The sequence below is a fragment of the Rhizobium sp. FG113 genome (genome assembly GCF_057809895.1).
In genome coordinates this window covers 113,039-167,182 of sequence record NZ_JBMDKV010000011.1, presented here as the reverse complement: position 1 = coordinate 167,182, position 54,144 = coordinate 113,039, and the positions used below count along the sequence as shown (strand labels likewise).

The following is a 54,144-nucleotide window of genomic DNA, read 5'->3' as shown; positions in this document are numbered from 1 at the left end:
TTCATCGATTGCAGAGCATGAAGCAAGACGAACGGCTTCCACGCGCACATGCCGATCGTGTGCAGGCCCGGATTTTTCGGCAAGGCGTACTTGTCGTCATAGCGCTGCACCAGATCCTCGGCACCCAAGGCGCGGAGTTTTCGCGGCGTATAGGCCTCAAACTCGCATCCCTGCGATAGAACGAGCGCCTTTAGATCTTCCATGGATTGGTCCAGCGGCAGACCATCATCATGGGGAAAACCTTCGGTGTGGAAAGTAATGACCTTTATTCTGGTAATCATGGCCTGCATTCCCCCACGCCTATTTGGCTCGCTCAGAATAGCTATCGTTTTATGGTTAACAGATTGTTACCACTGGCATGCGACTAATCTACGCACGCAATACGGGTCATTAGAGCGAGCCGCTCGGATTCGTGAAATATTGCGACAGAAGCCCGATGGCAGCAATCGCAGACTGACCTGTCCGTGAGGATATTCGCGCGAGGCGTATTTTAATCTTGCAGATGATATTGGGGATCGGCGAATCCGGGTGGCAGACGGGAAGAAAACCGTGCCAGTTTAGACAAGTATGGGCAAGGCCGACAGAGTTCTGCCATTGCCAACGTCAGAATACAGGAAGTCAGAAATTCGGGATCGGGTGGAAAATCCTGCAATGCCGGGATTTTCAGCTGGTCGGAGTGAGAGGATTCGAACCTCCGACCCCCACGTCCCGAATTTTGTTGACGACCCCAGCAATTACGCTGCTTTCCTTGTTTTCTGGGAGTTTACAGACATTTTGATCCGACTTGGTTTTGGCTCATTTGACTTGTTTATCCCGGTATCTCCCGGTTGGTTTTTGCCGTAGCTAAACTCGTCGTTGGTGTCTTTCTCCTTCGGCGTCTTCCCGATGCCACCACTTGTGATTGCGTCGTCAATGCCCTGTTGATGATGGACGCGGTGCTTCCCATAAACCTTATCCAGCATCTCCATCGACATTCCTAAGAAGCCGCTAATGTCATGGATAGACAGTTCGGACTTGCGCATCATCCAAGTCGCGGCTGTGTGACGGAAGGAGTGGGGCACAAGCTTTCTGTCGGGGAAGAGTTCCTTGATCAATCGGCTCAGGGAATTGCTTTCACTAATCGGCTGACCGTTATACTCAATGGGATATCGCTTACCGGCTTTATACCAGCGACGCATATAGCGAAGCAGCCGTCGAGGAATTCTAATAGACGGTGCGGATTTGTTTCTTGCCACCTCTTCACCTGGTGCTGCCCGGTGATACACCCCACGCTCCAGGTCGATCCACGGCCTGCCCTCTTCACGGATGAAGGACGCGGTGAACATTCGCCTGGAGCGTGTCCCCGTGTATGTCGCCATTAGAATGTACGGGATGAGATGGAGGCGCGGCTGGGATGTTGTCCGCACCTGAGTGCCAGCCTTGCCCGTATTCTTCGACTTATTCTCGTTGTGGGTATACAGCTTATAACTGCGACAAGCGCGGATCATTTTAGCGATATCGTCACGCTCGAAGTAGTCAGCTCGGGCTTTCGGTTTTTTCGGCAGCGTGACCTTCACTACACGATCAATGACGCGGTCCTCTTGTGCGATGTTCAATGCGCGTCGAAGATACTCAAGCTTGTTTCGCCCAGCAGTAGGGCTCGAACAATCTGCGGCGAATTTTCGGCAACTGGATCGTGTTATATCGCCGACCGTCTTGTCGCCCCACCACTCTATGAGATGGAGTATGTACGAGTTGACTTCCTTCGGCCTAGAAAGAGGTTTCCTGCCGGTCTTCTCGTCCTCGACTTCAAGGTCGACAACCTCGGTAAGGAAATGCGACAAGACGTCAGCAATCGGAACGTCATCAGTCCTACGATGGCGTTCGATTGGCTCTTCGGACGTCCTTTCCATCATCCATTCTGCAAAGACTTTTTGAGCCTCATCGCCTTGGCTAGCGCCGCACTTTGTGCTTTTGCGAGCCTGTCGTCCCGTATCTTCGTTGAAGTATCTGATAACCCAGACGGCTTGCTCAACAGAACCGTTCTTGTTGCGACGCTCGGGTTCGAGATCGAGATAGGGTTGCTTGCGTCCACGCGGCATGCGGTCATCCATTCTTTGAGATATCGACGAGTAACGAAGAGATTTTTATTGGGCTTGAAACCTACGAGCTGGCCTTTGCGGATCGCTTCACGAAGCATACCGTCAGTCATGGTGTCGGACGGTATCGAGGGGCCCAGCAGGTACTTCTTACCGCCCATCTCCGGCAGGCAAAGCGCGTCCTCAATCCGAAGAAACTTGTCTTCGTGAGGATCATCTTCTTCGAGATTGCGATCCAGTTCTTCAAGCAATCGATTGATCCGCTCGATACGCGCTGCCTCCTCTGAGAGCAGCTTGTCGATCTCGGCCTGCAGCTTTTCGATATCCACGTCGTCTTTGTTGTTGTCATTCATTCCTTGCACTCTGTTGCGACGGCAGACGTGTATCTCCCGGTAAACGTGGAGGCAATACACCCGAAACAGAAAGCAATTATTTTTCAATAAGTTACTCGATACAAATGTCATCCATTTCGAGATTTGGATGACATTTGTTTGCGGGGGTGTGACAACTCATTGATCTTAAATGTGATCAGCAATGAAGTGGAAATTCCCACCTGATTACTGAAACCGGGCTCGGGGATTTTTAATCTACGCGACGGCTGCAACGACGCGATCTATAATGCTCGGTATGGCACCACCTGATCTCACCCGCATCCGACAAGGCTACCACTCCGTCATCTCAGAGTTGCGATCCCGCATGTCGGATGAACAGATCACGGACATCCTGGAGCGATATCTAGCAGGTGCGTGAGATCGCGACGAGGCCATGGACGCGTTGGATTTAGACTACCTGGGGACGCTCTATGAGCTGGTCGGCTCTATCAAATCGAGGCACCGGAGCCCGATCCGGTCGAGGAAGCCCGCCAGGCCGAAATGCTGCGGCTCTTGCTGAATGGTGAAGAGGTTCCGGCCGAGCTTCGGCAACCGGCGGCCTGGCGGGTCCGTCATTAGAGACTTTGGAAGCTAGGGCCTTTTAGGTTCCGTCAGCGGCTTTGGATGTCAAGGTTTGCTGGGTTTCTGGTATTCGTGGAAACCTAGAGCTTGGACAAGTTCGCCCATCAGCCTGTCGACGGCGTCATCCTGTTCGGGGCTGCCATCATTGTCCCAACTCACGGAATAACCTGGACGGTGATCGACACACATTTCGAGCTGAAAATTGACGTCGCCGATGGCCGTGATCTTTTCGAGGAAATCCAGAAGGATCGGATACTGGTGCTCATCCAAGATGACAGAGCAGCCTGGGCCGAGCATGTGACCGCAGAGGAATTCAAGCGTCGTCGTGTAGTCAATGAGTTCGGCATTCGCGGCGCGGAAGCTTGTCATTCCGGTAATCTCCTCTGCGAACGCGACCAGGCGGAAACGTCCAGAATCTTGCCGTCTTTCTCTACGTCCAAGGGCGCGGCAAGATGAGCATGCCGGTCGCATAAAGTTAAGCAGATCATGTCGCCATACCGCAAGCGTGCGGGCGCTCCGCACTCCTGACAAGTTCCAAGGCTCCGACCGTATGCAACCCCCTTCGCATGCTCGACATACCGCTGGATGCTGTCGTCGTAATCGCAGAACAAGTGCAGGGCTCCGAATTTTTCCTTGCCCCACCGGAGTTTGCAGGATCGACCGCTGTCGTTGAAATCTCGCAGGTGATCACAAAACTCTCGGAGAATGAGGCCCCACCCGGGCCCGAATTCGAGGCCTCGCAGCTCGGGTCCATCGTCGGCTTGATAAACGTCGGCGTATCCGGTTTTGAAATCTGCGAACGTGCGGCGGCGCATCTCGACCTTGTAGCGCTCGATATCGTTTTTCGTGAAGACGAATTTCGTCAGATCGTTCCAAACGTTTCCGTCGTGCTGTTGCCAGGTGGGCACTCCTTGCTCGGGCAGGACGTCGCCGACGTCAACGATATAGGCGAGTGTGGACGGCATGATGCCGATCTTTTCGGCAGCCTCGCGAAGACCGAAGGTTTCATCAGACATCGCGTGTCCTCGTTCTGATCGAAAGCACCAAGTCGCGAACGCGTGCCTTCAGCTCCGCATCCTGGTTTCCGGTCCACGGTCGGTCGTCAAGATCGATCACGAGGCCGCCAAGTTCATAAGCAGCGTAAAGTCGGACGCTCGGTTCCGTGTCGCCGTACAGTGCAACAATCTGATAGAGGCAAGCATCGAGCAGTGGCAACCGTGTTTCAGCGATATCGATTTCGGCGAATTCTGGCACCAGGTCCGGATACCTTCGACGGATATCCTCCTCTGTCACGTTGCCCCGCTTGGCTGTAGCAGCGACAACGCGCTCGGCGTCATCATTTTCTGGGTCGCCGTATCCGTTACCTACGCGCAGACGTTCGACAGCCTCGCCGGTTGCCTGGCGCTCTGGAGACATCTCTGCCCATCGACGCTCGAAATCTTGAAAGTGTTGGTCGCACAGCGTCTTTCGCCAGCCGCTCCAACGAAGCTCCCCAGTCTGTCCGCACTGCTCACAAACCTTCAAGGACTGTTCGAAGGCCTGCTTCTCAGCCGCGCTGCATTGCTCTTGGCTAACCGGATCGCATCGATAAGAGAGTGAGAGGCCGCCCCACTTCTCGCCCGCGCTAAGAAAGCTATAGCCAAACTGACTGCTGCAAGCGAAATGGAACCGCTCGACAATCCGGTGCCAGCCGACGTCACAGGTCATCTTCGCCCGCAGTTCTCGCATGTGCCGGACATAGGCGAGGAGACCAACATGAACGGCGATACGGCAATACGACTGCGAATAGTCGCCCTCCAAGTCGGCAGCGGTCTGCTGCGACCAAGCCTTGATCGCTTCGTCAGTGCGGTGATCGTCAACCGGGTTGAAGTCTGCAAACGCCTGTATGTCAGCGACGATCTCGTCAGAATAGTCTCGCCAGGCCCCATCGTAGAATTGACGAAGCAGCTGGTCGATATCGGCGTCTGCCTTCCTCGCGACACCGGGATACAGCTCTGTGAGCACGGGTTCCGCCAGCTCCTGCAACGGCTCCATCCGTAGCGGTTGGCGACGGTCATGGATGATCCGGCCGCCGACGATCCGGTCACGCATCGACAACCTCCAGCCGTTCGCGTTCAGCTGTCCAGAGCCGGTCGCTGATTTTGAAGATTACCTGGGAGACGACCATCGCTTTTTCGATGCCGGACAAGTGCGGGAAATAAGGGATCGCGAAAGATTTGCGGCGCTCCAACTCGCGGCGCTGATCGAACTGAAGATCGACGGTGGCGGCAAGATAAGCGTCGACAGCTTCAGTGATACGGGCAGCTTCACGGAAACGGGCCGTGATCAGGTGCTGATAAGCTGCTTCCTGCTGCGGCGTGCGAACGAACTCACTCATTGAAAGGGTCTCCCTGGCGGCCGCCTGCGATCCACTTTAGACGGTGATCGCCATGCCGCTGGCAAAGCGTTTGATACAAACCACCGAAGTTTCCCAGCGCCCCTTTGTCGCCACACAACTCGCACGTTTTCAGGCTCTTGCTGATCGTGCGGTTGCTGATCTCGGAGAGGTCCGCAGCCAGCGCCTTCGTGAACTTGTAGCTCTCACGGCGCGGGCGGACATACACACGAAGGTCGCCGAGCTTCTCCTTGATCTGCTTCACCTGCGCCCGCGCCGTCATGGAATGCTTGTCGAGAGACTTTTCGATATCAGGAAGGGCCTTGGCAACCAACGGCAGCCAACCGTCGTCAATTGCGAAGACGATATCCGGCATCAGGATGCGGACGTGCTTCTCACGCAAGCGAGCGATGAATTCCTCGCGGTCGAAATTGTCAGGGAGCATCGGAGCCTCCGAAATTGTGCTTTCGGGTCGCTTCGTCCGTGAGCATTTCAAGATCGGCGATCATCTCGTTGACCTCCATCTGTAAGCCGATGAAGGCATACGTCAGGTCAACGTAACGGACGCGGACGAACAGTGCTCCGTCGTCCATCTCGACCCTCGTGATCAAGACCTTGCCGACGACCTCGTAACGTTCGACGACTCGCAAGATCGAGCGAAGAGTGTTGGAAACAAGATCGAACAGGTGATCAGGAACGTGCAGATCGATTGCCTTGCCGTGGCCTTCAGGAAACAACGGACGGCACTCGGCATACAGATCAGCTGCGCGGCGAACCTTCGCGGCAGCCTCGTCAGCGTGATCGGGACACCAAGCGTTGCCGTCTTCCATTGCGCCCGAATTTCCACAAACCTCGCACGTCTTCTGCGACAAACCGTACAAAGTGCGCTGTGCAACGCGAAGAGCAGCATCCTGCTGCGGGTGCCAGCGCGACTGCTCCGGGAAAGCGAGCGCACGCAATCCGTCCGGACCACGCTCGAACCGCACACTGACAGCAGTGTTCAGATCGCCGATCCCTTCGAGAGCGAGCAGGAAGTCGTCGATGAGCGCTACCCAACCGTCAGGTAGACCGTCGATGGATGAGTGGTAGTAGCGCTTATAGATGGTCCGCAGGTGTTCGATGTTTTCAGGCTTCATTGCACCGACCTCGCTTCAAACTTCGACAGCCGCTGCTCGGAACAGCGCTCGCACAGCCGCTGCTGGTTGCTGCCCGGCTCTTGGACGATGATGTGGGACGGGCCAGCACAGACTTCGCAGGTCTCAGTAACTGCGTCGTTAAACACGGAAACTGCCTCAATCAAAGCGACCGCCTTCTCGCTATTCCACGCGGCAAGCCCCGGATTCGGCGACACGAACGCAAGTGCAAAACCGCCTCCGAACTGGATCATAAGAAAGAGCGGCGAGCCGTACTCCCCGTGGATTGGCGGCTGAATTTCGTTCAGCGCTTCCATCAGCTCCTCTGTGATGGCGACCCAGCCGTCAGGCATCTTGGCCAACTCGTGCCGCCAGAGGCGCGGGTAGAGGCAGCGCAGACGTTTGATATCGGCGTCCTTCATCGCGCTGCCTCCGTATCCTTTTCGAAGCGCTCGATGGCTTTGATAAGCCGCACCGCCTGATCCCCCGACCAGACGTCGTAAGGCTTTACCGGTCGGACATACGCGAGGTAGCGACCGTCAACGAACAGCCACTGGACATCAACATACGGGCGATGGCTGTTCATCGGATTGTGGTCGACTTCCAGCTTCTGGATATCGCGGAGATCACAGAACAGTTCGTTCATTGAGCCAAGCCATTCCTGCGGCAGCGCCAGCAACTGTTCGTCTGCATACTGCGGAAAAGCCTCGATCAGACGGTTCACCGAACTCGGGTTCATGCGAACACCTCATCGTCCAACATGTCAGAGGTCAGATGCCAGAACCTGCAGGGTGCGTAGCCCGTATCGCTGCAATCAACACCTACATCGCGGCTGCGTCCATGGTTCGGCAGGCGACCGTGACTGTGTCCGAAAAAATGCCACGACCCGTGGTGAGATGCCGACCAGATCCGCATTGCATAGTGGAAGAGAATGACGCGCTCGCCTTCTTGGCGGGCCTCAGCATAGTGACTGGGCGGCTGATCCCATGCGAGAGATGCCAGCGAACGGCGGACGGAGCCGTCGTTTGCCAAATCATGGTTGCCGAGAACTAAGCGTTTCCGCCCCTTCAGCTGGTCGAAGATAGCCTTCGTGCGGTCTTCACTGTGGTAGGAAAAATCACCCAAATGCCAAACGATATCATGGTCGCGAACGACTGCGTTCCACGCGTCAATCAGATGACGATCCATCTCATCGGTCGACGAGAACGGACGATCCTTGAGCATGAGCTGATGGCCGAAGTGGCTATCGGCCGTGAAAAACTGATTGGTAAACGCCATTGTCCTGCGAGTCCTTTATTCATGTCGATTCAAATCCAGGCCCGCAATCGCGGGCATCCACAGCGTCAGGCTATGGATAGGTCTCTTCTGGATGTGGTTATCGACATGACTCGCATTTCACGGTGCCTTTCGGGGCAACAATAGCTGGAATGCATACAACCATGGGGGAGTCCACGGATCAAGCAGATTCTTTAGGAAGATTAATCGAAAGCTTCCGCTGCTCCTGTGTCCGCTGCCAAAGCTTCAAGGAGATGCCCAACGCCCTCTCGTAAATCGAGATCATACGTAGGACGTCGGCCTTCTCCCACGCCTCAACTGTTGCCGACAGCATCCGCTGTTTGTTTTCGTTACTCGCGTATTTCAAGCCGTGAATAGCGAAAGCAAACTGCCTCCGGTCGTCAACCAACACGTTGAGGGTCTTGAAAGGACGGTCCCATTGCTTTGCGAAGCCGTCAAAAAGAGTCCGTTGATCTAGTGCGGCGACATCGCCAGCCGCTGCTCTTCTGAGCACATCGAAGTCGCGATCTTCAAACTCAGAGAGCATATCGCGGATGATGTATTCTTGCTCGGCGAAATGAACCAGCTTTTCCATCGGCTTCTTGGACTGCATTTCTGACCACCTCGCAAAGCCGACACCGACCCCATAATCGTCGATTAGACCTGTGATCGCGTTTGTCGGATCGCCGCTTCTTGCAGCGACGATGTAATCCGTCCAAGACTTCATCAGAGTAATGGGGTCATATTCGGTGAGAGTGACCGCGCGAGCGACCAGTGACACGGCGGGGTGATCTGATTTAGCCAACCCCGGCCAGGATGCTCTCAAGCGAGATTTCTCGGTCTCGGAGATGTCAGCGATCCGGACACCCGCTAACGGTCGACCGGTAGGCTCTACGCATACCGTGAAGTAGGTTTTGTCAGTGTCGACGTCTCGATGTTTGGAAACGGTCGAGCGGAAGCTGCGGACGCTCGCCTTGATGTCCTTTTGAATAGGCTCAATGAGGCGGGCCTGCAGGTTACCCAGGTGTCCGTCCCAGTCGTACTTACAGATCGCAGCGAACGTCTTCGGATCGAGATCAATTGGCTTGATGGCAGCCTCATCGAAACCCGCTATCCTCGCCAGCCGTGGATAGATTACAGACGTGTAGCGGGATCGAAACTTGGCGACCGCGTCTAATTCGATTTCGGTGTACTCCCGAGCTTCTCGCCAGGAGTACATGTAAACCGGATCAGGTCGGAAGGTGATCTGCTTACCGACGACCTGGCATGACATCAACGGCAGTGCCTTGGCCGCACGGTAACGGTAGCTGTCGTCAATGCGGAAATCTGCTTTGGTCTGATCGATGGCGACGACGAGTGCTGGAATACGGTCTTTTCGTTCACCAAGGAACCGAGCTGCATCCGCCAGCTGAAGATCGAACACCTCTTTTTCGGAATTCCATTCGCTACCAATCTTTGCCAGCATCAAATAGTAAAGCGCCCACGCGCGAGCCGAGAGATCGCCGCCTTCCACGAGCCGCATGCTCTTCCAAAGTCGCCTTGCAATCTTCAGTGTCGGCCGTTGGTTCTCTCGTGTTGAAGGGTCGACAATAGCCTCGAAGCTTGCGGCCTTTAGAACACTCCTACGAAGACGGGGCGCATCGACGGGGCTGTGTGTTTCAAAATGATTGTAGTCAATTTGGCGACCGCCGCCGACGGCGCGTCTCTGACGGATTGTAATAGACATGCTGTTGTCTTCAACGGCGATAAGATGATTGTTCGCCGTGGCGGAGCCTACCGCAAGACCTTTTTTGACAAATTGTAACGCGGGTTTTGCCCTCAAGTGCCGGGCGGCGTGGGGAATGGCGCTTCAGGGCACCCCCCCATAATCTAAAAGAAATTCCGAAGGGATTTTTTTGAGATTTAGTATGCTTCACACGGACTGGACTTTGGCTTTTTCGCTGCCGCCAGCCAAGCTCGCTGAGCGAGGCGAGGAGAAAGAAACAAGAGGGTGCCACAATCTCCAAACTCCAGCAAGGCACAGCAAATTTCATTTGTGACTGTCACAATTAGCTTTGATATTTCCGCCGTTGGTGGTCTGCTGTTTGTGAAGCAGCAAGGCGGATGAGATGCGTAAGACTATCAACTTGAACAACATGAGCGACGAGCAGCGGCGCGACTATGACCGCGACCGTCAAGCTGAGTATCGGAAGCGGAAGCGCGAAGCGGTGAAGCTAGGGGCCGTCGCTCCCAATGAATCGCTGACCCGCGACCTGCTTGCCGATATCGCGATTGCCATGATCGCAACTTCAGCGCCTGGGTCGGAGACAATCACCACCGCCATCAATCTATACTATCAAGGAACGGGTTGGCCGATGCAGATCATTCGCAAAGCTAAGGCTGGAAAGCTGAAGCCGAAAGTCTTGCAGTCAACCCAGAAATAGCGGGTTCCTTGCATCGCCGCCGCATAACGTAGTGACGACACGTAGTGACGTGCGAGGAGATTGAGATGCCGCGACATGCGACAGGACGGAACGAGAAGCAGCGCCTTCGTCAGCAGCGCTACCGGATGAAGTTGAGCGCGATTGGCGAGCCGGAGGTAGCCGAGTTGGACACGGCAGCAGCTGTGGCGCTCGCGAGACTGGTGATCGATCTTGAAACGGGCAAAGCCGGGTCCGGCTCTAAGGACTTGCTGGACACGCTCCTGGGGTCGGCGGTCGATAGCTTGAAGAGCCGAGGCTACAACGGCCGCGCAGCCGGTCGCCTCATGCATCGCCGGTTGACGTGGTTGAAAGAGGGCATCAAGAACCCCAATGCGAGCTGGCTCCAGAAACAAGGTGTTCAACTATGAGCGAAGTCGATATCTCCCCCCGTTACTCCGTATCTACACAACAAAATTATCACACGTCACTTAGTGATGATCACCTGCGACGGGCTCACGAAGCTGTCCGGTACTTAGCTTCACTCGACCTGGACCGCGCTCATGAAGTCAACGGCCAAGGCTTCTCAAAGAGCGACACTCGCCTTGGCAACTCTTTAGCCAAATGGCCGACCGAGCTTGTCATCCGGCATTGGGCCTTCGGTTTGATCGCTGTGAAGCTAGCTCGCAAGTACCGCCGCCAGCTGCCGCCACGGCTCCTGGTCGACCAGCCTGTTCAATCGGCTCTCGACGTTTAGTTCTTGGTCAAAACCGCCGACCGTTGTCTCCTGATGCAAGACCTCAGGAGACGCGAATGAAGTCAATTGAGAACCGTTTGACGGCGGCGGGCACTGATGTTGATCCTTGCATCAAGCTCCGCCAGGACTCAGGATGAAGCTTCCCTGGCGCAAACGATCTTTTGCTTGCGCCCAACTGGCCTTGGCGCGTCCATTCGCTGCCGGGCCATCTTTTTTTGAGGGCGTGACCTTATGATCACTGCTGCCTTCAACTTCAGCGGACTTGCAGTCAACGGGAACTGGACGCAATTGGGCTCCCAGGTCCTGCCTCGCGCCATGGCTCAGCTGCTCAATGACCGCGTTCCAAGCTGGAGGCTTTGTCATTGCCAAAATCCGGAGATCGGTGACCGCCCTCGCCCACTTGGTTCATGAGCCGTCCGTAGCCATCGGCCGATGTCGCCGAACTCGTCGTATGCATCAGTTGATCGCACGCTCCTCCCAACAACAAAGCTCTAAGGGAGGAGCAATTATGGCCAACGTTGCCGACACTACATTCAATCAGGGCGTCAGCGTCCTCAACCGTATCCACGAAGCCGCCAAGGCTCTGGGCATCAATACTCAGTTCGCCGTCGAGCGTTTCGTGTGCGAAGAAATCTCTCGCGGCCTTTCTGCCGTTATGCCAGCGCGGCACTACGTGAAGGGCGGATGCATCTTTCCGCAAGTCAGTCGCGAGACCCGGGACCTCGACATCAGCTTTGTCCGCAAAGTCAGCGATGTCGAGATGGTACGCGCGATGCATGAGATTACGCCCCTGCTCGCAAAAGCCGGTATCGTGGTGACGAAAGTCCACACGCCCCGAACCTTGACCATCGGTGGCGAGGAGTGCCTGCGGATCGAGATCGAGGCAACGGTCGCGAAAGCGGCGATCAGGGTGAATGTGGACGCGACCGGCGGTATCGAGCACCAGCCGATCAACCTACCCAGATATTCCCAGGGCTCGACCTTCTTCAAGGGGCAGGTTCCGCTATCCGCTCATTTTCAAAGCTACGAAGCGCAGCTGGCTGATAAGCTTTCCTCCATTGTCTTGCGCTCGAACACGGCTAAATGGCGGCACCTCGCCGATGTCGCCATGCTTTCGGGCATGCGGCTGGATCAGGCCATTGTCGCTGAAGAGCTGGCTCACCGCATGCGGCAGCGGTTTGCTTCGCCAGCCGATATCATAGCCGCCCTGCCCGCGCTCCCATCCTCGCTGGACCCCCAGGCGAACGCCGAGAAGGCGCAGCCCTGGGCCCTTTGGGTTCAAAAGCACGGTAAGTCGATGACGCCCGATATCGACACGATGTTGGCAACATGCCGATCCACCTACACCGACATCCGTCAGATCATGCTCGGCAACTTCCAGCATAAGCTCCGCCCTCGGATAGGCCGGTTTGCGGCAACGTCTCAGGCCCAGGCGGTCGCTGAAATCCGGCGGACCGTATGGGGCAAGAGAGAGGACGACCGTCGCGAGACCAGCAACGTCATTCAGATGGGCGACTGGCGCGATCCGATAACGTTGGCGTTCCGGCCAAAATTCTCACGATGATCACCGCACCAGCGGTTTCAACTTACCCATCGCAACATCAAGCGCCGTTCCCAACGCAGCCCGGCGCTTTTCCAGTTCTTCCAGGGGCACGGTCGGTAACAGCCAAGGCAAATCCAGAGGACTTGTTGCCGCCTCTTCTTTCACGCGATGCTTCTCGATGCGATCCTCGAAAATCCTACGCGGGTTCCACTGCCCCCTCGCTAATTGAGGAACCTGATAGAGTCCGGTCAGCCTTGCGCTGATATCAAGAGCCTTCAGGCCGATTTCGGCATACAAGACCTCGCGCTCAAAGAAGACATCCCACGGATCGCCAAACTCCCACGTCGAGTCCAGTATCCTATCTGCCACGTCGATCTCGTTTGGCAGCGACCTTATCTGGTACTGCAGCTCCTTCGGAAAGACCTTCCACGGAAGGTCATCGGGGAATATGAGCATCGGGGTCTTCGCCGTAGCCTCCGGCATGCCATTTTCCGGGTTCTCGTGCCATCCATTCGTCACGACGTCGGAGCAGCCAGAGATAAACGTGTCGAGTTGGGTTGCCAACGAGAACGCTAGGACCTCCGCTTCACTTCGCTTGTTCCATTTGGCCGTCAGGTGCTCCCTGAGCCAGTTCAGCGCGAAGAGAACAATGCCGCCGCCGAGCGCGACCGCGAGACCCGTGAGGATTGTGGTCCATAAGGAAGTCGGAGGGGCACCGGCACCAAGACTGATCGATATCAGGTTCATGGAACGTCGGTCTTTTTATCATCCGGCCTCGCGTAGAGGTACCAAACCGCTATACCTACTGCGACCCCGGCGGCAACACACGCGAGCGCGACAACCCCGAACTCGCTACCGCCTCGGCAGTAGCCGTAGGCTCCTCGCTGCTCCAACTCTCCGCAGGCATCTTCCAGGTAGCCGTACATAATGCGAAGATTGGTGTCAGCGACCTGCCACGTTACCAGGAAAGCTATGTACGGCGTCGAAGCCTTGATCTTCGCCTTGATCGTTTCCGCAATCGACATCTCAGCCCCGAATCTACATTCCCCGGCTGCAACTCTAGCGGTCGCGATCTTTCTTGCAACGGCTACTTGCGCCGACGCGGTTTTGCGCCAACCATATTCTTCGAGCAAATAAACACGACGGAATAGGGACCGTCACGCCCATGAAGAAGCTCACCGCTAAGATTCGCGTTTGCGATTACTCCGTCCTCAATAACTCCTTTGAAATAAAATTTCAGCTGCGTCCGGCGTCGGTCGGCGGGCCGGAATTCTGCTTCACCGTCGACGAAAAGCTGCTGCGCATGACGGACGACACCGTCTTCGAGCTTCAGGGCCTGGGGTTGTCTGGCGCAGAGATCGACCAAGTCTACACTGAAGTCATCGAGTGGATCGGTAAAGATCGCGCCAAACTCGGCGGCGAATCTTGGGACCAGGTCATGTGGCGTCGCTGCAACACTGGCATGCAAGCGAAGGCAAACCGGGAAGCCGCTGAGCAAGAACGCCGTGGCAGGGCTGAAGCCGAGCGGATCGTCGTTGCGTCACCTCCTATGGATTTCGCACTGACCGCCCTTGATGAGCTGGAGGCCAATGCCATCATCGTTGACAGCCTTGAAACACTGACTAACGACCCAGCTTGGGAGCAGTCTGAGCCCGTCGTTGCTGCCGCTGCCGATATCCAGACGTCGGCCGCCGAGTACGCGACGGCGAAGATCACAGCAATGGAAGATGCTGGGCTCGGCGAAGAAACGGCTAAAGTCAAGATTACCGACCCCTGGGAAGTCGCGCCGCCTGATGAGCGACCCACGATGTTCGTCGACGCTCTCAATGCCGTCCTGCCACAGCTTGTCGATGAGGTTCAGACCATCGCAGATGTGCCGCTGTTTGGCTACCAACACGAAAAGCAGCTCTTAAATGACACCTTCCGAAAGATTTTCCAGGACGCGTTTAAGATTGCTGTCGCTGATCGACCTGTCGAAGATCGAGATGCTGAAGAGGCCAAGTACGAATACCGTAGTAAGATCGCAGAAGAACGAACGGGAAAGGCTGTGGACGAAATCCACACTCACATGATCCGGTTTCTCGATGACAAAATGAGCATGCGCGAGCACAATTTCATTCGGTCGATTATTCAAGAAGAGATCGAGAAGGTTGTGGGGAGCGTGCTATGACCACGATCAGTCAGCGATCCAAGAAACGCGTAGCTAAGCTCGGCGAGGTCTTCACCGCCGAGCGCGAGGTCAGCGCAATGTTGAACCTGCTTCCGAGTAGTGCATGGGATGACGTCGCGAAGACGTTCCTGGAGCCTTCTTGCGGCAACGGCAACTTCCTGGTCGCCATTTTGGACCGCAAGCTGGATTTGATCCAGGCCTCAACCCACAGCGGTCCGCACAAGGGCGAAATGATCAAGTGGGCCGTGTCTTCCATCTACGGGGTCGATATCATGGAGATAATGTGCACGAAGCACGCCTCCGTCTCTACAACCGGGTTGAAGAGCGTCTGTTTGATGTCCTTGGCCTAAAGTGGCCGTGGAGGCCGTTCTGGCTAGAGGTCTCCAATATCATGGCCGTCGTTGCTGATCTGCTTAAAAAACACATCGTAGTTGGCGACTTTCTGAAGGACTTTGACGAAATCGCGGCTCGCTGGTCGGCCGCTTACGCATCCTGATCGTCCCATTCAGGCGGCTGCTCAACCCAAAGCCTTTCCCGCTCCAGGAATAGATACCACTGCTCCGCCGTATCCCTGAAAAGCTCTATGACATTGATCTTGTCGCCACCGGGCTCAACCTGAATGTAGGCCATGGCGTATATGTTGGTGATGCGGTCGCCCGTCCATTCTAGCTTGGCTGTTGAGCCTGTTGACATACCGTGCATCACCGGGCCTATCGTGATCTCCACATGCTTAACGCTGTTTGCGATCTGACGGCAGAATTCGACACCGCCCATGCGGCTATTGTTGCGCTTGATAAAGCCTGCGATTGGGCCAAGTTCACCCTTCTTCGGCTTGGCACCCTTCTCGATTCCGGTCAGCCTGAGGTGCGCGTCAGCGTCAAGTTCATACAAGACCCAGTCCAAGATGTGACTAGCCGTCACCGCAGCATCAAACGCGGCATACTGTAACCCTTTGCTGCCCTTGGCTGACTGGAGACGTTCGATATCGTGAATGAGCTTCAGATAGAGGTCCGTCGCGGATCGCAGGCCAAAGGTTTTGTCAGGACGAGTCTTCACGGGGCGCTGTCGAAAAAGGACAGCATCACCATGCCGTCTAATCCAGGCGCAGCGTGTACTTGCTGGACCCCGAAATTCTTCGGCGACGAAAAGCCGATCAGTTCACCATTATAAACCGCTATGGTCGTGTTTCCCTGTTTCTGGTCCGCAATCTTGCGGACTTCGTAATTGGCTTCGATCCACGTACGAAGCGATTGTACGGCAGCGTCGTCCGCCTGCGTTAAAACCATGCATGAGTTGTTCGGTTGGCCGTCCACTACGCGACTAGCAAACGCAACAGCAAATGATTGCTGACCTTTGCCAATCAGCCAACCCGAAGTCGCATCAGGGGTGAGTGAGGGCAACATTTCAGCCTCCACCTTCAAGACCTTGGCCTCGAAAACGGCACCGGTCTGTTTGACGAAAGGCGCTATGTTTTTCTCATTCAGATGGCTGCCGATGCAGATATTTTCGAACAAGCCCTGAGTTGTCATCGTCGGTTGGTCGGCGAACGCCGACGTGGCACCTAGAACGGAGAGCGTCAAAATTGTAATAAATCGCATGTTCACTCGCTAAAATACTATTCTCTTTCGAGCCAGGATGGGCAGTCTTCCAATACTTCATCAGAAAATTTTGCCTGTGACATATAGGCAGTGATGACATCAATGAAAGGAATTATGTCTTTACATACACCTACGAGGTACTGCCTGTTCTCATCGATTGAACGACGACTGACATTTGAGTAGGTCAACTCCATTCCGCGAACGCCGGACTCGTTCATATTGATCGTCCAACCGATATAAATCCCAATCTTGCCGATGCCACTGCCAACTCTATCATTGACCACTGCGTCAAACATTTCCTCGGTTACGTCACGAAGCGCTCTGGGTGTAGATTGGTTTGCCGTTGCGATCTTTCGGTCATTTTTCCATATTTCAATGCCATGGACATGATCGAGCGGCGATTTTGAGTAATAGAACCCCTTCGCTCGCAATTCTGTCTCATAGTTGAATATAGGCTTCGTAATAATTCCGTTGCGCGACCTCTGAGCCGAGGTTGATCTATTTTTGTATGCGTTCATGCCCGCCGAGAATTGAGCAATAGATTGACGAATTTCTACAAGAGAAGCTTCGTCAGTATCTACTAATTCAAGCGCTGGAGCGAACTCATCAGCCAAGCGGCCTTGAATGATCACGTTTCCTGTAACCGATACAGCAAGAAAATCCTGACTAGATGTCGAGGTCAGGAAGGTCGCATCGCTATAGAGCGTTGAGATTTCCTGCATCGCGTCGGTGCGGAACTTTTGAAGTAGATTACCCTTGGCCTCCATACACATCCGATACTGATGCTGAAGCTGCAACCGCTCCCTTCCGTCCGGAGATATCAACTTCTTGAAAAGGTCAATCATTTTGTCACCACGATCACAATGTCATTCCAGCTACACCCTGAGTAGCGAACGAGTATGGACTATCTCTAAAACCTTGGAGATCGAGCTTGTAAGGCTTTGAGAATGGCCACATGTTCACTGCCTCGACAGAATTTTGACTTGGCGCTCCGTATCCGCGCACGCCAGCGCCATCTCAAAGTCGCCCCAGTAGGTCGTCTGGCATTTCGAGTAGTAGGCGACCTCATCTTTCCAAGCCGCGCCCTTGGTCTTCTGGTGGCTTTCCTCGAAAGTCCGCTTCGCCTTGATGAATTTTATCAGGGCGGGCATCTGAGTCTTTTCGCAGTAGATGGCCATGCCATCATCCCCACGCCACTTGTCAGCGCACCGGTCCTTCATGGCACGCACGGCGATTTCACGTTGCCGGGTTTCTTCCGGTGAGAAGGACCGATCTGGGTCTGGCATCGTAGATGTACCGGCTGACTGGCATGCTGTGAGTGTTAGAGCGGCAAGCAATGCGACGTATGGCTTCATCAAGCGACCACCGGGCTCGGCTGACCTGCCGCATTCGTAGCCAAGATTGCTTGCATCCGGCCGTGCCAGGCGTTCAGCTCATTCATCGTCAACGTCAGATCGCTGACCTTAGTGCCACCAGAGCCCAAGTGCTGGTGGAAAACGACCTCATATGTCGGCTGAATAAAGTCATTGACGTAGATCATCAGTGACAGCTTCGAAATCGTCTCAATTGAACGCTTTGAACCCGTCAAGCCACCCAACAACAGGCCTGCAGGACCCAGTAGAACGGCACCCACGGCAGCTCCGGCGACTTGACCGCCCCGATTGGTCTTCGTGAGGGAGTTCCCATCCCGATACACTTCAACGGCAGTGAGCTGCGAGAAATCGAAGATTTTTGGTGTGTTGTCGCCTTGGAGGATCGCAAATTTCCTGCGTGTACCGTCGATGGCAATGCCCAGTTTTCCAAATGCCGATCCGTGGATAACCTCGGCTGTAAAATCGGATTGGGAAAGCCTCCCCCGCTGGCGATCCGTGGCCTTCTTCTTTGCGTTCTCCACCATAACCGCAATTGTGATCATGACTGCCATGAAAGCAACGATAGCAAGCATAATCATCGGAATGTCGTCCATGCCCAACCCCAAACTAGAATCCAAAGAATTCACTCAGAAATTGCACAAAATGCAATATCATTCCATAGATTTGAACTGGGTTTCGAGCGAAAAATGTTGAGGGACCGATGGGATCGGCGTGTACTTCTGTGGAGTGTGATGGATGACTGAATACACGAACGAATACAGCCCCGTCGAAATCCTTGGGCCCGGCCCATTGTCGGAACGCTTCACTCGCGTGCGCATGGATGATGTGCCTGCCTACCTGAACGACCAGCCCGCCGAATACCTCGTGTTCGCGGACACGCTGCGGCATCGCATGGAGCAGCCGCATCCGCTCGACGTGCGTGAGCTGAAAGTGCTGAGCAGTGAAACAATGGCTACAGAGGACGGGTCTGTGTCTTTGACATTTAAGGTGAAGGGATGAGCCAATGCAGGGGTCGCAACCGATATGGCGAAGATGTCGTCATATCTGATCGAGGCTATAACGGAGTTCGCTCAACGCCTTTGCATTACACAGTCTGGCGTAACTCGCTGTCGATTTATCACGTCTCTACGGTTGATCTGACGTTCAACCCTAACGGCACGCCTCAACATGGGTATGACATTGTCTTCCTAGATGAAGATTGCCCGCTATTCCAGTCAAGCAGTGGGAGCAAAACGCAACGCCTGCCGAAAAAATAGCTACCGGGGACCTTGGCACTTATCGCGCCATGCGGTGGATTGGAGGCCGCATCTGGTCTCCGGATCGGACATTTTCAAATCCAGTTCAGCATCAGCACCATGGATCGAAAACTCTTCACCATTGAATCTTGCAGTCCCCAAGACCCCAGTATTTTCAAGTAATTTCGGAAACATTGTTACATGGCGAAATCGTCCCGTAAGAGCGACCCACTGCTGAAATCAGCCGACGTCGACGATCAATTCTCAGCACCCCTCGATTCCGATTCGAGCGCTCGACGGCCATGGGCCTCTTTTACAGTGTCTTCCAGGATTACGCTGAAAAGGCCGCCGCCACCCAGGCCGCACGCGCCGCAAACGACAACAAGGATTCCGATGTGGCAACACCAGCTCTGACGTTGAAGGATTTCCTGGAGCAATACGCACAGGCGGTCCGTGCCGGAAAGATTACGCCGCAGCCAGAGACGAAGCTGCTGTCCGTAGCATGTTCGGCCTACCCGTCATGTCGCCGGAAGTCGCCAGCTGCTGGCAGACCCAGAACGGGGTCCGTCAGCCAATTACCCTCACCCAACAAGGGAGTCAGGGCGGCGGCTTCAGTGGCTTCGATCAGCCACCCAACGATCCGGCGGCAGCTGCGGATACAGCCTTTGCGGACACAGAATAGGTTGCAATGTCTTAATCGGGCGGCGCTATTCGAAGGCATCGCAACCTGGTGAACGGATGATGGACCTTTTTCGAGACGTCGCAAATAACTTTAAGCACATCATCACTCCGTCCCTCGTTGCAATCTACGCTCCGCACGAAACCCGTGACGGGCTGATATTTCAGAGTGGGACCGGGTATCTCGTTCGATACAATGGGAGGCCTGTTGTAGTAACGGCGCTACATACTCTCTATGGCGAAAGCGGAAACGATGACCCCGCAGAGAAAAGCTTCTTCTGGGATGGAAAACTCCACCGCGTAGGCGATCCGCCACGAGATATCTACAAAGCTGCTGCGGTCGATATTGCAGTCTTTTATGCTGACGAGCTTGCCACCAAATCGCAGCTGGACCCCGCGTGGCTCATAATGCCTACACATCCTATACCTTACCTGACTATCGGTGGTTATCTTGCTCGCGACTTCAATCGAGATGGCACGGGATTGCGCCCGGCACTGCGAATCCACACCGACATACGCGTTGCGCCGTCAGAGGGACCCGGCTTCGTTTCGCTCAGGTACACTCGCCGTCGGAATCTGGACACGTTCACTGGTCAACGCCTCCAAGCTGCGCCCCGTCCGAAAGGACTATCGGGCGGCTTAATGGTAGACAGTCTGAGCCTCCTAGAGGGACGGCCGCGCGTTGTCGGGACGTTCACCGACCTAGTTAACGGCGAGGCTTTCGGACCGAGCTCGTCGGCGACCCAGGTACTTTTGGCGTCGATGTAAATTTTCTTGCGGCTACCATCGAATCTTGCAGCCACCGCTGCGCAGACTGCTCCCAGGATATTTTCAGAGAGCAGGAATGCCCGCATCCAAGAACCGACTGGAGTACCGCTAAGCAAACGCGCGTTTGCTGGCCTCCCCGCGTCCGTTGATGTTGCTTCCTTCAGCGCCGAGATCGTCATCACGACCGAAACGCCAGTGCGGACTTGGATTCCCGATCCACGGATATCGAACCCTGAGGTCGAGGACTGCGGCTATATTGAAGTCGATGAGGTCCTAGAGCGTCGGGCAGTTTCTTTGAATCTGACGATTCCCCTGGCTTCGATTTTATGATTCAACATGGCAGGAGGACTTGCCATGTCTCGCGCCTATTCTTCGGACCTTCGCCAACGGATTGTTGATGCGATCACGCAAGGCCAAACGCGTCGGGCAGCCGCTGCTGCTTTCAAAGTCTCGCCCGCCACGGCTGTTCGGCTTAAGCAGCGGGCGGATCGAACGGGCTCGGTCGAGCCCTCCCGGCGCGGTCGGCCCAGCGGCAGCGGCAAATTGGGCCCGGTCCGGGATGCCATTATCGCCAAGGTAGAGGCGCAACCGGATATAACCATGCCCGACCTGGCGGCTTGGCTGGTAGAGCATCATGGTGTGAAAGCTGATCCTTCGAACCTGTCGAAGCTTCTTTGCCGGGCGGGCTTCAGCTTTAAAAAAAACACTGCTGGCATCGGAACGCGCACGCGCCGATGTGCGCCGGGAGCGCGATGAGTGGCGCAAACGTCGCCAACCCGCTATGCAACAGAGCCCCGGACGTCTCGTCTTCGTAGATGAGACTTCGGTCAAGACCAACATGACACCACTGCGTGGCCGTAGCATCAAGGGCAAGCGCCTTCAGGCGGATGCGCCTTTCGGCAAATGGCACACCCAAACCTTTGTCGCCGGTCTGCGCTGCGATGGCATCACGGCACCCTTTGTCGTCGATGGGGCCATGGATGGAGCCAAGTTCGACACCTATGTGCGAACTCAACTCGCACCGACGCTTGAACCAGGCGACGTGGTGATCTGGGATAACCTCAACGTCCACAAGAGCCCCCGAGCAGCGGCGGCCATCGCTGAGCGGAAGGCATGGATACTCTTCCTGCCGCGATATTCGCCAGACAACAATCCGATTGAAATGGCCTTTTCGAAGCTCAAGGCACTCTTGCGAAAAATGAAAGCAAGGACTTATGACGATCTCTGGAAAGCCGTCGGAAAGGTTTGCGACCTATTCACGCCGCAAGAGTGCTGGAACTATTTCCGCCAGGCCGGATGCGTTGCACATTAATCGCCCGAGGCTCTAGTGGCCACAGGAATGGATTTCAGCCGCACACGCGGCATGCCCCTTCTTGACAATTACGACACCTGGACCGGCATTCGCTCGCAAATCGGCCGCGCCGACAACGTGCGGATCGAAGGCGTCAGCATCGTCGGCACCGCAGTCCTGTCCAACAAGGACGCGCATCTGATCACGGATATCTCCGAAGGTTTCTTCTTGAGGCCGAGCTGGTCGAGCGGGCCGATGACGTTCCGTTGCTGATGGTGACGCGGTGGACGCTGCACGAAGCCAGCCTGGTGCCGGTCGGTGCGGACCCCAATGCTTTCGTTCGCGGACAGCGAACCTTCCCGAAGCCTTACACCAAAGTCCGGGCTCCAGAAACCCAACCTCAGGAGAAGAAACCCATGGAACTCGAAGAACTGGTGACAGCCGCCGAGGATATGCCACCAGAAGGCTGAAGCGTTCAGTGCAGAAGCGGGCACGCTGCGCCATTATTCAAGCCGAGACTTCGTGGCTGACCGCCCGTGAGATGACTTGCGCCGACGAGGCTCGCGTAGAGAACCGAAACCTGCCGGGCGGTGAGCCAGCGGGCAAGATCATCTATGTGGAACTGCGGATCGAAGGCGCTCGACCTTCCGCAATGGTCAAGATAGCGCCGTCCGTCGGAACCGGATTGCCACCGGCCGCTCCCGTCGATGGCCAGCAGCAGACTGCAGATATCGTCAATTCCGTTCGTGCTCCAGCAGTGAACGCGCCAGTCAACGCCTTCGCCTTGGTGATCACCACCCCTCGAATCCTTGAGATAGAGAATAAAGTCGATGAGCAGGCCGGTTACGCTTTTAATGCGAGTTCCTTCGGTGAAGACCCTCAGAAGGCTATTGAGGATAACAAGACAAGGATTCGCGTCTATTACGAACCGTTGCGTCAGGAGGATTTGATCACCCGCCGCCTCACTGCCACTACAGCGCCGATCTACGTCCGCAAAGGACTCGACCTCAATCCGCAGATGCCATGACCAGCAGTGCAGCAATCTTGAGAGGCTTCGTCAGCCAGCAAATTTTGAAAGACCAACTGACCCGACCGCGTCAACGCAGGACTTTGATCGGCACCCCTACCCATGACCATGGAACGGGGCTTGTCATTGGAGACGGCAGCTCTGTTGTCTCCTACTACGTGATCCGAACGGCTGTAAATTACACGCCACCGGATCGATGATTCGGTCCAATCGTCAACCGCCTCAAGCCAAAGAATCGGGTCAGACGCTAATACGTCTGTATAAACTCTGCTGAATTGCCTCTCGCTCCACAGAAATGCACCGCGAAACCTGTGGATAACGGCGCTGTAAGCGTTTGATAAGGCTCAAGTTTTTTCGGAGACCCGAGAATTGCTTGTTAATACTATTTTGAGTGCTTGCGTCAATTCCCCGAGGCTGCCTACAGTACATGGGTCAACTCAAGCATAGGAGGCCAAAATGGTCTGGAAGCTTCTGTTGGCGGCAGCGTTCTTGATTGTGTCCGTACACTACGCCGGTCACGGCATCGGGCTCATAAAAGAAACCGTCTCAGCTAAACACCGAGACGGTTCTGATGTAGCAGAGTAAGGATGTTGCCACCCTCGGGGATCAGGTCTAGGACGCCTGGTCCCCTTGCTCTGTAAGCACAGCTTTCAACAAATCCTTTGTCAAGTCAAACTTAACAAGACTCTGAGTGGGATTTTTCCCACTTGGAGTCAAGGATTAGAACGCAAATCCCCTGTCGCCTGTGGATTGAGTCCTGACAGAAAAGAAATTCCAGTCCTCGTAGAATTTCTCCACAACTGAATCCTTCAAGTTCGATGTCAACAATTAGCTATTTGATGGACTCAGTGGCATTCTGGGGCCACCAGAATTCAGAGAACTCGCCATGTTCCGGAAGATCACCAAGCTATTTTCGAAGACCCCACCCGCTCTGCAGGAGCCCACCCAGCCTTCGATGCCTCCTGAGGAATTGGCGGCATTCGAGAAGGGCCGTGAGATTTCCCAGACACAAATCACTCAGATCGAGCATTACATCGGCTGGCGGTTCGACCAAATCCGCGCCGGATATCTTCAAATTATTCAGAAGCAGTTCGACCGGGCAAGGGACCAAGAGGAATATTCGCCGCTGCTGGTCGCCCGCGTCGAATATTCCGAGTATCTTGAGAACGTGAAGAAGGCGCAAGACAGGCTGAAAGCCGAGGTGTTCCAGCATCACCATGAATGGTCGGAGTTGAACAAACAGCTCGGCGTCGAGGACCTTATCGAGAAGTGGCTGGACCAAACACTCAGCGACAAGTTTTCCGGACTGAGCCTGGAAGGCTTGACGGTGATGACCGATAACGCCGACATTCTGAAGCGAGCCGATGGCAACTGGCGTGCTCGGAACCCGGCACTCGCGGCTCAGCAGCCACTCGATTAATCTTCCGGTTGAGCCTCGAACCTTGCAGCGCCATCTGCACCAATGGGCAGATCACGCACTCCCTGTTGACCAGTCCTTGCATGCCAGTCGATGAAAGCTACGGGAACGATCTCGCCGCCAGACTTCGATCAGTCTACGGCTTCAGGGGAGGACGCGACGAGGGCTGCTCAGCTTCAAGCTCTTCTCATCGAAATCGACCCAGACAGCACCACCAAGGCTCACGGTCACGCCATCCAGTATCCAAACGGTCACGTCGTTCTTTGCCTGATGCATCCTGACGGACGATACGAACCGAGCGGTCCTCGGCAGGGTTCCTTGGAGCGACCGGACTATCTGCTGGAAGCTGCCTGACGAGTGATCTTCCGATCCACATCATCGACGGCGTTCTCAATCACACGCATCATCTGTTCTGTTTCGCGTCTGAGAGCGCCCATCGCTTGTAGCTGTTCTTCGTGATTGCGCTGCATGCGGTCGAGCCTGTTCTGAACCTCTTTAGTGCCAGCGTGCGGCGACATGCCAGCGCCCCACATGAGAATCATTGTGTAGAAGCTGAAGATCGCCAAGATGATAAGCCCGGAGTCGCTGGTCAAGAGCCAGGTCCAGCCTTGCACGTAAAGTTTGAACGAGAGCAAAGCCCAGAAACCTAGATGGCTTATCAGACACCACCAGAGAACAAAGTTCTCGATGCCTCTCTCGATCTTTTTGACTGCGCTCATATTGCTCCCCTCAACGCTGTCTGCGACGATAGCCGCAATTAGTGAGCGCCGCTATTAGCTATTGTGCTGAACTACTTGATCAGCTCGCAGTTGGCCTTCCGGTATGCAGTCTCGCCAATCGTTTTCAGCAGTTCCTTGTCAGTGATCCACTTGTCGGGTGCCAACGGCATTCCGCTTGCGTCGTTCTCAGCCATGTCGCGATAGGTGTCGGTGGTGATCGCTTCGAAAATACGGCCTGCAGAGAAGTCGGTGGTCGGACCCTGAACAGACCAACGAACGTTAATCGGGACATACTTTCAGACTTCCTCGCGGGTGATCCGGTCCGCTCGAAGGGCATCGACGAACTTGCGGGAAGCGTCGAGACCGACATTGAAGAACCGCTCTGCCTCACTCTTACGGTCGGCATTCGATGCATAGCGAAGCGCTGAAAGGCGGTTAACGCATACCTGCCCAACTTCGCATCTTCCTCGGTTGCGTGAGCTGACGATGCCAGCAGCAGTGCAGCGGTTGCAAAAATGGTGCGCATTCGAGTACCCGGATTGGAGGGATGTTATTTGAACGGACGTTCCCGCTCAATCGCCATCTCAAGCAACGTGAGCGCCATTGCAACCGGTCCAGCGTCGATTACGCCCGAGTGTTCATCTTATAGCGATATAGGTTCTCATACTTTTAGAATGCATTCCCCTCGCAGAATTCCTTTTTGAGATAGGTGAGCGCATTTCTCGCTCTGTCGATGTTCCCACCGTATGGACTGACAATACTGTCCATACATTCGTCCCCGAGTTTAGCGCCACAGGTGTTAGAGAACCTAACCTCCCACAGGCCAATAGTTGTGTCACGTATCTCGTAGGCGGTCGTGTAGTCGACCAGCACCTCGATTTTCATCTCAGGTGTCGACACGCGATAACGGAATACACAGTCGCTATCACGGGTGACCTTGAGATGCGAAATCTTTCCATCTTTAAAAGTAATGTCGTATTCGGCACCCTCGTCGCTCCTCAACAGCCTGAAGGAAACGTCGTCATGCGATGTCTTGTCCTCAGCACTATAAATCAAATATGCCGCAGTTTCCTCTGCTGTTTGGGCAGCATAGACACACGTAGGCGACATGGCCGCAATAAAAGCGAAATGGGCGAAACGCATCATAAACCCTTTAGTTATGGGGTTGGTTCGGCAAAGCCGTGGACCGGTTCCCCGTTGATGTTGCCGTTCATGGCGTAGCAGTCACTGTTACGAACTAGCGCTGTCGCCACTTCAACGTTCTTGCCGCCGAAGCCATTGTTTGCGCGATACTTCATCTCGACGCGGTGGAACCCGCTCTTGTCTACCGGAGTGATGCCGGTCGCGACGTGCTCGTAGCTGTCGGGGTCACGGAGCCGTTGCTGCACAGCCTTCACAAGAGGCCCGTAAGAGCCGTCATAGACTGAAAGGCAATGAAAGCCCTTCGCGCGATCACTCGTTGCCTCTTCCTTCTTCTTAGGATCGGGGAGGAAGATAGAAAGCAAGGTTGCGCCCACCAGCAACCCCATGAAGACCTTACCCGTGCGGGTTACCCTGCCGCCTGTTTGAATGAAAGGATTCTGGGCGACTTTGGCGTTTGGCCTTTGGAGACGCGAGTGGGAAACTTCGCCAAGTAGACGTTTGGCTTCGTGAAACTCCTCGGCCGACAGCTCCCCACGAGCCCGCATCGCGGCCAACTCTGCAACTGACTTGTCCATGTATCTGTGCCCTCTCCACAATCACAGATACAAATTTCAAGCGTTTTCGCAAGGTGCCAGAAAGTCAGCAAGACAAAACCGCAGCTGACGGCGGTTTCATCGGAAGTAGAGTGCTGGGGTTAATAAAATTGCTTCCACCGTCATCACCACAAGGATAGACCTCTGGTGTGGACCGATCCCAGGAGACCCGGAGGAACGATCTGTTTGTGTGATCGACGTGTGCGATGAGAACGAAGTTGCCATACGGACCCATGCTTGGGTGTCCCGAAGTGAAGAAGAAGGCCGACGCTTTTGTGAGCAGGCTTTTTTCCGCCTCAAGAGCAGTCGTCCAACTTTGATTAAAGAGAGCCAAGACGCTCATTGATAAGGGGTGTCGCATGTCGCACGGCGGCGAGATTGGCGAAACCGTAACCTGACACCTATTTTCGAAGGTCCTCGGGGTGATCATACCCGACCCATATTTTCCCATCCTTCTCACCATTCCAGGGATCACCGAAGGCCTTTGAAGCGGGAATGTCTTCCTCCCGCTTCAAAGCGTTTCTGACGGCATGGCGTTCCTGATGATGTGCCAGGGTCTTGCTCGACCTGTCACTGTCGGCACAGACCCCAACATAAGGCAGCTTCTTCCGTGATCTTGCCATGCCAACCTCAGTCAGTATGTGTGCTTCTCAAACATATATCGACCACGGTCGTCATATGTGTAGATGTTCGCTCCACGCCGGATACTTACTGATGATCCGGTGAAGCCTACCAAGCCATCCTTGGGACCGTTGCCCGCTGGCTTCTCAAAGATCGAGCGACCCCGTTCGTCGTAGACATAGACGTAGTGGCCTTTTTGAACCGCGTTTGAAATCGCCATCAAGCTTACTCGCGGCTCTTGTCCGCTGAACCCAGCCAATCACTGGCTTTACCGACAGCCCTGAGGCGTTCGCTTCCAATGACGACTTCGATCTCCTGCTTTCGAACCTTCCAGCGCCCGTTCTTCTGGTCGTTGTCGAATCCGAAAACGAAAAGGGACGGTTCCTTTATGATCCGCAGAGGTCGACGTTCACTGGCAACATCTTCAAGCATGCGGACCTGAGATGCTGCCGCCCCTACGAACCCGAGACTTTCTCTCAATCCATGAAGGTCGAGATGGAACTGGCAGACGTTGCGGTACGCTTCATTCAGAACAGTCTCTCTCATTTCCAGCTGCTTGGCGTAGGCAGTCAGCTGGTTGAAAATGTTGTCGTTGAACACGTCCTTATTGCTGTAGTCTTTAGCCTCCCAGAAAACGAGATCGTAGCCGTCAACGGCCGGTGTTAGTCGAACCATGTCGACACGATCCTGGGTGCGTTGCTTCTCCTGAGAGCTGTGCTCCGCAATGTCGTTGCTGCGAGTAAAGGCGATCTCGACGTCAATGATGGACGGATCGCGTTTGATGGCCTTGTAGATGCCTTGGCTCTCCGCTCCAGCATAAACTTTGGCTGCAGACTTGATCTGTCCGAGCGAAACACCGTCACGATAGACATCGTGCAGATGAGCATGCTTGTAGGCGAAAGTGCCGTCCTGCATTTTGATGTAGGGAACAGGTCCATCGAGGACCAGATACTTCACGTGCGTGTAGGTCGCGATCTTGTCGGTGCTAAACTCCATGGAATAGATGACTTGTCCGCGAAAATAGACGTCTACACGCCCATCTCTAAGGGCAAAGAGCAGATCGGGGTCTGCTAGAGCTTCGCGAAGCCACGCTCCTTCTGGGCGTGCTGCGGTTGCCTTGAAAAGCTCCATCTGCTTCTCGCTGATGTGCCTCGTGAACGGTCTGATTGTAGCGTCCATTGTAACTCCCTCTCTCAATGAATTATGCGTTGAACCACTCGCCGTCGCTGGAGCGAACGACGTTGGCAAACAGGCCGTCAAACTGTTCCGGATGGAACGTGTGGATCGGTACAAGCTTCTTGGGGCTCACAGCCTCCGAGAAGCGCTTCAGGTCGTGCGGATCGGCGTGACCGGACGTATGGATGGTCTCGAAGCGGATCGAGGATGTGGCACAGGCTTCGACGAACTTGGTCCCAGCCTCGTCTTTCAAATAACCGTCCCACTGCGACCAGACAGCGGTAGCTCTGTCGAGCGCCCCTGCACGTTCCAGATCACGCAGCATCCAAGGTCGGATGATCATCACGCTTCGAGGTGCCTCGCCCGGCAGCGCCTCGGGGAAGACCCGCCGTCCTTTATAGGCATCGACCAGCGAAGCGATGTTCTTCTCTTTAAGGAAGCGGCGCTGTGCCTGCGGGATGTAGACTTTGACGTCGCTCCACTCCTCAGTTGGCTTAGGGATCGACTTCGTGTCGGTAGCCTTCAGGACCTCAGCTGCATAGGCATCGACCAATAACTGTCGGCCGGACCGCTTTGCGGCTCTGTAAACGCTAACCACCCTGTCGATGTTCTGGGCGGAGCATGCCACCAGAACCATGCCGCCGGTGGTCTTCATGACGTCGAGGAGACGGTTTTCGATGTCAGTCTCGGTTTCGAAACGCTCCTCAGCCTGCAGGCGACCGAGGCTTGATCCTTCCATGAGGAGGACGTCTATGTTGCTGGGTGGTGACTTGATGAAGCGCTCGAAGAGGGCGGCCTTGCGACCATGTCCACGGATATCGCCCGAGTAGTAGACCCGCTTGCCACCAGCCTCGATGAGAAACCCGTAGGCATCGAACCCCGAGTGATCCATCAAATAGGGCGTGATCTTGAACGGCCCCAATTCGAACTGCTGTCCATCCGAGTAGGTCATGGAAGTCACTGGAGCATACCCGCCAGGAATAAACGGAGCCGCAGCCGTCATGATGGACAGCGTCTTACGGCCGAGATGTACGTTGATGGCCGGAGACAGCTTGGGGAGCAGTCCCCAGTGATCGCGATGCCCGTGGCTCAGCAAGAAACCAACCAGCGAGCCGTCATCGCCATGGATGGAAGGAATGTCTGGAAGGTCGGTTGTCTCCAGTTCCGCGTCCAGAGGTAGCCCCAAGTCCACCACGATACGCTTTCCAGCATACTGCAGCTCGACACAGCTGCCGCCGATCTGGTTAGTCCCTCTATGGATGCAGATTTGCAACCCATCGCTCATGCACGTCCCCCTCTGCTGAAGAATGATGGAAGCTGGTTCGTCCGGTAATGACTGTCGCGAATGAGGTGCACCGTCTCCCGCTGCAGGTTCCAGCGCTCAATGATCACGGAATGAAGATTGCAGTCGAAGATCGAGGGATCGGCCAAGAGCAGGAATGCGCCGTCGTCCTCTCGCCAGTTAACGCGCCCCCTTGGGAAGTGCTCGTAACCGAATGGCCGTAGGACGCGGTTCACCTTCTGCGCCTTCGGCCAGGTGTCGACGTGTCCTTCTTCGATTGTCTTGAATCCACCAATGGTCTCGACGCGCCCCATCTCGTGCGCCAAGCAGACAAGTTGGTGACTTTTGCCGGTCGGAACGAACCAAAAGATGCCGATTTTGGATGGTGGATTTTCGCAAGATGCTTTCATGGGTACATATACGTGCGAGATCGCGATTATGTAACACCAAAATCCAATTCAGATGCAGCGTTGCTTTTTTACAACTCATGGACGGTTAGATGTGCAGATCATCGACGCTCGCTAATCCGGTGCAGCACGACATGAATGCGGCAACAATTGCGGTTAGATGCAGCTTCTCATCGATCTCCGTCGGGGGTGACAGTTTGCAACGCTTCGTAAATAGTATATAAAAGTATGCATAAAAGTATGTTGACTTTCGGAACTTTTGTGACTACCTTCTGGTTGTCATAAACAAACAACGAAAGGTTTTGAGATGACAAGTACCGATACAAGATGCGTTGCCGTTTTCACTGCGCGTAGTCCCGCCCGCGTTGTCCGCGAAGGCGGTTCCCAAGCGTGGGTTTTGGACGCTAACCGAGTTAGGAAAACGCCCTATTTGGTGTGCGTCCAGAACCTACATAACGATGATCGCGACTTCTCAGATGCAACTGAGCCTCATGGCTCGGTTTTTCTAGTCGGCAAGGTCAGCGACGTCGTTCCGTCTGACGATGGCGATGGCGAACGCTGGAAGATCGAGATCAGCGAATTTGCGCGGGTCGAGGACCCAACCAATGTCTGGCTGGCTTGGCGAAATCCGGTTAAATACGGAACCCTAGAGACGTTCGGGATCGACACCGCGCATCTGAATTGGGAGGCCATGCCTGAGCGTCAGGAGAACGCAGACATCGCGCCATCATCAACCAAAATGTCGAATTCGGATGATGTGGGGCCTCTTTCGATAGCGAAAGCCAAGGTCGGGCTTGCGGCGTTTTACGGTGTTCCGCAAGACGCAATCGAAATCGTCATCAGAGGATGATTATCCGCTAGGAGCGTGTCGCGGCCTGATCAATCGCGACCGCTCTGCCAATCTATATCAGGCTAGTCGAGCCTTCTGCATTCATACTGCCAAGCTTCGCGGTCCATCCTCCCAAAATTTTGGTAACGGCCCGTTTCGCGGACGGCGATCCGGACCTTGGCAAAATCCACGTCTATCATCTGCACTGGCTCGCTGAATCTATTGTTGGTGAACCCGGTGATTGCGGCGACGGCACGTGGATCACCTTTCGACTCCCAGATGATCCTCCAATCGCCCACAACGATGGGGACCGCTGGCTTTCGATCTCCTTTGCCTCAATCTCAAGACTGGTGCGAATAAGGCCCGCGCAAGAAACCGCGCTCACCTTAATAACATAGACGTTCTCGCGCATCTGGCCGCGCGATAGTTCGGTGAACCGCTGGCACTCCATCGACTTGGTGGCAGCGAACGCGCTGGAAAAGCTGAAAGATGTCAGCAAGGCAGCGAACATCATGGCGGAGGGCATCATGCCGACGGCTCCACGGTAACGGATCGCAGGGTTATCAGCCCGCCGAAATGCTTTTAAAAAATGACCTCTCCAACGAGGAGATCGGCAGCCGTATCAATGCTCACGTGAACCCGTTCACGCAGGTCATTCAAGCGATAGACAATCGATAAGTCCCCCTCACGTGTTTTCTCAGCGCAATCCGATACCGACAGATCACCATACTTGGTGAACCTGACACTTCCCGCACTGTTTAATCGCCCAATACCCAGCGCCGCCTTCTCGCGCTCATATCGGAAGCAGATGCAAGATTATGCCCTTAAAGTAATCGACAATAGCAGTTCCGCTTGACGCTCCGTCGGAATCTTCTTGGGAATTTGCGCCGCTATTCTAAGGGCATCGACTTCCTTGGGGCTGAAGATTTTGGAGGCGTTCGGTTTAGAAAGGATCGCCTTCCAGTAACCTCCCCCTAAACTCAGAACCTTTTCAATACCCTCAATACCAACCTCGAACTTCTGCGCTCGCTTCGCCTCCTTAAGGTCGCTTTCCCTCACATTCTTTTCAACAAGGTCTTGGAAGAATTCGGCACTAAGCATTTGTATCGCTTGATCTCTACCGGCCAGCAACGAGGCCCAGCACGCATCCCGCTTTGCCCATTCCGAAATGTTCGATATACCGGCTGGAGGAACGGTAATGCAGATATTCACAAAGCGAGCGACAATGCCAATAGCTTCGCGAAGTGTATGATTCACTTTCTGATTTCGCCAAATGGCTTCGAAGTCGACGACCTTATCCCGGCTTTCAGCAATGCTGCCGATCATTGCAATTGTATAAGCAACGATGTTGGCCCGGTAGCCGCCATTGTACCAAGGGGCCTCTGAAACCACCTTCTCCGTCGCCTTGAAAACGATCCCTCTTGCCACAGCTTGCCTAAAGTATGCTTCATTGAACTTACTGGGACTAGCCTTCCACTCGCCGCTTATTCGTTTGGCGTATTGTGCGAAATTCTTTTGAGCACCGAGGTTGACCCACTTCGGATGTTCATCCCACGTGTTGTCAAACTTGGCCAGATCGGTCTTCGTGAACATTTGATCTTTTGGAAACTCGGCAGCAAACCTCTTCTTTTCTCCCGCTGACTGTTTCGATTGCGCATCAGCGTATTGGCCCCGAGCCCTTTCATAGAACCACTTCGTTTCGCGTTGCGCTCCTTGGACGGCGGGAGCCCATATCCGGCGTGAAAACTTCTCCATCTGAATATGAAAAGGATGATTGGCGAAGAAATCTGCAGCGTTAACCCGGTTCTGGGTGTTGGCATATTCCGATATCTTAGGAACTACCGTTTCTGACAATCCTGGGTCGACGATGGAAAGCTTCATTTGCACGAAGACGTTGTCCAAACCCGCCTTGTCTTTTCTCCTCGTGTGGAAAAGCGAGGCGGTTGTCTGTCCGCCGTTGACGATTTGAAGGTCGTCGATCCGGGTGATGAATTCGCCGGAACTGGTGACGTCGACTGCTACATCGGTTGCGGTCGCGGTAATACCGTTGTTGTACGCGAAGAACATCTCGGGCGTATCGAGAATGGTTTCTCGAATACCTTTGTTAACTGCAGCGCGAGCCTGTAGGAAGGAGCGAACGTTTTGCTCTAACAGACGCGAGCTGTAGCGTTCGTACAAATCCGCAACCAGATTCCCCGGCATCACCAGTAGATATGATCGGTAGTCTTCAGCGTTGAGATGCGCTGGCAGGCATTGAATGCCCTTTCCCCACACCTCGTTGAAGTCGATTATGATCGGTTCTTTTGCTCCCCTCGACGTACGCAAACGATGGAGCCGTGATATGTCCCAGATATGGAAAGCAACAGGGATTTCTCCGAACCTGTCGTCGATCTGCACATTCTTAAATCCTTCCGACAAGCGCCTCTCGGAAATAAGGTAGAGATTGATTCTCGAATAGAATTTGCTGTGTTCGTATATTTCTCTCGCCAGACCATAGACGGCGGAGGTTTCCTCGAGTTTCTCGTAGAATTTTCCCGTTGAACACGCCGTATAAAATTTCGATATCCGTTTTACAAACGCCTCTACATCGGCCTTACCAAGCGTTTCGAGTTCGCCCCTCCCACGAAAGTCCGCAATGAATAGGTCGATACCGGCATCATCGTTTTTCCAGAACCCATCGACCCGGATACCGGTCGGCGCGTTTTCGTAGTAGCAGAAGGTCAAATCTTCAATCTGACCCGCCTCGCTCAACTCCCGCTGAAACGATGCCAAGAACTCCGCGAGGCTGAAATTGCTGTTGGCAGCAGCTCCCGCAAGGAACTCCTGCCGGAAGTCATTGTAGAACTCTGCAAGTTCGTCAGCCATTTTCGCTTTTTGTCCATAAATTCAACAATGGGATGCGAGACCTGCTGGCCTCTGCGAGGTCAACGCGATACTTGACGTTGGATAGTCCGGCCATCAACTTGCTGGCACATATCGAAGGGAAACTATCGTCAACTTGAAATGTATGGATTTTTCCGACTTGGTAAGCAGGGAAATCGTATTCGGGACGGGTGATAAAACCTGCGATAAGCAGGCGATCCTCAAACAGCTTTCCGTCCTCGGCTCCCAAGCGTCCGAGGGTCTTTGCAACCAGTTGATTCAGGGAGGTTGCAGGATTCTTATCCTCCTCTTCCCTCAGCTCGATTGCGATCAAGCAAAGCGATTTGGATGCAACGTCCAACTGATATTCCGACGATATGAGGACCGCATCCCCGTACCTTCCGCCGACCGCTTTTACTTCGATGTAGCCGTCGGCAAAATGAAAGTCCTGCGGACGTCCGAGCGGCCCCTCCCAGGCGGCAACCACCTCGCTCGCAGATCGGCCGTAGGAGTCGATCAGGAGATTGATCACAATCAACTCGGCGTGCAAGCCTCTGGCTTCTTCAGGAGTGAGCACGTCCCTCCTTGCCGCCGCTAGAAAACTTTGCCAACGCTCGACATGCGTGACTACCGAAGCCAAAGCCTGCGCCTCGGTTTCTACTGCCTCCGCAACGGAAATGAGGATCAGACACAAAGAGTGAAAGATATCGGCGTCGGGAGTAAGGAGTGTAACCTTCAATCCCTCAAATTTCCCATTGTCGACCACCACAAACTCGATGCCCAGCCCGGCTACACTTGGCCGTCTTTTTTCATTGGCAATAAGATGCTCAGTAGTGGTCAGTTGGAAAAGCAACACCGGTCGGCCCAGATGGTCTTTGCCCCACCAGAACACATGTTTTGAATCTGTGTGGTGCCGCTTCCAAAGATAGCCAGAAACTGGAGTACTGATACTGCTCCAAGGAAGTTCAATAGTCATCGAAATCCTCGTCCGCATCCGGCAGCTCAAGAAAATCGCCTTTGAGCTGATCAAGCATCACTTTATTCAAGACGTAATCGATTTGATCGAAATCTCCTGTTACAGGAAAGCTCACACCGATTGCTGGTGCGTTAACAAGCAACTCTTTCGGGGTTTCCTCAGAGCCATCGCGCTTATCGTAAAGATCGATGAGGTGAAGCATCAGCAGGGGCCTACCACGAACGGTCACGTCGCGAAAATCGAGATCAGTCGCTCCGTTTTTTCGCTTCTCCTTGTCCGCAAGTTCTTCGGCGACCTCGATCTCCTCCTTAGTCAAACCGACGCGCTCATCTCGTGTTCCCGCGACTCGCTGCTTACCGGTTACGAAGAAGCCTGGCCCATGATCAGATTGCATAAGGTGATTTGCATCGCGCCTTCCAGCGGAACGTTCCTGAGCAACCATCTTGAAATCGTTGATTTCAAGCGGCACGCCCCGATCTTTGATTGTCATAAAAGCAACGTCCCACACAGGGAAACGGTCGCGTATACGGTTGAGGTAGCGCCTCACCAAATCCTTGTGGGTCGCATGATGAGCGTGCCACTTGAACTGTTCCAAGAATTCGTCAACGACATCAGCTTCAACCGCTCGCCACACGCGGCAGTCCCGCTTGTCATGAGCCTTCTCGAAGCGCCTGGACGCAAATTCCGGTGCACTGAGTGTCTTATACAGTTCGGCAAAAGTTGATCGGTTGCTTTCGTGCATCGAGGTGTCATCGGAAAGTACGAAAGTTTCCCTGAGCATCCCATCGTAGCTGATCTGCAGCGTTCGCTGCTCAGCATGCCGCATCTTGTTCAACGCCGTCACTAACAAAGCGTCGGGATGGGACTGAACCAAAAGACCGAAATCCTTAGGGGTTTTACCATACTGGCGCATCTGTTTGACGCGATCTCTAAGCTCTTCAGTCGCGTTCGCAATGTGCTGATACCAGCCTATTGATTCAGGGCTCAGATAGACTCTGCATAAATCCTCGTAGCCCGGACGGTATCCGAACCATCGTCCCATCTGCAGGAGGGTGTCATACATTTGCGTATTGCGATACATGTAGCTTACCGTGAGCCCCTCGACGGTCAGACCGCGCGACAGGCTCAGACCTCCGATGGCGACGGCAGTCAAGGCCTCGCCTTTTTTCTCGTAGCTCGCGTAGTCCAACGCCTCGTCAGACTTGCTGCTATTGACCACGAAAAGGCGGACAGAGCCTACCGCTGCATCCAGCTGCTGAACGACATCACTCCATTCTTCTTCAACATCGGAGTATTCCTCGTTGAAAATGTCATGGATTTTCCGCATGTACTTGTTTTTAAGGCCCCGCTCGCCGGGCAGTGCATAGTTTGCCCGGATCGCTTCCCGGACTAACTTGAGGTAATCGTTCAGCAGAACTCTCACCGTCTTTTGCAACGCGACAAGTCTTGATACGTTGACAAGCATCGAGCAATGCTTATGCGACTGACCTCTAATATTACGTATTGCTCGCGCGAGTATGAAAGTCAGGAACGCTTCCTTCAATGACCCTGGAAGCTCGGATATATTAGTATTTTTATTTTGCTTCAGAGGAAGTATGTCACCGGCGTCAAGTATTTCCCTCAGGTGCTTTTCGCCGTTCGGTTCGTCAAGAAAAATTTTCTCAGCACCGAAATAAGTGGTTGGCGCGTCGAGGCAGTAAATAAAGTCACTTGGAAACAAATCCTCCAAGGTTTTCTCATCCCCATAAGAGTCCGGGTTTATAAAAATGTTTGCGAATGGAGTTGCCGTATAGCCAACATAGCTATTCTTAGTAAAAAGATCGAGTATTTCTCTGATTAGCTTGTTGGTTTTTGTAGGGTCTACATCTTCTTTGTTGGTGTTTACTGACGCGTTGTCTGCCTCGTCATCGATAAAAAGCATCGGGGCGTCAGCGATTTTATCCTGACCAACAGATAGATTGAAATCACGCAACCACGTCTTTATCTGACTAAGTGTACTGACATTCTTTTTGATAACCACAACAACAGGCTTTCGCCAGTCTGTCAGGCTGCTACGCATCTTGCTCGCATCGTCCTTTTTGAAGTCCTGAAGGAGCGTCGTCAGAGCTACGGGCTGCGGATGGCCTGGGTACAATCCGACACCAACCAGTTCCTTGTTTTGCGGGTCGCTTGATCGTCCCACAAAACCCTCGTCTACGCGCTCCTGCGTCTGCCGTCGAAGATTGTTATGGATTCCTGCAACAATCACGATGAACTTGTATCCTGCGTCAGCAGCACGGGCGACTAGACCGAGGTAGTTAGCAGTTTTACCCGACTGGACGTGGCCAATCACGAGTCCACGCCTGCTCCACTGCCCTTCGCCCTGAGGGTCTTGCAATAATCCTAGTATCTTTTCTGTTACGATTTCAAGATTTCCGACGACAGTAGAGTTCCAGCCCTCCTCGCGGAGAAACTTCGAATAGTTTGTCGTGTAAGTGAGGTCGATCTCACGCTTTGTCGTCCAATCAGGGTCGTGGTCTGCTGCATCGTCCACGAGTGAGTGACCGATGCCCATTCTCACTTGGATACCCGGCAGTGCCTCGTTCACGACTTGATCGATGTTTCCGCTGAACCCAAGGATCGGCGCAAGGCTCTTTGCTTTTTCACTGACCTCGTCGAGCGAAGGTGGGGATAATTGATCCTCACTGAAGTACCTGATCAAAGTCGATACTAGGTTGTCGAAACCAGGGGCCTTGGCCATCAGAACTCCTTATCAATATATGCCGTCAGTAAACGCTCTGACCCTTCGACGACGCGCGTCGACTTAACGATCCGCCTGAAATGATCAGCGCTCATCGTACGTGATGGATCGAGGACATCTCTCAGTTGTGAGATTTTCCCTCTGATCGCCTCGGCACTTTCCGGATCGACTTCGTCCAAGTCCTTTGGAGATATCGAATAATCGGAATAAATGGCTTCCACGGGGATAGAGGAGCCTATTGCCTGAAGTAGCGTCTGTAGATTTTTGCTTTGTTGAGCCGACAGGCTTTCTGCGAACGATTGTACCAGTGGGTGGTCGGCAGAAGGGCGATAGGAAATCGCTCCATTGACAGGGTAACGCGACCACATGGGCATTACGTCCGATTCGAACAGTTTCCTTCCACGCCCGGAATGTACGCGCGAACTCTGATAAGCGATCCGTCCGATGATTTGCTTGAGCTTCTCTCGGACCTCGTGCGGAGGTTGGGCGCGAGCTTTCTTTATGTCGATTGTCCATAGCTCGTCTAACTCGGCCGGGAAATCGATCTGAACACGGGCTAGCTTGGTACTCTCTCCTTTTGGAATAAGACGAAACCAGTCGCCCCACGCCATCAATCGGCCGCTGCGATATACATACGCGCCTTGGTTTGAAAGGAAATCACTCCTCCCGCGATAGAAGTCGAATTCGTTCCTAGATAACTTGCTGTGATGCGGCAGAATGTATGCCTGCAACTGAACAAGCGAACCATTGATGTCCACTGTTTCAGGCGGCTGTGGGCTAGTTGCTTTGTTGCCTCGGCAAAATGGGTCAAAGGGCAAAACTCTATGCCCGTTTATTCTTATCGCCAACTTTTTGCGTTTGGGAACCTCACCGGACAGAAAGCGATGAAAGACTAAAGATAGGTGGTGGCCAAGCAGCGCAAGCTTTTCGCTGACTATGGCGGATTGAGTGGCCTCGGTTTGCTGTTCCGTTAGCCGGTCCAGACCTTCCCAAAGCACAAGCGTTCCATGCGGGCCCAAATGGTCTGTGTATTCTACTTTTTGACAATCTCTTTTATCGAGAACCGATATTGTCCACGCATCATCCGCTAGCTTGTCCAAATCCCATGTTGCGCCTGCGACCTTCTCATCCTGAGCGGACACGACTGTCAGTCGCCTGCATTGAGAAAAAGACGCGGTCTTAAGTCCCAAACCGAAGCGACCTAAGTCACCGGCTTTGCGACCGGCTCTTGGGTTCTTCGAGCCGTACCGCATTGCCTCGACCAGCGTGGACCTGCTCATCCCATCGCCATTGTCAACGATTGCCAAAGTGGGATTGTCGTCATCAGGTTCACACCAGATATCAACCTTGGTGGCGTTTGCAGCGATACTGTTGTCGATGATGTCCGCCACAGCAGTGTCGATTGTGTAACCCAAGTCTCGAAGTGATTCAGATAATGCGGCAGCCCTTGGTGGTAGGTCTAATTCTCTCATGCTCTCCGAGCCCAGACTGAAGGCAGCACTTCTATTTCGTCATCAACCTGATGTCGTGATTCGATTCTCTATGCTGATGGGGATACTTTCCGAATTGCGTAAACATTGTCTACTCGGAATCGCGCAACTTTACGTAAGCTTCTAAATTTACTTTGCTCCGATCATTTCAACGCTGAGCTTTGGAAATCGGATACATTTAAGAGCAAAACAAGCGGGAAGCATACCCAGCGTGAAATCAGCATCATGGAAACATGCGCCTTCATTCCGCGCCTAGTCCAACGGCCCGTCAAGGTGTCTTGGCCGCCACCATTTTGAGGAGGCTGGTCGAAAGCGGCTTCATGGACGAGTGAGTGTCAGCCGACTACACCGTCGCAAACTAGAGATTATCAAAAACGGGAAGGATCGCCTCGGCTATCTGCAGGGCAAGATATGGCGGTACTGCATTGCCCACTTGAGTGTATTGTTCGGTTCTGTTGCCCATGAAACGGTAGTTGTCAGGAAATGTTTGCAGACGAGCAGCCTCGCGAACTGTCAACGAGCGACACTGGTTGGCATCGGGATGAATGAAGTAGTGACCGTCCTTGGCAATATGACTTGTAATCGTTGTTGAAGGGAAATCGCTACGCTGAACCCGGAAGCGGTCTGCGAATTTACCACTCTGCCAATTCGCGTGGGCAGGAGCTATCTCATCCGGAAACTGGCTTGCCTTCGGACTTACGCCTTCGGCGGCAGCAAAGCATGCCGCGTACATATAGCGAACCAAGTCGCTCGGCATGTGACCGCGTGAGTCATGGTTCGAAAGTGCATGAAGTCGTTCGTCGTCAAGAAATTTCTTCAACGCCGTTGGTAGACTGGCAGCGAGAGCGTTCCGCGCACGCGACTGGCGTGGAAGCATGGCAAGCTTTTCGACCTGTGCCGCCACGTCCGCGATTAAGCTAAGGTAGGCCCCAGAATTTTTCCCGACATATGAGGCAGAGATGGAGTTTAAGAGAGCTGCGGCATTCTCGACAGCTTCCCGCAGCGTTTCTGGGCTATCGGCTCTGCTCAATCCCGGTCGCAAAGGAGACAAAGACCCAATTGCGTCCTCCACGGTCACACCACGGTTATGCTTTCTAAGTCTGGGCCGCTTGTGGGTGGGTAGGCGGTTCGCAACGTCTTCCCTTATTCCACAAATGATTACACGATGTCGTGCCTGAGGCACTCCAAAGTCTTCCGCCTTGATCAGGAAGCGTCTAGGATTTTCTGGATCGACCCCATCATCCGCCAGGCCGAAAAGCCGATATCCGGGGCCTGCTTGCTCAAGATCAGCTACCACCTGGCCAAAGATTGCGCGTCCTTCGACCGTTGAGGAGAGTATTCCTTTGACATTCTCCATTAAAAAGACGGCTGGGGACAGCTCATTCAAGACGCGACAGTATTCTCTGTACAGAAAATGTCGGTGATCTTCTGATGCGATGTAGGACTTGGTGCCCGAATTTCGTGCTCTCCCGACCAGCGAGTAAGCTTGGCAAGGGGGCCCGCCGATCAGCAGCGTCCGTCCCGCAGAAACCTCTTTGACGTTACTGATGGCAGTGGACAGGGTAGCGGTGGTTGCTTGCTCACCCAATTCAGCACAAACTGCCTCGGCCTCCGCCGCCCGCCACTGCTCGGAGTAAAGCTCTGACCAAACCGGCTCGTTCCGGCTTCCTTCTATCCATGCATAGTATTCCGCTGGGAACGTCTCGAATTGCCTGAGAAACGCTCTGAGTCGCAGCGTGCGATGTGCCGCCTTATCCTTTTCGACTGAAATACTTATTTTGTAAGGATGATCAGTCGATGCTTCGTGTTTGCATGCCGAAAAGCCCTCGCTGAGCCCTCCTGGTCCAGAAAAAAGATCGACGATTTTGATGGTTTCATTCATGACAGGGCTCCGGGCGATCTCTTTTCCAGGTAATCGGCAGGAGTGCAAGTCAAAAGATATGGATATTGTCGACAAGCTCACCCGGTCGCGGATGATGAGTGGCATTCGAGGCACAAACACTGCTCCGGAACGTGCATTAAGGAGTGCACTGCACGGGTTAGGCTTAAGGTTCCGGCTCCATGGTAAACTGCTACCCGGAAAGCCTGATATCGTCTCTCGGCGTTATGGCGCTTTGATTTACGTCCATGGTTGTTTCTGGCACCGCCACCCCGGTTGCCGTTTCGCTACCACACCAAAGACGCGAGAAGAATTCTGGAGACTTAAGTTCGAAGGAAATGTGCGGCGCGACGCGAAAGTTCGCGACGACGCTCTGGGGCTGGGTTGGCGCGTTGCGACGGTCTGGGAGTGCTCTCTTCGAAAACCGGCTCAAATTGAGATTACGGCCTCTGTTGTTATGGAGTGGCTAAAAGCCGGAGGTCAGGCTCTGGAGATAGGCGCGCCAATATCTAGCTCGATTGAATGCTTGCCTTCGTGACGCCATTTACAAGAAGCAAGGTCCTGTCGGACCGAGAGTTTTGGAAAAACTCGCCTTCGCTGCTCATACCTACGCCCGTTAAACGGCCACATATTGCCATTTTAGACTGTCCGGGCGAACGTTGTTCACGGCCTCACTTCTCTGGATAGATTACGGCAGTTCACGCTTAAGGTAGATGTGAGAAGGTCTACTACCGGCCTTCTGTGAGGCGCTTGTCCAAGGCGATCACACATTTGATGACAGGATAGCGTGGGTAGCGGAACACCGGTTCCGGTACAGGCTGGTCAACTCAATGCTCGTCTCCCCAAGTGGCACCGTAGGCGGCAAGTTCTGGAGCTGAGCATACGACAGTTAGATGGCTGCCGGTCGGACTACGCTTCAATCGGGTGAGAGCCGCGTAGATCGCGGCCATTGCTTCCGGCCCAACCGCTCGTCGAATGTACATAACCATAAGTGGCGTCTCCCAGCCCTTAAAGCTATGAAACGTAGTCGCCTTAATCCTAGAATCGCCAAGAAAGAAGGCCATCTTTAGTCGATTTTGCTCACGTTTGTCCCTTTCAAAAGTGTGCGCAGCATTTACCCCATATGTTGCCAGTTCCACGACAACCTGTTTACCGAAATCAATGTCGTTTGCGAGAAATGTGATATCAGCATTCGCTTTTCCCGTTCCCGCTCCCGTCTTTCGCATCATTGCCAAGACGGCGTTTACGCAATGGCGTGCCGCTTCATGGTCTTGGCACTGAACCCAATGTAAGTGCGCAGGAAATAAGTCGAGTGCCTCCTGATCGTGCTCTGGAATGTCGCTGGTTTCGTCCGGAAGAAAACGCCGCGCAAACTCAGAAGCCATACGCAAAGCCTCTGAAGGTAGTCGATATCCAATTCGGAGGTGCGCCCATCGACCTCCAAGGAATCCCGCACCTCTCATCGCTTCGTCCGTCCAGTTACGGGCAGTCCCATATATGTCCTGCGTCGTATCCGCGACTAGCAGTAACTCGCCGCCAGGTTTGCAAATTCCTCGCAAAGCGTTCCACCATAATGGGAGGTAATCTTGCCCTTCGTCGACGAAAACAGCATCATACTTTGCGGTGTTTTCGGACAACGCGGCCCGACGAGCAAGTTCGGGCAGCTCCACATTCATGATCTGTGGCAAGATTGGACGCAGAAGGTTCGCTTCCTCTCGTGGGTCCAAATTCAAATCCATTATTTTGGCAACGGGTTGCATAATCTCCGCATAGGAATCTTCTAACCCAGCTTCTAAACATACTTGCTTACACCACTCATGGAAGTGAGCGTACGTGACGCGGCTCGACCATCCCGGCGATGTCGCCGCCCTAGCAACTAAATCACGCAGATAATGCCAGAGCGTCATATTGAAGGTGACGACGAACACCGTTTTTCCTTCGCCAGCCAACTTCGCCGCACGAGCAGCTAAAACAAGCGATTTTCCAGACCCTGCTGCCCCCTTAATGCGACGGTAGCCGGAATCTGTCCGCGATTCGGCCAGCGCACGCTGGTCCTTATCGAGGGTTAAAGGACGCCTTTGCGCAATAGCGAAATCAGGTTCAACCAACCAACCGCGAAAGTCGTCCGCCAAGGCTGGGGTCATAAGGTTATGGCGATCTTTCTTTAATATAGGAAGCATCAGTGAAAGACCTTCTATTGAAAGCTCAGCTTTGCCAGCAACTGGCCAATACTCGCTGGCTTTCTCTTTCTCCGTGTCGCTTTTGAGAAACGGCTGCTGCAACGACAGTAAACGCTCTCGTCGGGCAAAGGGAAAAACGACGCTACCTACAACAGCTGCGTAACCGTATTTTTTCCGAAGGCGAGGACAGTATATGTTATATATTGCCTCTTTATACCGCTTTATCTTGGTAAAAGGATTGTCGACTTTGAAACTTTGATTGCCATTTTGAGCGCAAAGTTCAAACCTACCGCTGCGGCGCTCATCGACATAGTAATTCATAGCATCCAAGTTCCAGTCTTTGACCTCTATCACGCAGATTCCAACTGTTGGATTGAGCAGCACAAAGTCTGGTCGCAGCCCATTAAGGTGCGGTTGGATGTAAATTTCCCACTCGGGATCAAGCCCTGTGTCAAAGAGTTCGAACAACTTGCGCTCGCCTTCGGTCAATGGCTGCCGAAGTTTCGAATGATCGCTTTTGGGCGGATGTACTACTCGCAACATCAGTTAGGGACCTCAGGTGGCAGATTACTGCGTGAAATGGGCCGCAAGGAAAATCACCTTGGCTGATGTATTGCAACTTTCCATGCAATGAGACCCTCCTCTGTCAATCTGATCTCATCGTCGGATATCTTCCTTCCCGGCGGCTTTGCAATAATAAAGCCCCTGAGAGCAAGTTTTTTAACCGTTTCGGAGTCGCACCACCTGATTAATGACGAATAAGCAATCTGTCCGACACCGACTTCCGCTAACGTCCTCAAGGTGAACGCCTCTCTGTAGTCCAGTGGCGGCCAGATCGGCTCAAACGGCTCGATGTTTAACCCCAGTCCGCCCAGTGGTGCTTGAAAGCCGCTGCAAGTGGACGCTGGCCTTACGCGCGTAACCGCTCCATCGCATTCCAGCTCAATTATTACGTTGTACTCACGGGCAACTTGCGCCATCGCGGAGAGATCGGCCGGATTTTTTCGCTGGCTCTTCAACGGATTTGACGTCCATTCTTAAAGCACGGCATGTCCCGCCAATGCTGTTTTACTGCGTTATCGGTAGATGGTTCGCCACCTTCTTGATTTTCGTCTACCACCGACATGAAGCTCTGGAGGACGACCCGTTCGCGGAGCATCACCTTCGGCCCAAGACCCTGGCCAGCGCGGCGGAAAAACCGGCCGTTCACTTGACCCAAGCGATGGCCTTTTTCCCACAAATTGCTGATCTTTGGGTCTCAACTTTGCTGATTTCAGCATCGCAAGTGCCATAATTGAAAAGGCTATCACCATGAAGCTCCTGAGGGGACACGTAACGATACTTTCCTTCTAAACTCGATATCAATTCCCGCGAATGGCACGGGGTCTTTGCCCGCCTTTTTTACGACGAAGGTCTCTGCACCACCACTGTCGGGGGAGTTTAAGTGAATCAAAACATCGCCGTCGATATACTTCCTTACTTCCTTCTCCATTGTGCAAATATCGAGCATCGTCGCGGCCACGCCACGGTGGATGTTCTTTAAAACTTCGGGCGACAGCGGCTCATGTCCAGGGAGGTGTGCCCTCGCCGTTGCGAAGTCGGCGACCATCCAGATGAGATGAATACGGTCGCTCGCATAACCCAAAGTCCGCGCGATGCGAGCCCAGGTTTCCAATTGTCGGAGGTGTTGAAGGGTAACATCAAACATCAGGTTAGTTTTTTGATCCGGAGGTGACGCGACCACGCCGGTCAGGAGGGCTCGCGTTCGCTCGTCGTCAATCCCGATATGAGCAGCGGTGATCTTCATGAGCTTCGAACGCCGTTTCGGATCGCCGTAATTCGTGGGTAGCTGTTCAGCGTCGCTACCAAACTCGTCCCGTAGCTTTTTCGCGATTACCATCGTCTGCATCGCGGCTGTTTTCAGCGCGTCGATGTCGAAGAAATGAGGGAGCTGGCCATCGTTCGCAAAAGCCAGGCCGCTGCCAATCCCGCTCACGATGATTGACACGGTCCCAAGGACTGCAGCGGAATCTCCGTGCATCTTGAGAAGCCTTTGAGCAAGAGCGACACGTTGCTCCACTGAGATTTCCTTGTCCGGCGACAACAGCGTATTCTCCAATTCAACCCCCTTCCACCTACCCGGGCAAACGGACATTTCTCCAAGTCTCTACAGCGGAAGCCGTTGCTTGGATTTCCCATTATGGGCACTGGACTTACCCGGTAACACGAAGTCCAATCCTCGTACATAGATGCTCTCAACGCTCATAATTGTGAGAGATGGGTTGCGTACCCGTTCAGGCCGGGGACCTGGAAACTCCTCCTCAGCTTCAAGCGCAGCCCTCGCTCGCTGCCCTGTCAGCGTTGGCAGCGTTTCGACATCAACGGCGTGTGGGCCGGGCTTGGATTGTCGGCGACCGACGGATATCCACCTCCACGATTGAAACGCTGGAACAGAAGGAAATTGTTCGCGAGGTCGCGTTCAACGGGGTGCGAACGTTGGTCTTGACGGACGAGGCAAGAAAGCACTGACCCAAGCTCGCTAAAAATTCTTGGCTCTATCGCCTTGTTCTGAACGGCATTGCCGCCCCGGATCACCGGTCCCTCATTACTCCCCGCAATGGAAATCCAGTGTCCAATAATGAATGTTATCGGACAGTAGGCCTCTTCACCCTCCATAAGTTAGTTTTGAAACTAAGTCGTCTTAGGTTCAAGGTACCTCCTTCGCGGCGAGCGATGTCTGAAATCGTTAACAACTTTTGATCCTTAGCGAAGCAGGGTTGGTGCGTAACCGACCGCCGTCGAAGCCAGCAATGACGTCCTCAACGACGCCGAGGTCCAGCAGACGAAGTCGATCAAGCTGCAGACTGCTGTCGGGAAAGCCCGCCCCGCCGACGATGTCGAGCTGCCGAAGCCGCTGGCTGACGCCTTCCTCCAGCGTTTTGGAGGTCGACAATGATGGCTCGGATCGCCACTGTCGCCAGTATCATCTTCATCGTTGCCCTGATCGTCTCCTGCGCTCAGACGATCCCACCAGCGTTGCTCGTCTGCAAGGAAGAGCCGGTCTACAGCGGCCGGACGAACGTCAGCGCGGCCGACCTGCTGGAGTTCACGGATCGGGTGGCCGTTGCCAGTGCTGACTGCCGAGCGCGGTTGAAGGCGGTGAAGAAGATCGTGGATGGGAATGACTAAGATAGCCCGGTGCCTTAGCCTTGTTAAGATTCCAGCTTTTTTGCGTTGAGCCTCTCCAGAGACGCGATGATATCTCTTGCATCAGCCGAAGTTAAGCGGCTACCAAGGGTAACATCGTAGTACCACTGTTCGAGCAGTCGCGGGTCCTGCATGAAGAGCAAATCAACAAGCTCTCGAATCTGCGCTTCGGACGCTCCCAACCACGCGGACCGAGCATGGTCTATCCTGCACGTTGCTGCCTCGGAAAATTCCGCGATCATCTGTTCCTTTGTAGTCTTTAAAACCATTGCACACCTATCACTTACGTTTACATACAGCTCCGAGATGATCGGAGCCTCACCCAAATAACTCACATTTTTCGGCGTTCAAGGAACGGCCAGTTTCAGTCCTGAAACTGGCATTGGTAGCGGACGCCGGACGGGAGTAGCCGCAACCTGAGAAGCTGCCTCGACCTTGGTTTCAGCGGCCTCCCTCAGCTTCTGTGGGGATACCAGTGAGTAAAGCTTTCCGTTCCTTGAGCACATCGACAGTTCGCTTTTGAACCTGTGCTCTACGAGCTGGCCGTAAGTGGACGAATTTCTTCTCGTTCATGCTGCTTCTCCCGTGGAGTTACGGACCCAAGTCTCTAGCTGGTGCAACCGGAACTCATCCGGTGTTGACAGCCAATCGACATCTTCAAGCTGATAGTCGACGAGGCAATGCTCATCGAATTCGAAGACTGCACAGATCATACGGTTGCCGATGATGCCATCTCGAACCAGACGCCGGAGCCTGGATCGCCGACCCGCTGCCGCCGTGAAGTGCTTCCTTTGCCAAGCACCCAAGGACGTCGCACTCCAGAATGAACCCTCGACGTCGGCAAGGAAGCTGGCCTGGCCCATGGTCTGGGTCTCGAATAGCTGATCACCGTTATCGTCGTACACGATGAAGCGAGCGGCTGACGTCGACCGCGACTTGCGCTTCATCCATTCGACGGCAACGCGCATGTAGTCATCTGCGCTGATAGTGCGATCCTCCCTCGTCGAGCAGTAAGCTTCCACCGTGCGGGGCTGCTTGCACAGGAATTCGGCCAGCCCCTCGACCTGCCTACGAAATTTTCCTGGCTTGCTGCTGCCTCGTTCAGTGTCGAACATCGGGAGAAATTCCCGTACTCGGAAGGGCATTTCGTTTTTCTTCATTTTCATATTAGCGTTCCCTTATGCTTGGAAGACAACGTCGTCTTCAGAGACAAGGGTTTGCTCAGAATTTGTCGGCCACAAGAGATTTGTGGGACGTTTTCAACGGGTTGCTGGAACAGCCCTCATGTTTGCTGGCCACGTCAACAGAATAAACTTTCGCAATTTGTGGGCCGTCGGCGGAAGTTGTCGCAAGCACCGCCGAAACGCATGGTGATGCTCTCAACAAAAACGAAGTACCGGGAGCTTCACCATGATCAGAGCGTTAATAAACGCCGTAGTTATCGCAAATCAAATGGCAATCGAGGTCTTTAACGCCATGGCTAACGCGGCCGTCAGTTGCCTGGCTGCAATCGAGGAGATGCTCCGCCGTCTTTTTGGCGGCGGAGGCCCGGCACCAGCCGAGCCAGTGAAGAACCTCGAAGCCGCTCTGCCAGATGAAAGCCGGATCGACGAGGCTCGTGATCTTGAAAAAGGCAAAGCCGCTGCGGCCGATGTCATCCTGAAGCAGTCGCCTTCGCTTCAGGTGAAAATGTTTGCGTCGATGAATGATGATGATCGCCTACAAGCGGACCTTACCCTGCTTACGCCGGAGCAGACAACGTGGCTGCTAGACATGAACGACGCCCAGCTCAAAGCAATTGCCGATGCCTCAGACCGTCGTGTCGCAGCGGCATTGAATGGTGAACACAACGCAATCACGGCGATCCGAAGCGTCGGCCAACCGGAGCCCGATGATGCAACCGACCTCGCTCATCGCATCGCAGCAAAAAGGGCAGCCACTTTCGCAACCGCCCCCATCACAACATCTGCCTACATGCACTAATGTACCGTATCCGCCGTCGGCTTCTTTCGGCGGATACCCAATTTCAGCGCCCGCGCATGACGCAGCATCCGGATGCATGCTTCCATATAGCCGGGCTCTTCACGGAGCCAGTCGCCCCAGTAGTGCCAGGCCATTGTCTCAAGGAACTCCTGCTCCTCCACGTTATCGTCCGCGTAGCCCCACACATGAGCTTCCGCTTCCCGCTGGGCTTCGTCATCGAGTACCTCTCGATGAAGAGCGGCGGCGGACCGTAGACCGGTAGCTATCATAACTTCCTTCACCGACAGCTCACCGGCCATCCATTTGTCGAGAGCTTCCTGAATGTCCATTATGCGGCACTCCGGCGGCGGGCAGCAGCAAGATACGTCGCGCTGGCAGCACGGAGACGCGCGTTTTCTGCTTTCAAAGCTTCGATCTCGGAAGCTTGCTCGGTCGCGAGATCACAAAGCGACTGAGCGCGATTGATCGCGACGCCGAGCTGATGGCGGAGGACGTTGCTGTTGTTGCTCTCGCGAGCCGCACGCATCGCCTGGAGACCGGACACGTGAGCGTTCACCGCACCGGCCGCCAGCACGCCGAAAATTGCTGCGGTCTGGCCAGCTGCAACGCCTGCTGGGTTCTTAGAGGTATACATAGACATGACCGGCTCCTTCTCAGATTTCGTGCGCCCATGATCGGATCGAGCGCGTAAACAACCTATTAATTTGACAGTTAAAAACAATATGCAAATGTCGAATCTTCAAGATAAAATGCAATGATTTCAGTATTTTGTGACAAATCAGGGGCAGATTTCAAATTTTGCCCCTGATTTGTCACAAGTGAACTTTGAGGGTATACTTTATAAAGCATAAGGCGGCGCACCTATACCGCTAACGGTATGCTTTCAGCGCTTCATTTTCCCCATTGTAAACCTGTTACCATCGCGATTTTGGCATTTCGTGCAGCGGAGTTTCGCCGCCAGCGGAGCAATAGCTGCCTGCTTGCCGAAGCGTCGACTAAGCTCCCATCGATCCAGCCAAGCCCTGTGCTGACACGAGGAACAGCGGGCACCCAAGACGAACCATTGCTCAAGCTTCGCGAACGTTACCTGTTCTAGGGAAGAGGCCGACACTACCGCCTGGTCGGCCTTAGTTAAGAGGGATCGGCGGGTCCGGAGCCCTTTCGCAGGACATGCGATGCCGTCCGTTTAGGTGGACTAGGACTTTGCCGGGCCGGGCGCGGACTGCCGCGTGATAACCGGCCACCGACACGCTGAATTCGGTCGCCCTGCTGATCGTCTCCAGAAGCTCGCCGCCGCTCTCAGGTTCATCCGACCAGACTTGGATTTGGTATGAATGATCGGATGGCCTATCGCCGCGAACGCTGCCCTCGCCTACGGTGTAGCCAGTGTCCGAACGAATGAGATCGATTCCTTTTCGGTGCCTCATGAACATACCCTCGCGGAATATGTTCCTATTTCGTTCTCATTTCCAGCAATGTCAACACCTGATCAGCATCGTCCCCGATCCTCATCGAGAGATATCGAATGTTGGGAAGGTCGGACCAATCGCGACGACGGTCGACGTCGATGATCGCGACAGGCTTGGCGGGCAGCGTTGCATTCGGATCGAAAGGACCGCGATCAACCACGACTGCCGGATATCGGATGTCACTACCGCACCGAACACGAATGTTGGACAGAACCCGAAGCCCGGTCCCTCGTACGGCGGGTCGCAGAATCGTCACGATATCGCTGATCAACAGCGAGCGAGCCTGGGTCGATGGCTCGACCGGCATCGGCTGGCCTTCGATGAATTCGTAGCGTTCGGGCTGATCGGCTTCCCAGGGAAGGAACTCTTCGACCGTCATTTGCGTCTTTCAGCGCTCTCGAATTCGACCCGAGCTAGCTGAAGCTCTTCGAAAAATTTGATCTCGTCCGGATGTACCGTCTTCAGGAACGAGGCTTGCTCAGCGGGCGAGCTGTCAAGGAATCTCTCATACAGGTCCAAATCACGAAGTCTGAAACCAGGTCCCACCGGCATATGCGTGATCCGAAGGCCAGCATTGACGTCGGCATGATACTGCTCGAAGTCTTCGTTGATCTGAATGAGAAGACGCTCTTGCTCAGGTGTCACGGAGCACCTCTTCAATGCGGCCATCTCGATACTCGCGGACGATCTTGTCTCCGATCATGTAGACGCCAGGCAGCCCAGCGGCATGCGCTTTCGCAATCTCCTCGCGACCCATCTCTCTGATCGCTGGCATCGTGTGTTTGATGAGCTTGCTGATCAGTACGGTCATTGGCGAAATCCTTTCCGGTTGCATCATGCTTCCTTTCACCTCAGAGTTCAATGATGCTCTGGTTCTCAACAATCTCAAAGTCCGGTTTCCGCTCGATCATCGGTAACGACGACATCCGTTCCACTGGCAAATGGCTGGTGCCACTCGCAGTGCCGGATACCGCCGGACTGTGGGCGGAGATCGAAGACGCGGCTCTCGAAGGCAAGCTCCTTGCTGCGAAGAAATCTACGAGCGAACTCGTCAGGTTGATCGGCCATAACCTCGCTTGCGTTTACTGCTCGTCATCGGACGAAGCGACCGTCGTCGGAACCCTGCGGACCCTCCGCGAGATCGGGATCGACGGCGAGCTGCAATACAAATCAGATCGGGCAACAGCCGAGGGCAGAGATGAGTACCTCTATTCCTCTCTGGATTTCGAAAGCCCGGGCTTAAAACCACTTTGAGATTTCGGCCGATGGACGAATGATATCTTCATAGGTGTGATGGGCTTTTAGCTCAGACGGTGAGAGCGGCTCCTGAGAGGGAGAGGGTCGGCGGTCGATACCAACATTGCTCATCACACTTCCCTTATGCGGACCGTAGCTCAGTCTGGTAGAGCGCAGGCCTTGTGGCCTGGACATAGCGGCAAACGGCGTGACTGCCCGGAAGCTGCAAGGGATCGACTAGTCACCGATCCGTGCGCGGGTTCAATTCCCGCCGCCGCATCAATCTCATTTTAAGAAGATGCTGATGAACTCGAAGGATGGCCAAGCGTCCGAGTAAGCCACCGTCGAAGCCCCTTCTCCGCGAAGTCGAGCCGCCGCTCAAGGGTGGCCGTCATCGCTCGCGCGATCCGCAGCAGCCGAACCTACCCTTTGACAAGATGCCCTATCGCGTCGAGCCCTGCCTGGCGCTCTTGAAGCCGAAGCCTCCAGCCGGACCAGACTGGACGTTCGAAATCAAATGGGATGGCTACCGGCTGCAGCTCAACAAGAGCGGCGACGATATCACCATCATCACCCGAGGTGGTCACGACTGGACTGACCGGTTTCCTTCAATCGTCGAAGCTGCCCGGACACTGCCGGTTGGCACCGCGATCCTCGACGGTGAAGCCGTCGTCCTCGACGACATGGGTCGGTCAGATTTCGGTGCCCTCCAGCAGGCGCTTGGTGGCCGCTCCGGCAAGCGGCATGCTTCGGAAGCAATCCTCTATGCATTCGACGTCATGTACCTCGACGGCCACGACCTGCAGGGTATGGAGCAGGACGCCCGTCGTCACCTCCTCGAAGGGCTGGTTCCGGCAGACGCTGACGGCGGCATCCGGCTGTCCCAGGAAATCGAAGGCGACGGTCCGGCGATCTTCGCGGCGGCTTGTGAGCACGGTCTCGAAGGCATCATCGCGAAGCACAAAGACGAGCCCTACCGAAGCGGACGCGGGGGCGAATGGGTCAAGGTCAAGTGCATACAGTCTGAGACGTTCGCGATCCTGGGATATGAGCATTCGATGTCGGCCAGAGCCGGGATCGGAGCGTTGCTCCTGGGCGCAATGCAGAACGGCAAGCTGGTCTATGTCGGATCGGTCGGCACCGGCTTCAGCGAGAGGAATGCCTGGCTGGTGCGAGAACAGCTCGACAAGCTCGTCAGCAAGAGGCCGCCGGTTGCTTATGACGGCAAGCGGAAGAGCGTAGTTTGGGTCCGGCCGAAGCTGCTGGCGGAGATCGAATATCGCGCTTGGACGGGTGACGGGAAGCTAAGGCATGCGTCGTATAAGGGGCTGCGCGATCCGAAAGATGAAGCTGCGATATACGAGATCGACGACTGAAGGTTGCAGCAAGGCTTGCAGCTATCGCGTAGGTGCTTCGATAAAACCAGGCGGGCTCTTGACCATTGTCCCGGTGTTTATCCCGGTGGTGTTTTTTAGGACATATTAGCGGAAAAGAAAAAACCCCGCCGGAGCGGGGTTTTCGGCTGGTCGGAGTGAGAGGATTCGAACCTCCGACCCCCACGTCCCGAACGTGACGGTCGAGGTATTCAACCCCCCGCATATCCAGCCCTTACAATTGATCTTATTGAGCTTTTTTGATTCTCGGGCAATTCCAAGTCAAACCACGCGATTCCGTTTCTGTCAGTTTCTGTCAGTTTCTGTCCGATGTTTTGCGCCCCCCTCGCCGTCGTCTGGCCCGCATCCAGGAAGGAGTCGGCAACCTTATCGAGGTCCTCTTCTCGGTGCTTTGCATAGACGTTTACGAGCGTCTCAGTGGTCATACCGAGATAGGCAGCAATAGCCACGAGCGGCAGATGGGCTTGCTGGCAGAGCTTCGTCGCAGTGGTGTGTCGGAAAGTGTGGATGACCGCGTCGGTGTCCTGTCCGAGCACCTCGCGGAAACATTTCCGCATGGACTTCTGAAGTTCCCCGGGCTCTTCTTTGCCATTGGAACTGTATGGGTACATGCAGGGGTAGCGAAGGCCCTGACGCTTCCATTTCACGCAATACCGAACCAACAGGCTGGGCATCCGAATCTTAGGCGCTGACTTGTTGTCATACTCGACTTCATCGTCTCCAAGACGATGGAGCCATCCTTTCCAAATCATTTTGCCAGACGCATCGCGCACCTGCTTCAGCTCGATCCAAGGACGGTCTCCCTCGTCTTCGAACGAGGCAAGAGACATGCGGGTCTTACGGGAACCGGTGAAGTAGGCCAGCAGCATGAACCTTGCCAAATGCCGCCAGATGAACACGGTCTGTTTAGGCTTCTTGTCGATCCATCCCATACCGCGCTTGAAATGCGCATGAGTGATCAATCTGATGACTTGCTCATCCGTGAACACGGTGGTGCGCGGATCGTACTTGCCCGTCAGCGGGATTTTGACGTGAATTCGCGTCAGTCGACGTTCATACGCGCAAGTCAGTGCTGAGTTCAGGTCCTGCAGGTAACGGAGTGCGGATTCCGGCTGGAATGGCACAGCAGACACATCGAAGGGTTCGGGCGCTACTGGCGGCTTTCGCTTTAGTTCCCGAACAATGCGGCCGCTCTTAGCACGAGCGAGTGCCGCAGCGTCCCATTTCTCTTTCTTTTCAAGGTATGCCTGAACCTTCCGGGCATGTATTGCCCTAGCCCTAGCTTGTGCCTTATCGCGCAGGAACCGCACGAAATCGTCTCGAGCATCTACGTCGAGGTCGTCGAGGCTCATCTCCCCGAAAAACTCCACAATTGTCTTCAGACGGCTAAGGACTTCGTGTTCTCGTGCAACTGCTTTCTTCTTCTTGTCGCTACCGGGTACGAAATTGATAATGCGGACGTCGGCGTACTTTTTGATAGCGTCCGCGACCAGGACTTCCGAACTGTCCTGGTTCTTGACGACCGCCTTCGCGACGGTGTGCTTCTCGGCAATGTATTTAGCGATAGCCACCTCGATCTTGGCGGAGTGATCAGGGTCCTTCTCCCCGAACCCGAGACTGAATTTGACTGGTTTGCCGTCTGCACCGATATCGCGGATGAAATAGGTGTCGGTCTTTTTGTCGAGCCAGGCACGGGCAATCTTACGTGGTCGAGCCATGCGATCTCCTACTTCTTTTTCTGTTTCTTGGCATTGAGCAGAGCGGCATCGAGGATCGACATCGTCGACATCGCCGCGCCTGACTTCCGCTCTTTCTCTCGGTCCGCGATTGCCGCTTCCGTACGGGGCGCACGGTTGACCCTCGTAGGCTCCGAGAGACCTCCAAGCGCC

62 protein-coding genes (2 of these 62 only partly in view) are annotated in these 54,144 nt (G+C 54.4%); 18 read left to right on the top strand and 44 right to left on the bottom strand.

Features of this window, described 5'->3' with window-relative positions:
- From ACODTZ_RS23065 to ACODTZ_RS23005, 13 genes are all read right to left on the bottom strand, one after another.
- Nucleotides 1-290 carry the 5' end (the start) of a hypothetical protein gene (locus ACODTZ_RS23065; protein ID WP_489028392.1) on the bottom strand. 637 nt of this gene lie to the left of the window's left edge, so 290 of the gene's 927 nt are visible here — the first part of the coding sequence; the start codon lies at nt 288-290; its stop codon lies off the left edge, out of view.
- A gap of 444 nt (nt 291-734) precedes the next feature.
- Nucleotides 735-1,892 carry a tyrosine-type recombinase/integrase gene (locus ACODTZ_RS23060; RefSeq protein WP_489028390.1) on the bottom strand — a complete coding sequence of 386 codons (1,158 nt, stop codon included), beginning with the start codon at nt 1,890-1,892 and terminating at the stop codon, nt 735-737.
- On the bottom strand, nt 1,892-2,431 hold the full coding sequence (locus ACODTZ_RS23055) for a hypothetical protein (RefSeq protein ID WP_489028388.1): 540 nt from the start codon (nt 2,429-2,431) through the stop codon (nt 1,892-1,894). The genes ACODTZ_RS23060 and ACODTZ_RS23055 overlap by 1 nt, the downstream gene beginning before the upstream one ends.
- Nucleotides 2,432-3,076: 645 nt before the next feature.
- Nucleotides 3,077-3,400: a hypothetical protein gene (locus ACODTZ_RS23050; RefSeq protein WP_489028386.1), complete on the bottom strand. Its 324-nt coding sequence runs from the start codon at nt 3,398-3,400 to the stop codon at nt 3,077-3,079.
- The gene (locus ACODTZ_RS23045) at nt 3,397-4,047 is read right to left on the bottom strand and encodes a hypothetical protein (RefSeq protein WP_489028384.1); all 651 of its coding nucleotides are present in this window, start codon (nt 4,045-4,047) and stop codon (nt 3,397-3,399) included. Before ACODTZ_RS23045 ends, ACODTZ_RS23050 begins: the two co-directional genes overlap by 4 nt.
- Nucleotides 4,040-5,122 carry a hypothetical protein gene (locus ACODTZ_RS23040; protein ID WP_489028382.1) on the bottom strand — a complete coding sequence of 361 codons (1,083 nt, stop codon included), beginning with the start codon at nt 5,120-5,122 and terminating at the stop codon, nt 4,040-4,042. The genes ACODTZ_RS23045 and ACODTZ_RS23040 overlap by 8 nt, the downstream gene beginning before the upstream one ends.
- Nucleotides 5,115-5,408 (bottom strand): hypothetical protein, encoded by a 294-nt coding sequence (locus ACODTZ_RS23035; protein ID WP_489028380.1) that lies wholly within the window; start codon nt 5,406-5,408, stop codon nt 5,115-5,117. Before ACODTZ_RS23035 ends, ACODTZ_RS23040 begins: the two co-directional genes overlap by 8 nt.
- Entirely contained in the window at nt 5,401-5,850 is a 450-nt protein-coding gene (locus ACODTZ_RS23030) for a hypothetical protein (protein ID WP_489028378.1), read from the bottom strand. Before ACODTZ_RS23030 ends, ACODTZ_RS23035 begins: the two co-directional genes overlap by 8 nt.
- Complete coding sequence (locus tag ACODTZ_RS23025) at nt 5,840-6,541, bottom strand: hypothetical protein (RefSeq protein WP_489028376.1); 702 nt, start codon at nt 6,539-6,541, stop codon at nt 5,840-5,842. The genes ACODTZ_RS23030 and ACODTZ_RS23025 overlap by 11 nt, the downstream gene beginning before the upstream one ends.
- A complete protein-coding gene (locus ACODTZ_RS23020; RefSeq protein WP_489028374.1) occupies nt 6,538-6,960 on the bottom strand; it encodes a hypothetical protein in 423 nt (140 codons plus the stop codon). The genes ACODTZ_RS23025 and ACODTZ_RS23020 overlap by 4 nt, the downstream gene beginning before the upstream one ends.
- Entirely contained in the window at nt 6,957-7,277 is a 321-nt protein-coding gene (locus tag ACODTZ_RS23015; protein ID WP_489028372.1) for a hypothetical protein, read from the bottom strand. Before ACODTZ_RS23015 ends, ACODTZ_RS23020 begins: the two co-directional genes overlap by 4 nt.
- Nucleotides 7,274-7,816 (bottom strand): metallophosphoesterase family protein, encoded by a 543-nt coding sequence (locus ACODTZ_RS23010; protein WP_489028370.1) that lies wholly within the window; start codon nt 7,814-7,816, stop codon nt 7,274-7,276. Before ACODTZ_RS23010 ends, ACODTZ_RS23015 begins: the two co-directional genes overlap by 4 nt.
- Nucleotides 7,817-7,994: 178 nt before the next feature.
- Nucleotides 7,995-9,539, bottom strand: coding sequence for a hypothetical protein (locus tag ACODTZ_RS23005; protein WP_489028368.1), 1,545 nt, complete (start codon nt 9,537-9,539; stop codon nt 7,995-7,997).
- A 400-nt stretch (nt 9,540-9,939) separates the two neighbouring features.
- Here ACODTZ_RS23005 and ACODTZ_RS23000 point away from each other — a divergent pair, with 400 nt between their 5' ends.
- From ACODTZ_RS23000 to ACODTZ_RS22985, 4 genes are all read left to right on the top strand, one after another.
- A complete protein-coding gene (locus ACODTZ_RS23000; protein ID WP_489028366.1) occupies nt 9,940-10,236 on the top strand; it encodes a hypothetical protein in 297 nt (98 codons plus the stop codon).
- 65 nt (nt 10,237-10,301) lie between these two features.
- On the top strand, nt 10,302-10,643 hold the full coding sequence (locus ACODTZ_RS22995) for a hypothetical protein (protein WP_489028365.1): 342 nt from the start codon (nt 10,302-10,304) through the stop codon (nt 10,641-10,643).
- Nucleotides 10,640-10,969, top strand: coding sequence for a hypothetical protein (locus ACODTZ_RS22990; RefSeq protein ID WP_489028363.1), 330 nt, complete (start codon nt 10,640-10,642; stop codon nt 10,967-10,969). The genes ACODTZ_RS22995 and ACODTZ_RS22990 overlap by 4 nt, the downstream gene beginning before the upstream one ends.
- 451 nt (nt 10,970-11,420) lie before the next feature.
- On the top strand, nt 11,421-12,533 hold the full coding sequence (locus tag ACODTZ_RS22985; protein ID WP_489028361.1) for a nucleotidyl transferase AbiEii/AbiGii toxin family protein: 1,113 nt from the start codon (nt 11,421-11,423) through the stop codon (nt 12,531-12,533).
- Here ACODTZ_RS22985 and ACODTZ_RS22980 read toward each other — a convergent pair whose 3' ends face one another.
- Nucleotides 12,534-13,259 carry a hypothetical protein gene (locus ACODTZ_RS22980; protein ID WP_489028359.1) on the bottom strand — a complete coding sequence of 242 codons (726 nt, stop codon included), beginning with the start codon at nt 13,257-13,259 and terminating at the stop codon, nt 12,534-12,536.
- A complete protein-coding gene (locus tag ACODTZ_RS22975; protein ID WP_489028357.1) occupies nt 13,256-13,537 on the bottom strand; it encodes a hypothetical protein in 282 nt (93 codons plus the stop codon). Before ACODTZ_RS22975 ends, ACODTZ_RS22980 begins: the two co-directional genes overlap by 4 nt.
- 140 nt (nt 13,538-13,677) lie before the next feature.
- Between ACODTZ_RS22975 and ACODTZ_RS22970 the strand changes: the two genes are divergently transcribed.
- On the top strand, nt 13,678-14,682 hold the full coding sequence (locus ACODTZ_RS22970; protein WP_489028355.1) for a hypothetical protein: 1,005 nt from the start codon (nt 13,678-13,680) through the stop codon (nt 14,680-14,682).
- On the top strand, nt 14,679-15,032 hold the full coding sequence (locus ACODTZ_RS22965) for a hypothetical protein (RefSeq protein WP_489028353.1): 354 nt from the start codon (nt 14,679-14,681) through the stop codon (nt 15,030-15,032). The genes ACODTZ_RS22970 and ACODTZ_RS22965 overlap by 4 nt, the downstream gene beginning before the upstream one ends.
- 133 nt (nt 15,033-15,165) lie before the next feature.
- On the opposite strand, the gene ACODTZ_RS22960 is transcribed toward ACODTZ_RS22965, so the two are convergent.
- From ACODTZ_RS22960 to ACODTZ_RS22940, 5 genes are all read right to left on the bottom strand, one after another.
- Nucleotides 15,166-15,738, bottom strand: coding sequence for a hypothetical protein (locus tag ACODTZ_RS22960; protein WP_489028351.1), 573 nt, complete (start codon nt 15,736-15,738; stop codon nt 15,166-15,168).
- On the bottom strand, nt 15,735-16,280 hold the full coding sequence (locus ACODTZ_RS22955) for a hypothetical protein (protein ID WP_489028349.1): 546 nt from the start codon (nt 16,278-16,280) through the stop codon (nt 15,735-15,737). Before ACODTZ_RS22955 ends, ACODTZ_RS22960 begins: the two co-directional genes overlap by 4 nt.
- A 17-nt stretch (nt 16,281-16,297) precedes the next feature.
- The gene (locus ACODTZ_RS22950; RefSeq protein ID WP_489028347.1) at nt 16,298-17,125 is read right to left on the bottom strand and encodes a hypothetical protein; all 828 of its coding nucleotides are present in this window, start codon (nt 17,123-17,125) and stop codon (nt 16,298-16,300) included.
- A gap of 114 nt (nt 17,126-17,239) precedes the next feature.
- Nucleotides 17,240-17,566 (bottom strand): hypothetical protein, encoded by a 327-nt coding sequence (locus ACODTZ_RS22945; RefSeq protein WP_489028345.1) that lies wholly within the window; start codon nt 17,564-17,566, stop codon nt 17,240-17,242.
- Between the two features lie 68 nt (nt 17,567-17,634).
- Nucleotides 17,635-18,246, bottom strand: a complete 612-nt coding sequence (locus tag ACODTZ_RS22940) for a hypothetical protein (protein ID WP_489028343.1) — start codon at nt 18,244-18,246, stop codon at nt 17,635-17,637.
- A 142-nt stretch (nt 18,247-18,388) separates the two neighbouring features.
- On the opposite strand from ACODTZ_RS22940, the gene ACODTZ_RS22935 reads away from it, so the two are divergent.
- From ACODTZ_RS22935 to ACODTZ_RS22910, 6 genes are all read left to right on the top strand, one after another.
- Complete coding sequence (locus ACODTZ_RS22935) at nt 18,389-18,652, top strand: hypothetical protein (protein ID WP_489028341.1); 264 nt, start codon at nt 18,389-18,391, stop codon at nt 18,650-18,652.
- A gap of 2,036 nt (nt 18,653-20,688) precedes the next feature.
- Nucleotides 20,689-21,646 (top strand): IS630 family transposase gene (locus tag ACODTZ_RS22930; RefSeq protein WP_112950595.1). Its coding sequence is split into 2 segments (ribosomal slippage): nt 20,689-21,030 and nt 21,032-21,646, totalling 957 coding nucleotides; the frame shifts between segments, so codons are not numbered across the junction.
- Between the two features lie 51 nt (nt 21,647-21,697).
- Nucleotides 21,698-21,898, top strand: coding sequence for a hypothetical protein (locus ACODTZ_RS22925; protein WP_489028339.1), 201 nt, complete (start codon nt 21,698-21,700; stop codon nt 21,896-21,898).
- Nucleotides 21,892-22,095 carry a hypothetical protein gene (locus ACODTZ_RS22920; protein ID WP_489028337.1) on the top strand — a complete coding sequence of 68 codons (204 nt, stop codon included), beginning with the start codon at nt 21,892-21,894 and terminating at the stop codon, nt 22,093-22,095. Before ACODTZ_RS22925 ends, ACODTZ_RS22920 begins: the two co-directional genes overlap by 7 nt.
- Before the next feature lie 8 nt (nt 22,096-22,103).
- A complete protein-coding gene (locus tag ACODTZ_RS22915) occupies nt 22,104-22,652 on the top strand; it encodes a hypothetical protein (RefSeq protein ID WP_489028335.1) in 549 nt (182 codons plus the stop codon).
- 886 nt (nt 22,653-23,538) lie between these two features.
- Nucleotides 23,539-24,072, top strand: coding sequence for a hypothetical protein (locus ACODTZ_RS22910; protein ID WP_489028333.1), 534 nt, complete (start codon nt 23,539-23,541; stop codon nt 24,070-24,072).
- Nucleotides 24,073-24,401: 329 nt separating this feature from the next.
- On the opposite strand, the gene ACODTZ_RS22905 is transcribed toward ACODTZ_RS22910, so the two are convergent.
- From ACODTZ_RS22905 to ACODTZ_RS22875, 7 genes are all read right to left on the bottom strand, one after another.
- Nucleotides 24,402-24,788 carry a hypothetical protein gene (locus ACODTZ_RS22905; RefSeq protein ID WP_489028331.1) on the bottom strand — a complete coding sequence of 129 codons (387 nt, stop codon included), beginning with the start codon at nt 24,786-24,788 and terminating at the stop codon, nt 24,402-24,404.
- A gap of 71 nt (nt 24,789-24,859) precedes the next feature.
- Nucleotides 24,860-24,982, bottom strand: a complete 123-nt coding sequence (locus ACODTZ_RS22900) for a hypothetical protein (RefSeq protein WP_489028329.1) — start codon at nt 24,980-24,982, stop codon at nt 24,860-24,862.
- A gap of 475 nt (nt 24,983-25,457) precedes the next feature.
- Nucleotides 25,458-25,931, bottom strand: coding sequence for a hypothetical protein (locus ACODTZ_RS22895; RefSeq protein ID WP_489028327.1), 474 nt, complete (start codon nt 25,929-25,931; stop codon nt 25,458-25,460).
- A gap of 14 nt (nt 25,932-25,945) precedes the next feature.
- The gene (locus ACODTZ_RS22890) at nt 25,946-26,506 is read right to left on the bottom strand and encodes an SHOCT domain-containing protein (RefSeq protein WP_489028325.1); all 561 of its coding nucleotides are present in this window, start codon (nt 26,504-26,506) and stop codon (nt 25,946-25,948) included.
- Between the two features lie 864 nt (nt 26,507-27,370).
- Nucleotides 27,371-28,324 (bottom strand): hypothetical protein, encoded by a 954-nt coding sequence (locus tag ACODTZ_RS22885; RefSeq protein ID WP_489028323.1) that lies wholly within the window; start codon nt 28,322-28,324, stop codon nt 27,371-27,373.
- A 22-nt stretch (nt 28,325-28,346) separates the two neighbouring features.
- Complete coding sequence (locus tag ACODTZ_RS22880; RefSeq protein WP_489028321.1) at nt 28,347-29,606, bottom strand: MBL fold metallo-hydrolase; 1,260 nt, start codon at nt 29,604-29,606, stop codon at nt 28,347-28,349.
- Nucleotides 29,603-29,917, bottom strand: a complete 315-nt coding sequence (locus tag ACODTZ_RS22875) for a hypothetical protein (RefSeq protein WP_489028319.1) — start codon at nt 29,915-29,917, stop codon at nt 29,603-29,605. The genes ACODTZ_RS22880 and ACODTZ_RS22875 overlap by 4 nt, the downstream gene beginning before the upstream one ends.
- A 526-nt stretch (nt 29,918-30,443) precedes the next feature.
- Here ACODTZ_RS22875 and ACODTZ_RS22870 point away from each other — a divergent pair.
- Nucleotides 30,444-30,860: a hypothetical protein gene (locus ACODTZ_RS22870; protein WP_489028317.1), complete on the top strand. Its 417-nt coding sequence runs from the start codon at nt 30,444-30,446 to the stop codon at nt 30,858-30,860.
- Nucleotides 30,861-31,655: 795 nt separating this feature from the next.
- On the opposite strand, the gene ACODTZ_RS22865 is transcribed toward ACODTZ_RS22870, so the two are convergent.
- From ACODTZ_RS22865 to ACODTZ_RS22845, 5 genes are all read right to left on the bottom strand, one after another.
- Nucleotides 31,656-33,704, bottom strand: a complete 2,049-nt coding sequence (locus ACODTZ_RS22865; RefSeq protein ID WP_489028315.1) for an AIPR family protein — start codon at nt 33,702-33,704, stop codon at nt 31,656-31,658.
- Nucleotides 33,697-34,677 (bottom strand): PD-(D/E)XK motif protein, encoded by a 981-nt coding sequence (locus ACODTZ_RS22860; protein ID WP_489028313.1) that lies wholly within the window; start codon nt 34,675-34,677, stop codon nt 33,697-33,699. The genes ACODTZ_RS22865 and ACODTZ_RS22860 overlap by 8 nt, the downstream gene beginning before the upstream one ends.
- Nucleotides 34,667-37,417: a Z1 domain-containing protein gene (locus ACODTZ_RS22855; protein WP_489028311.1), complete on the bottom strand. Its 2,751-nt coding sequence runs from the start codon at nt 37,415-37,417 to the stop codon at nt 34,667-34,669. The genes ACODTZ_RS22860 and ACODTZ_RS22855 overlap by 11 nt, the downstream gene beginning before the upstream one ends.
- Nucleotides 37,417-38,889 carry an ATP-binding protein gene (locus tag ACODTZ_RS22850; protein WP_489028309.1) on the bottom strand — a complete coding sequence of 491 codons (1,473 nt, stop codon included), beginning with the start codon at nt 38,887-38,889 and terminating at the stop codon, nt 37,417-37,419. Before ACODTZ_RS22850 ends, ACODTZ_RS22855 begins: the two co-directional genes overlap by 1 nt.
- A gap of 376 nt (nt 38,890-39,265) precedes the next feature.
- Nucleotides 39,266-40,789 carry a DNA cytosine methyltransferase gene (locus ACODTZ_RS22845; protein ID WP_489028307.1) on the bottom strand — a complete coding sequence of 508 codons (1,524 nt, stop codon included), beginning with the start codon at nt 40,787-40,789 and terminating at the stop codon, nt 39,266-39,268.
- Here ACODTZ_RS22845 and ACODTZ_RS22840 point away from each other — a divergent pair.
- Nucleotides 40,776-41,324 carry a very short patch repair endonuclease gene (locus ACODTZ_RS22840; RefSeq protein ID WP_489028305.1) on the top strand — a complete coding sequence of 183 codons (549 nt, stop codon included), beginning with the start codon at nt 40,776-40,778 and terminating at the stop codon, nt 41,322-41,324. The two genes, ACODTZ_RS22845 and ACODTZ_RS22840, sit on opposite strands and share 14 nt — an antisense overlap.
- Before the next feature lie 289 nt (nt 41,325-41,613).
- Here the strand turns inward: ACODTZ_RS22840 and ACODTZ_RS22835 are convergent, their stop codons facing one another.
- From ACODTZ_RS22835 to ACODTZ_RS22820, 4 genes are all read right to left on the bottom strand, one after another.
- Nucleotides 41,614-43,509 carry a nuclease-related domain-containing DEAD/DEAH box helicase gene (locus ACODTZ_RS22835; RefSeq protein WP_489028303.1) on the bottom strand — a complete coding sequence of 632 codons (1,896 nt, stop codon included), beginning with the start codon at nt 43,507-43,509 and terminating at the stop codon, nt 41,614-41,616.
- A 53-nt stretch (nt 43,510-43,562) separates the two neighbouring features.
- Nucleotides 43,563-43,985: a hypothetical protein gene (locus ACODTZ_RS22830; protein ID WP_489028301.1), complete on the bottom strand. Its 423-nt coding sequence runs from the start codon at nt 43,983-43,985 to the stop codon at nt 43,563-43,565.
- Between the two features lie 287 nt (nt 43,986-44,272).
- Nucleotides 44,273-45,085, bottom strand: coding sequence for a hypothetical protein (locus ACODTZ_RS22825; protein WP_489028299.1), 813 nt, complete (start codon nt 45,083-45,085; stop codon nt 44,273-44,275).
- 627 nt (nt 45,086-45,712) lie between these two features.
- A complete protein-coding gene (locus tag ACODTZ_RS22820; RefSeq protein ID WP_489028297.1) occupies nt 45,713-45,919 on the bottom strand; it encodes a hypothetical protein in 207 nt (68 codons plus the stop codon).
- Between ACODTZ_RS22820 and ACODTZ_RS22815 the strand changes: the two genes are divergently transcribed.
- On the top strand, nt 45,919-46,155 hold the full coding sequence (locus tag ACODTZ_RS22815) for a hypothetical protein (protein ID WP_489028295.1): 237 nt from the start codon (nt 45,919-45,921) through the stop codon (nt 46,153-46,155). The two genes, ACODTZ_RS22820 and ACODTZ_RS22815, sit on opposite strands and share 1 nt — an antisense overlap.
- A 587-nt stretch (nt 46,156-46,742) precedes the next feature.
- Here the strand turns inward: ACODTZ_RS22815 and ACODTZ_RS22810 are convergent.
- Nucleotides 46,743-47,339, bottom strand: coding sequence for a hypothetical protein (locus ACODTZ_RS22810; RefSeq protein ID WP_489028293.1), 597 nt, complete (start codon nt 47,337-47,339; stop codon nt 46,743-46,745).
- A 244-nt stretch (nt 47,340-47,583) separates the two neighbouring features.
- Between ACODTZ_RS22810 and ACODTZ_RS22805 the strand changes: the two genes are divergently transcribed.
- Nucleotides 47,584-48,156 carry a hypothetical protein gene (locus ACODTZ_RS22805; protein ID WP_489028291.1) on the top strand — a complete coding sequence of 191 codons (573 nt, stop codon included), beginning with the start codon at nt 47,584-47,586 and terminating at the stop codon, nt 48,154-48,156.
- Here the strand turns inward: ACODTZ_RS22805 and ACODTZ_RS22800 are convergent.
- The 5 genes from ACODTZ_RS22800 to ACODTZ_RS22780 all read right to left on the bottom strand — a co-directional run bounded on the left by ACODTZ_RS22800 (nt 48,153) and on the right by ACODTZ_RS22780 (nt 50,436).
- Nucleotides 48,153-48,485, bottom strand: a complete 333-nt coding sequence (locus ACODTZ_RS22800) for a hypothetical protein (RefSeq protein ID WP_489028289.1) — start codon at nt 48,483-48,485, stop codon at nt 48,153-48,155. The two genes, ACODTZ_RS22805 and ACODTZ_RS22800, sit on opposite strands and share 4 nt — an antisense overlap.
- Nucleotides 48,485-48,796 (bottom strand): hypothetical protein, encoded by a 312-nt coding sequence (locus ACODTZ_RS22795; RefSeq protein WP_489028287.1) that lies wholly within the window; start codon nt 48,794-48,796, stop codon nt 48,485-48,487. The genes ACODTZ_RS22800 and ACODTZ_RS22795 overlap by 1 nt, the downstream gene beginning before the upstream one ends.
- An 812-nt stretch (nt 48,797-49,608) precedes the next feature.
- On the bottom strand, nt 49,609-50,004 hold the full coding sequence (locus ACODTZ_RS22790) for a Uma2 family endonuclease (protein WP_489028285.1): 396 nt from the start codon (nt 50,002-50,004) through the stop codon (nt 49,609-49,611).
- On the bottom strand, nt 50,001-50,270 hold the full coding sequence (locus ACODTZ_RS22785; protein WP_489028283.1) for a hypothetical protein: 270 nt from the start codon (nt 50,268-50,270) through the stop codon (nt 50,001-50,003). Before ACODTZ_RS22785 ends, ACODTZ_RS22790 begins: the two co-directional genes overlap by 4 nt.
- Nucleotides 50,260-50,436 (bottom strand): hypothetical protein, encoded by a 177-nt coding sequence (locus ACODTZ_RS22780; RefSeq protein WP_489028281.1) that lies wholly within the window; start codon nt 50,434-50,436, stop codon nt 50,260-50,262. Before ACODTZ_RS22780 ends, ACODTZ_RS22785 begins: the two co-directional genes overlap by 11 nt.
- Nucleotides 50,437-50,489: 53 nt before the next feature.
- Here ACODTZ_RS22780 and ACODTZ_RS22775 point away from each other — a divergent pair, with 53 nt between their 5' ends.
- Together ACODTZ_RS22775 and ligD are read left to right on the top strand one after the other, a co-directional pair.
- Entirely contained in the window at nt 50,490-50,879 is a 390-nt protein-coding gene (locus ACODTZ_RS22775) for a hypothetical protein (protein WP_489028279.1), read from the top strand.
- Between the two features lie 299 nt (nt 50,880-51,178).
- Nucleotides 51,179-52,237: a non-homologous end-joining DNA ligase gene (ligD, locus tag ACODTZ_RS22770; RefSeq protein ID WP_489028277.1), complete on the top strand. Its 1,059-nt coding sequence runs from the start codon at nt 51,179-51,181 to the stop codon at nt 52,235-52,237.
- 209 nt (nt 52,238-52,446) lie between these two features.
- Here the strand turns inward: ligD and ACODTZ_RS22765 are convergent, their stop codons facing one another.
- Complete coding sequence (locus ACODTZ_RS22765; RefSeq protein WP_489028275.1) at nt 52,447-53,973, bottom strand: hypothetical protein; 1,527 nt, start codon at nt 53,971-53,973, stop codon at nt 52,447-52,449.
- Nucleotides 53,974-53,981: 8 nt separating this feature from the next.
- Nucleotides 53,982-54,144, bottom strand: the end of a protein-coding gene (locus ACODTZ_RS22760; protein WP_489028273.1) for a hypothetical protein. Its footprint extends 380 nt past the window's final position; the window shows 163 of its 543 coding nt (coding positions 381-543); its start codon lies off the right edge, out of view; it ends in the stop codon at nt 53,982-53,984.

What these genes read in the sequence shown, in the direction of transcription:
- ACODTZ_RS22840 (WP_489028305.1), top strand. Translation starts at nt 40,776, where the DNA reads ATGGTTTCATTCATGACAGGGCTCCGGGCGATCTCTTTTCCAGGTAAT.
- ACODTZ_RS22910 (WP_489028333.1), top strand. Translation starts at nt 23,539, where the DNA reads ATGTTCCGGAAGATCACCAAGCTATTTTCGAAGACCCCACCCGCTCTG.
- ACODTZ_RS23015 (WP_489028372.1), bottom strand. Translation starts at nt 7,277, where the DNA reads ATGAACCCGAGTTCGGTGAACCGTCTGATCGAGGCTTTTCCGCAGTAT.
- ACODTZ_RS23055 (WP_489028388.1), bottom strand. Translation starts at nt 2,431, where the DNA reads ATGAATGACAACAACAAAGACGACGTGGATATCGAAAAGCTGCAGGCC.
- ACODTZ_RS23060 (WP_489028390.1), bottom strand. Translation starts at nt 1,892, where the DNA reads ATGGAAAGGACGTCCGAAGAGCCAATCGAACGCCATCGTAGGACTGAT.
- ACODTZ_RS23030 (WP_489028378.1), bottom strand. Translation starts at nt 5,850, where the DNA reads ATGCTCCCTGACAATTTCGACCGCGAGGAATTCATCGCTCGCTTGCGT.
- ACODTZ_RS22855 (WP_489028311.1), bottom strand. Translation starts at nt 37,417, where the DNA reads ATGGCCAAGGCCCCTGGTTTCGACAACCTAGTATCGACTTTGATCAGG.
- ACODTZ_RS22765 (WP_489028275.1), bottom strand. Translation starts at nt 53,973, where the DNA reads ATGGCTCGACCACGTAAGATTGCCCGTGCCTGGCTCGACAAAAAGACC.
- ACODTZ_RS22885 (WP_489028323.1), bottom strand. Translation starts at nt 28,324, where the DNA reads ATGGACGCTACAATCAGACCGTTCACGAGGCACATCAGCGAGAAGCAG.
- ACODTZ_RS22955 (WP_489028349.1), bottom strand. Translation starts at nt 16,280, where the DNA reads ATGCGATTTATTACAATTTTGACGCTCTCCGTTCTAGGTGCCACGTCG.
- ACODTZ_RS23035 (WP_489028380.1), bottom strand. Translation starts at nt 5,408, where the DNA reads ATGAGTGAGTTCGTTCGCACGCCGCAGCAGGAAGCAGCTTATCAGCAC.
- ACODTZ_RS22805 (WP_489028291.1), top strand. Translation starts at nt 47,584, where the DNA reads ATGATCAGAGCGTTAATAAACGCCGTAGTTATCGCAAATCAAATGGCA.
- ACODTZ_RS22935 (WP_489028341.1), top strand. Translation starts at nt 18,389, where the DNA reads ATGACTGAATACACGAACGAATACAGCCCCGTCGAAATCCTTGGGCCC.
- ACODTZ_RS22985 (WP_489028361.1), top strand. Translation starts at nt 11,421, where the DNA reads ATGCATCAGTTGATCGCACGCTCCTCCCAACAACAAAGCTCTAAGGGA.
- ACODTZ_RS22995 (WP_489028365.1), top strand. Translation starts at nt 10,302, where the DNA reads ATGCCGCGACATGCGACAGGACGGAACGAGAAGCAGCGCCTTCGTCAG.
- ACODTZ_RS23020 (WP_489028374.1), bottom strand. Translation starts at nt 6,960, where the DNA reads ATGAAGGACGCCGATATCAAACGTCTGCGCTGCCTCTACCCGCGCCTC.
- ACODTZ_RS22970 (WP_489028355.1), top strand. Translation starts at nt 13,678, where the DNA reads ATGAAGAAGCTCACCGCTAAGATTCGCGTTTGCGATTACTCCGTCCTC.
- ACODTZ_RS22905 (WP_489028331.1), bottom strand. Translation starts at nt 24,788, where the DNA reads ATGAGCGCAGTCAAAAAGATCGAGAGAGGCATCGAGAACTTTGTTCTC.
- ACODTZ_RS22810 (WP_489028293.1), bottom strand. Translation starts at nt 47,339, where the DNA reads ATGAAAATGAAGAAAAACGAAATGCCCTTCCGAGTACGGGAATTTCTC.
- ACODTZ_RS22800 (WP_489028289.1), bottom strand. Translation starts at nt 48,485, where the DNA reads ATGGACATTCAGGAAGCTCTCGACAAATGGATGGCCGGTGAGCTGTCG.
- ACODTZ_RS22780 (WP_489028281.1), bottom strand. Translation starts at nt 50,436, where the DNA reads ATGACCGTACTGATCAGCAAGCTCATCAAACACACGATGCCAGCGATC.
- ACODTZ_RS22895 (WP_489028327.1), bottom strand. Translation starts at nt 25,931, where the DNA reads ATGCGTTTCGCCCATTTCGCTTTTATTGCGGCCATGTCGCCTACGTGT.
- ACODTZ_RS22860 (WP_489028313.1), bottom strand. Translation starts at nt 34,677, where the DNA reads ATGACTATTGAACTTCCTTGGAGCAGTATCAGTACTCCAGTTTCTGGC.
- ACODTZ_RS22945 (WP_489028345.1), bottom strand. Translation starts at nt 17,566, where the DNA reads ATGCCAGACCCAGATCGGTCCTTCTCACCGGAAGAAACCCGGCAACGT.
- ACODTZ_RS22875 (WP_489028319.1), bottom strand. Translation starts at nt 29,917, where the DNA reads ATGGGGCGCGTCGAGACCATTGGTGGATTCAAGACAATCGAAGAAGGA.
- ACODTZ_RS22850 (WP_489028309.1), bottom strand. Translation starts at nt 38,889, where the DNA reads ATGAGAGAATTAGACCTACCACCAAGGGCTGCCGCATTATCTGAATCA.
- ACODTZ_RS23040 (WP_489028382.1), bottom strand. Translation starts at nt 5,122, where the DNA reads ATGCGTGACCGGATCGTCGGCGGCCGGATCATCCATGACCGTCGCCAA.
- ACODTZ_RS22965 (WP_489028353.1), top strand. Translation starts at nt 14,679, where the DNA reads ATGACCACGATCAGTCAGCGATCCAAGAAACGCGTAGCTAAGCTCGGC.
- ACODTZ_RS23050 (WP_489028386.1), bottom strand. Translation starts at nt 3,400, where the DNA reads ATGACAAGCTTCCGCGCCGCGAATGCCGAACTCATTGACTACACGACG.
- ACODTZ_RS22925 (WP_489028339.1), top strand. Translation starts at nt 21,698, where the DNA reads ATGCCCCTTCTTGACAATTACGACACCTGGACCGGCATTCGCTCGCAA.
- ACODTZ_RS22975 (WP_489028357.1), bottom strand. Translation starts at nt 13,537, where the DNA reads ATGTCGATTGCGGAAACGATCAAGGCGAAGATCAAGGCTTCGACGCCG.
- ACODTZ_RS23045 (WP_489028384.1), bottom strand. Translation starts at nt 4,047, where the DNA reads ATGTCTGATGAAACCTTCGGTCTTCGCGAGGCTGCCGAAAAGATCGGC.
- ACODTZ_RS22835 (WP_489028303.1), bottom strand. Translation starts at nt 43,509, where the DNA reads ATGTTGCGAGTAGTACATCCGCCCAAAAGCGATCATTCGAAACTTCGG.
- ACODTZ_RS22890 (WP_489028325.1), bottom strand. Translation starts at nt 26,506, where the DNA reads ATGGACAAGTCAGTTGCAGAGTTGGCCGCGATGCGGGCTCGTGGGGAG.
- ACODTZ_RS22790 (WP_489028285.1), bottom strand. Translation starts at nt 50,004, where the DNA reads ATGACGGTCGAAGAGTTCCTTCCCTGGGAAGCCGATCAGCCCGAACGC.
- ACODTZ_RS22980 (WP_489028359.1), bottom strand. Translation starts at nt 13,259, where the DNA reads ATGAACCTGATATCGATCAGTCTTGGTGCCGGTGCCCCTCCGACTTCC.
- ACODTZ_RS22900 (WP_489028329.1), bottom strand. Translation starts at nt 24,982, where the DNA reads ATGGCTGAGAACGACGCAAGCGGAATGCCGTTGGCACCCGACAAGTGG.
- ACODTZ_RS22815 (WP_489028295.1), top strand. Translation starts at nt 45,919, where the DNA reads ATGATGGCTCGGATCGCCACTGTCGCCAGTATCATCTTCATCGTTGCC.
- ACODTZ_RS22990 (WP_489028363.1), top strand. Translation starts at nt 10,640, where the DNA reads ATGAGCGAAGTCGATATCTCCCCCCGTTACTCCGTATCTACACAACAA.
- ACODTZ_RS23025 (WP_489028376.1), bottom strand. Translation starts at nt 6,541, where the DNA reads ATGAAGCCTGAAAACATCGAACACCTGCGGACCATCTATAAGCGCTAC.
- ACODTZ_RS22940 (WP_489028343.1), bottom strand. Translation starts at nt 18,246, where the DNA reads ATGGACGACATTCCGATGATTATGCTTGCTATCGTTGCTTTCATGGCA.
- ACODTZ_RS22795 (WP_489028287.1), bottom strand. Translation starts at nt 48,796, where the DNA reads ATGTCTATGTATACCTCTAAGAACCCAGCAGGCGTTGCAGCTGGCCAG.
- ACODTZ_RS22775 (WP_489028279.1), top strand. Translation starts at nt 50,490, where the DNA reads ATGCTCTGGTTCTCAACAATCTCAAAGTCCGGTTTCCGCTCGATCATC.
- ACODTZ_RS22865 (WP_489028315.1), bottom strand. Translation starts at nt 33,704, where the DNA reads ATGGCTGACGAACTTGCAGAGTTCTACAATGACTTCCGGCAGGAGTTC.
- ACODTZ_RS22950 (WP_489028347.1), bottom strand. Translation starts at nt 17,125, where the DNA reads ATGATTGACCTTTTCAAGAAGTTGATATCTCCGGACGGAAGGGAGCGG.
- ACODTZ_RS22845 (WP_489028307.1), bottom strand. Translation starts at nt 40,789, where the DNA reads ATGAATGAAACCATCAAAATCGTCGATCTTTTTTCTGGACCAGGAGGG.
- ACODTZ_RS22880 (WP_489028321.1), bottom strand. Translation starts at nt 29,606, where the DNA reads ATGAGCGATGGGTTGCAAATCTGCATCCATAGAGGGACTAACCAGATC.
- ACODTZ_RS23005 (WP_489028368.1), bottom strand. Translation starts at nt 9,539, where the DNA reads ATGTCTATTACAATCCGTCAGAGACGCGCCGTCGGCGGCGGTCGCCAA.
- ligD (WP_489028277.1), top strand. Translation starts at nt 51,179, where the DNA reads ATGGCCAAGCGTCCGAGTAAGCCACCGTCGAAGCCCCTTCTCCGCGAA.
- ACODTZ_RS23010 (WP_489028370.1), bottom strand. Translation starts at nt 7,816, where the DNA reads ATGGCGTTTACCAATCAGTTTTTCACGGCCGATAGCCACTTCGGCCAT.